Consider the following 57671-nt stretch of genomic DNA (forward strand, 5'->3'; position numbering starts at 1 on the left):
GCGACGGCGTAAAAACGTTTAATGTAAATCCCAAAATCCCTTAATCTGCTAAATCCCGGTTCAGACAAAATCTGAAACAAGAAAGGCGGAATTACGGCCTCTACAATCCAGTCAATCCTGTATAATCCTTAAATCGTGTTAATCTTCCAGCTGCTTTATAAAATCCAGGAACATGTACAGGGCTTTTTTCTTGTCCTCTGTCATTTCGTAATCTATTTTAACCATCAGGTAGTCTACAATGTCAAAATCTTCGCGCATGGGGAGTTCCTTAAATAGCTCCTGGCGATGATCCAGGCCGTATTTCAGTGAGGCGTTAAACTCGTCCATAAACTCCTGTGGGATGGGTTTGTTGGCTATCCAGGCGGCAAACATAAATGGCAGCCCGGTAAAGTTTTGCCACTCTTCGGCAAGGTCATAAGCGTATTTGTGGTTGCCTTTTTTTCCGAAAGTCCGATCGCCTATCTGCACAAAAGCGGTGTTGGCTTCTGTCGACTGGCTATAATCCGCAGCATCTTTAATAAGCTGTGGCTTAACTTTCCAGAAGTTTTTCAGCAATACCCGCGCAAGGTTGTTTGACGAGCGCGATTGCGGATCGAGCTGCAGGTATTTGATATCATGTACTTCGCAGTTGCTGAATACAAAAACCGAGTTTACAGCACCTATGGCACCAATACAATAGGAGGATACGATTTCCCATTGGGGCAGATTAAGTGTGGCGGCCACCGGGATGAGGCCGATATCAACCACATCGTCTATAAGTTTTTGGGCGCAGTCAGCCGGCATATCGAGGCTGAGGTCTATTTTGTCGAGTATTCCTGTATGTTGGATACCGTATATAAAGGGCTTGGTGTTAGTATAGCTTACAGCTGATATTCTGATCTTATTCACAAAAACGCTATTTCAGGATTGTTTTAAATGTTCGGCATTATTAAAATCGACGATCTCGAACTTATCGCCATCATATTCTACTTTATATAAAACCAGGTTTTGATGCGGAAAGTTATCCATTTCGCTCAATGGCCTGCCGGTTAAAATGCACAACAACAGACGCATAGCCCTGCCGTGCATACAAATTAAAACCGTTTTTTCTTCGGGATGGCTCATGATAACCCGCAAGGCCTCACGCTGGCGGATCTCTACCTCGTTGGGGCTTTCGCCGCCTTCAAACTTGCTGTCTAACCGGCCATCAAGCCAGTCGCGCATGATCTGTAAAAATACCGAACGGTTTTCGGTTGTGCTTGGCTGGCCTTCGTGGATACCCCAGGCCAGTTCATCAAGTCCGGATAGTTTTTCGTACGGAATACCAAGGTCAATAAATTGCTGAACGCTTTGCTGGGTGCGTTTTAAGGCAGATACATAGATCTTATCAAACGGTACTGTTTTATAAGCATCAAAAAACTGACCGGCCTGTTTACGCCCTTCATCATTTAAATCGGTATCCATTCCACGGCCTTGTACAATGCCAAGTCTGTTAAGCTCTGTTTGCCCGTGGCGTACTATATATAAAGTTTTTACCATGTTTTGAGCTTAAAGCGAAAAGCCAAAGGCTTAAAGCTTTTCTTATTTTTTAGCGCAAAGCAAAAAGCCTAAGGCCAAAAGCTTTAAAGCTTGATTGTTTATGTTTTGCTTTCAGCTTATTAATTTATTACCGGCAGTTTATAGTACTGCGGTTTTTTTTCTGTTTCTGGGAACTCAAAATCATTGTAATCGGTAACCACATTATAAAGCGTATCGCGCTCAATTGGGTAACGGCCTACATGTTTTATGAGCTCTACCAGTTGCTTGGTGCTCATACCCGGATGCTGCTCTTCGGCACCGGCCATTGAGTAGATCTTGGTGGTATCGTCAAGCGTACCATCAATATCATCTACCCCAAAGTTAAGGGACAATTGTGCAGTAGTACGGCTTATCATGGCCCAATATGCCTTTATATGATCAAAGTTATCCAGGTAAATACGTGCTATGGCATAGTTACGCAGATCCTCAACAACGGTTGATTCGGGCACATGCGACATCTGGTTATCCTGGTTACGAAATTTCAACGGAATAAACGTTTGGAAACCACCTGTTTTGTCCTGCAGCTGGCGTAGTTGCTCCATGTGGTCAACCCGGTGCCAGTATTTTTCAATATGGCCGTACAGCATGGTAGCGTTGGAGCGGCCACCCAGTTTGTGCCATTCTTCGTGGATAGCCAGCCACTGATCGCCGGTACATTTATCTTTTGAAATAAGCTCACGTACCTCAGGATGGAAAATCTCGGCACCACCACCCGGTATAGAGCCTAAACCGGCTTCCATCATCAGGCGCATGCCTGTGGCGTAGTCAATTTTGGCTTTTTTAAATATGTAATGATATTCAACCGGGGTTAATGCCTTTATGTGTAATTCAGGGCGATGTGTGCGGATGCGGCTAAAAAGCTCCTGGTAAAAAGGTACATCGTACTGCGGCAATACACCGCCAACTATGTGTACCTCGGTAACAGGTTCGCCATCGTACTTGGTAACCATGTTAAACATTTCGTCCATAGTGTACTCCCAGCCCTCTGATTTTTGTTTCAGCAGGCGCGAGTACGAACAAAATTTACAGTCATAAACGCAAAGATTGGTTGGTTCGATATGAAAATTACGGTTGAAATAGGTTTTGTCGCCATGCCGTTTTTCGCGGATGTAGTTGGCCAAAACCCCAAGATAACCCAGGTCGCCCTGCTCATATAGTGTAACACCTTCATCAAAGGTGATCCGTTCGCTGCGTAATACTTTTTCGGCAATGTGCTTTAAATCAGCAGGCAGATCCGGATTTTGTAACAATAACTGTAAATTACCTTCAGCTTCCATTAAAAAAACTTTGTACAAATGTACTAAAAAAGCATAATGGTATAACAGAAAGCTACTTTCTGACAATTAGATTATCGGGAGATGCGTAAAGGGACCTGCGTACGGTAGACGCAAAATATTGCGTCTCTACCGAAAAAGGTTTGCGTTTACATCATTTCATTTCCCCTGTAGAGACGCAATATTTTGCGTCTCCCGTGTGTAAATCGATCTGCAAAGTTCTCTACAGGGGAAATAGATCTGCAAAAGTCTCTGCATGGTTGGAGACGCAAAACATTGCGTCTCTACCGAAAAAGGTTTTTATTTTTACATCATTTCATTCCTCCGTAGAGACGCAATATTTTGCCTCTCCCGAATGCAAATCGTTCTGCAAAAGTCTCTTCTTGGTTGGAGACGCAAAATATTGCGTCTCTACCGAAAAGAGAATCCTCCAATTAAATCGTTTTTAATAAGTTTGTTGCATTAATATCTCATACCATGAAAACTGAAACCATTGCCATACACGCCGGAAATAAGAAAGACGAAGCATCAAGAGCGGTAATACAACCTATTATTATGTCGACCACGTTTGAGCGTGGCGAGGCTGGTGATTTCCCCGGCGGGCACATTTATAGCAGGTCGTCTAACCCTAACCGGGCATCGTTAGAGAATGTATTGGCTAAATTGGAGAATGGTGTTGACGCGGCTTCTTTTTCATCGGGCAATGCTGCCGGTATGGCTGTATTTCAGTCGCTGCCGCCGGGAACGCATATCATAGCGCCCGACGATATGTACCACGGTTTGCGCAATCAGCTCAAAAACCTTTTCGCGGGTATTTTAACATTCGATTTTATTGATGTTAATGATACGGAAGTTTTGCAGCAGCATATTAAACCAGAAACAGGCATTATCTGGATTGAGACCCCATCGAATCCATTATTGAAAATTACAGATATAAAAAAGATAGTTGCCATTGCCAAGGCAAAGGGTATTAAGGTAGCGGTGGATAATACATTTGCTACTCCTATTTGTCAGCAGCCTTTATCATTAGGTGCCGATATTGTGATGCACTCGGCAACAAAATACTTCGGCGGGCATAGCGATTTAATGGGCGGCGCACTGATAACTGCTGAAAAAAGTGACTGGTGGGCAAAAATACGCCAGGTGCAGGAAATGGGCGGCGCTATCCCCTCGCCTATGGATTGCTATATGCTGGTACGCAGTATTAAAACGCTGCCTTACCGTGTGCGCGGCCATGTGCAAAACGCGCAGTTACTGGCCGAATTTTTAGAGCAGCACCCCAAAGTTGAGAAAGTTATGTACCCGGGTCTACCGTCGCATCCGCAATATCATATTGCTAAAGATCAGATGCTGGCGTTTGGCGGAATGCTGTCATTCACCATTAAGGGCGACAGGGATGATACGCATAACATCATCAATAAACTGCAGCTATTTACCCGTGCCACCAGCCTTGGCGGCGTAGAAAGCCTCATAGAACACCGCGCCACCGTTGAAGGCCCCGATACCAAAACGCCGTTCAACCTGCTGCGAGTATCCGTTGGGCTGGAACATATTGATGATTTAATCGAGGATCTTTCCCTGGCCCTCGCGTAGGCCTTTTTTAGGTTAAAGGCAAAAGGTGTTTGGCAATTAGCTTTCGCCTTTTTTATTTTGCACCCTCCTTCTTCCACCTTTAACCTTTCGCCTTTTACCTTTAACCTCGCCTTTCGGCTCAAAGAAAAATTAAATTTGGTATTTCAATAAATATCCATCTATATTTGCAACATTATTTGGTAGCGATACCAACATCGATCAATTCTCCGCATAGTTCGGGTATTGATTTATAAAGAAGCGGCGAGAGATCAGGCTCAATGACCCGCTGGCAACCCTTCAATTTTGAAGAAGGTGCCAATTCCTGTCCCGGCAAATAACACCGGGGAATATAAATTTATAACCATGAAAAGTTTAATTGAATTTACTTCACGCAACATTTTTAACACCCAAAACGGTAATATACAACGTATTAGCTTAAATATTAGCTGTATTTGTATGTGTTGCTGCTGTTGATGCTTTAATACGTATTCTGTTCCCTAACCGAATAAACGTATTGCAAACACTGGTAAGGTTCCCTTTACCGGTTACTAAAAATCCATCAAATCAAAATCATTAATCTTAGTAAACAATTTAAATCTACAACTATGTCTACCTTAAAATTCGAAACATTACAATTACATGCCGGTCAGGAAGTTGACCCAACTACAGGTTCGCGCGCGGTGCCGCTTTACCAAACAACATCATACGTGTTTAAAAGTGCCGAGCATGGTGCAAACCTGTTTGCGCTAAGGGAGTTTGGTAATATTTACACCCGCCTAATGAACCCCACTACAGATGTTTTTGAAAAACGTTTGGCAGCTTTAGAGGGCGGCGTTGCAGCATTGGCTACAGCATCTGGCCAGGCGGCGCAGTTTATCGCCCTGAACAATATTTTGCAGGCCGGCGACAATTTTGTTACCTCGCCGTTTTTATATGGCGGTACCTACAACCAGTTTAAGGTGGCCTTTAAGCGTTTAGGTATCGATGTTCGTTTTGCCGATGATGATACCGCCGAAAACCTGGAACTTTTAATTGACGATAAAACAAAGGCCATCTATCTTGAAACCATTGGTAACCCCGGCTTTAACATTGCCGATTTTGACAAGGTAAGTGCGCTGGCAAAAAAATACGATCTGCCCTTAATTGTTGATAATACTTTTGGTGCAGGCGGCTACTTATTCCGTCCGTTGGAGCATGGCGCCAATGTGGTGGTTGAATCTACCACTAAATGGATAGGCGGACACGGCACCAGCATTGGCGGTGTTATTGTAGACGGTGGCAATTACAATTGGGCAAACGGTAAGTTTCCTCAATTTTCAGAGCCATCAGAAGGTTACCACGGTTTGGTTTTTGGCGATGTGTTTGGCATTAACGGGCCATTTGGCAACATTCAGTTTATTATTCGTGCCCGTGTTGAGGGTTTACGTGATTTTGGCCCGTCGCAATCACCATTTAATTCATGGTTGAACATACAGGGTTTGGAAACTTTATCCCTGCGCGTACAACGCCATGTAGATAATACTTTAGAACTGGCCAAATGGCTGGAGCAGCATCCCCAGGTTAGTAAGGTGAATTATCCGGGCCTGCCATCATCGCCGTACCATGAACTTGCAAAAAAATACCTTAAAAATGGTTTTGGCGCTGTATTATCATTTGAGTTAAATGGCGATAAGGAAGATGCCGGTAAACTGATAGACAGCCTTGAACTGGTAAGTCATTTAGCCAATTTGGGCGATGCTAAAACACTGATCATCCAGCCATCGGCCACTACGCATCAGCAACTTTCTGATGCCGAACAGTTATCGGCCGGTGTTACACCAACATCATTAAGGGTTGCAGTAGGTATTGAGCATATTGATGATATAAAGGCAGATTTTGAACAGGCGTTTGCCAAAGTAAAAGCGGCTTCGGCCCAATTAGTATAATAGCCCTACCCAAACCCTCCCCAAAAGGGAGGGCTTTAAAAATCTCCCTTACAGCGGGAGACTTAGCAGGGCTGAAAATTGTTTTAACATAGAATGGACAGAGAGATATTTAAGTACACACAACCTTTTGAGTTTGAAAGCGGCGAGCAATTGCAGGAGCTGGAAATTGGCTTTCATACTTACGGCAGGTTAAACAAACAAAAAGATAATGTGATTTGGGTATGCCACGCGCTTACCGCAAATTCAGATGTGCTGGATTGGTGGAAGGGTTTTGTAGGTACCGGCAGTATTTTTAACCCCGAAGAGCATTTTATTGTGTGTGCCAATATATTGGGCTCGGCTTATGGCACCAGCAGCCCATTAAGTGTAAACCCGGTTACAGGTCAGCCGTTTTTTCAGGCGTTCCCTAAATTTACCATCAGGGATGTTGTAAAGGCGCACCAGTTACTGGCCGATCATTTGGGTATCAGCCAGATTCATATCCTTATAGGAGGTTCGCTTGGCGGTCAGCAGGCTATGGAATGGGGAATTATGGAACCAGATAGGATTAAAAACCTTATCCTTATTGCAACAAACGCGCGCCACTCGCCATGGGGTATCGCGTTCAATGAGTCGCAGCGTTTAGCTATCAGTACTGATCGTACTTTTTATTCGAACTCCGTTGATGGTGGCCAAAAAGGATTAAAAGCCGCGCGTAGTATAGCCCTGCTCTCCTACCGTGGTTACAAAACCTACTCAGTTACCCAGCAGGAAGAAACAGACGGTAAAACAGATGATTTCCGCGCAGCAACCTATCAAAACTACCAGGGTCAAAAACTGGTGAACAGATTTAACGCACATAGCTACTGGTATTTAACCAAAGTTATGGATTCGCACAATGTAGGTCGCGGACGAAATGGTGTGGAGAAGGCTTTGAGCCTTATTAAAGCCCGCACACTGGTTATCGGCATAAAAACAGATGTATTGTTCCCTATTGAAGAACAGCAATACCTGTTTCAGCACATACCCAAATCGGCCCTTGCCGAACTGGATTCGTTTTATGGCCATGACGGTTTTCTAATTGAAACAGAAGCATTAACAAATATTATAACATCGTTTTTTAAAACCGATGTAAAAGGAAAAATTATAGAATTGCAACGTACAGCGTAATGAGTAAAAAATTAAGTATCGGATTATTTGGATTTGGAGTAGTTGGACAGGGATTATATGACATCATCAAAACAAAAAATTTAAACATCGAAATTGTGAAATTCGCCATAAAGGACCCTAATAAAAAGCGTTCTCTCCCGGCAGAATTATTTACTACAGATAAAGAAGAACTGCTTAACAACCCCGAAATTAATACCATTGTTGAGCTGATAAATGATACCGAAGCCGCATTTGAAATTGTATCAAGAGCATTAAGCAGCGGTAAAAATGTAGTATCGGCAAGTAAAAAAATGATTGCCCTGCATTTAGAGGAATTGATTGAACTGCAGCACAAACACGGTACTTCACTATTATATGAAGGCGCGGTTTGTGGCAGTATCCCTATTATCCGTAACCTGGAAGAATATTATGACAACGAACTGCTGCATTCTATAAGCGGCATTTTCAACGGTTCATCAAATTACATACTATCTAAAGGATTTATTGAAGGGTTGGATTATGATAGCGCCCTTAAACAAGCCCAGGATCTCGGCTTTGCCGAAACCGACCCTACCAGTGATGTTGGCGGTTACGATGCCAAATATAAGCTGGTAATTGCCGCGGCACATGCCTACGGCGTAATTGTACCGCCCGATGAGGTTTTTAATCTTGGTATCCAAAACCTTGCAGCGCAGGATTTGCAATATGCCCGCGAAAAAAACCTTAAAATTAAGCTGGTACCCGTAGCCAAAGAACTTGATGAGCGTAACGTGGCCTTGTTTGTATTACCAAAGTTTGTGAACGAAACCGAGTTTTTATACAACGTAGAGTACGAATACAACGGTGTAACCGTACAGGCTGCCTTTGCCGATCAGCAATTCTTTTTTGGTAAGGGCGCCGGTGGCCACCCCACAGGATCGGCAGTATTGTCTGATATTGCGGCGCTGCGTTATAACTATGGCTACGAGTACAAAAAGGCCAAAGAAAAAACTGATCTTAAATTTACCAATAACATTGAACTGAATATCTATTTACGTTATGACGACGAGGGTTTGGTAGATGCCTTGAAATTTATCGATATTAAGGAACGCTATTATTCAGGCAGTTATAAATTTATTATAGGAAAAGTGAATTTGCAAAATCTGATTGATAACCAACATCGTATATCTGAGGGTAAGGCATTCGTTGCCTTTGCCGATCAGTTAACGGGGGTCAACTTATCGGCATAACCAAACAACCTAAATTTATGTAGATTTCTTTTTGTTGTTTGCAACGAAAAAGGCTCCGTTAAGGAGCCTTTTTTAGTTGATATGGTTTTGCATTATTCGTTGAGCAGAAACACATTCCCGCCAGTACCCCTTCTCAATAAGGGAGTTTAAGCGGATGTTATTTGATGTCCTATAGATAAAGGGTAGCCTCTACGAGGCAAATAAATCCTTGCTTATTTCTACAAACAGGTATCCCCTACGGGGAATATAAGAAATAGGAGATTTGATAGATATAGGTTGTTATTAACCTGCTGCTAACTAAAATAAAAAACTTCGCTGCACCGTAGGTGCTACCTATTTGTAGCCTAATGTTAAAATAGTTCTTTGCGCAGTAGGCGCTACCCCTAAAAACAAACGGTGAATCAGCAACAAGCTAATCCAAATAATAATGCCTTATCTGGTTCAATCCGTGGTCAAGTTCGTATACCCAGGGGGTGGCTGTTGGTATCTCCAGTTGGGTTACCTGCTCGTCGGTAAGGCAATCAATATATTTTATAAGCGAGCGCAGGCTGTTGCCGTGGGCAACTACAATTACCTTTTGGTTACGGCGCATGGCGTTTACAATGGCCTCATTCCAGAAAGGCAATACCCTGTCCATGGTTTCGCTCAGATTTTCGGTTAGGGGGAGTTCGCGGTCGGTCAAATCCTGGTAGCGCAGGTCGTGCCCGGGGAAACGCGGATCGTCCCTGGTTATTGCGGGTGGGTATTCGTTAGGATCACGGCGCCATTTTTGTACCTGTTCGGCACCGTATTTAGCTATGGCATCATCCTTATTCATGCCCTGCAAATCGCCGTAAAAACGCTCATTTAACCGCCATGATTTTTCTACCGGGATCCATAAATGATCCAGCTCCTCCAACACAAAGTGCATAGTTTTTATTGACCGTTTCAGGTACGATGTAAAGCCTGCATCAAAATTATAACCATTTTTTTTGAGGATGGCCCCCGCCCGTTTGGCCTGCAGGTAACCATTTTCTGATAGGTCTGCATCTTCCCAGCCGGTAAAACGGTTTTCGAGATTAAAAATACTTTCGCCGTGGCGTATCAATACTATTTTTTGCATAGGTAATTTGTTAACACAAAACTAAGCGCAGAGTTATAAAAAAAATTGGTAAATATTTTAAAATGACATAGATTGCATAATAAACCAATTAAATTCCTAAACAAATTATGATCCCAACAACGCCTGTCGCGGTAAAGGATGGCATTGCCAACCCTGCCCCTCTCGGTCTTTGCGCCTTCGGTATGACAACCGTATTGTTAAACATTCACAACGCCGGTTTTTTTGAAATGAACTCCATGATACTGGCTATGGGGATATTTTACGGCGGCCTGGCCCAGGTTATAGCAGGCGTTATTGAAGCTAAAAAGAACAATACTTTCGGCTTAACGGCTTTTACATCGTATGGTTTTTTCTGGCTATCGTTAGTGGGCCTTATTGTTATGCCTAAGTTTGGCTGGGGTACCGCACCAACCGAGGGTGCTATGTGCGCCTACCTGGGTATCTGGGGCGTATTCACCCTGTTATTGTTTTTTGGTACGCTTAAATTGAACCGCGCGCTGCAATTTGTTTTTGGCTCATTAACCATCTTGTTCTTTTTGCTGGTTGCCGGTGATGCTACAGGTAACACCACAATTAAGCACCTTGCTGGTTATGAAGGTATTATCTGCGGTGCATCTGCCATTTATACCGGTATTGCTAATGTACTGAATGAGGTTTACGGCCGTGTGGTATTACCAATTGGCCCTGTTAAGGTTTAAAATAATCTTGCTAAATTGCGCAGGTGAAAGATTTTAAAAAATATTACAGCATACCGGCCACGCCCGATGAGATATACATGGCCCTAACCAACCCCATAACTATTGAACTATGGACTGGCGAAGTTGCAGAAATGAGCACCGAGCCAGGATCAGAATTTTCGATGTGGGATGGCAGCATCTCCGGCAAAAATATTGAATTTGAAGCAGGGAAAAAGATTGTACAGCAATGGTATTTTGATGGTCAGTCTGATAATTCTATTGTGACTATTAAGCTGCATGAGGATAAACAAGGCACATCGGCCGAGTTACGCCATACCAATATCCCCGATGCTGATTTTGACGATATTACCGATGGATGGACTAACGCCTACTTTGGCGGTTTGATAGACTTTTTTGAAGGAGAATAAATAATTTTTTGTCATCCTGCGGTACGAAGGATCTATTCGTAGACTTTGCAATAGTATAATAGATACTTCGCTGCGCTCAGGATGACAAATTGTTTAATGTCGGGACGCAATATTTATAAATAAGAAAAGCCGCTCAATTGAGCGGCTTTTCTTATTTATAGCTTTCCTTTAAAGGAAGGGGCTATTAATATAAAGTGAATTCAACCCTACGGTTTGCCTGACGGCCAGCAGCAGTTTTGTTTGTAGCAATTGGTTGGTTTTGACCATAACCTGTAGCTTCAATACGTGATGCGTTTGCACCTTTACTTACCAGGTAAGCTTTGATTGATTCTGCACGATCTTTTGATAACCTCATGTTCAAATCTTTTGAACCTGTATTATCGGTATGGCCTGCTAATTTTAAGCTGAAGTTTTTATCAACTAATAATTGAGCAACCCTGTCTAAGCTTGGTAAAGAGTGATCACGGATGGTTGATTTTCCTAAATCAAATTCAAGATTTTTAATCGCATCTTTAACTACTTTCTTGTCTTCTTCAGTTACATAAATAACCGGTTTAGCAAGTGGGCAACCAGAACCATCAACCTTTGTACCGGCTGGTGTGTTTGGACATTTGTCATTAACGTCAACAACGCCATCTCCGTCACTATCAGTTGTTAATTTGGCAAGGTTTGCGTTAGTAGTGTTCAAATCATTTCTAAGTTGGTCGTTTTTAGCTTTTTCAGCATCAATTTGCTGTTGTAATTGTGATTTTGTTTGAGCATTTTCCCATAAGTATTCTGTACGCATAGATGATACAGGGTTATGAGTTGCCATTTGTGGCTTTTTGCTGCTTCCAAGGGCAAATTCTAAACCGATGTGGGCATAAGAAAACCTGTCGTTTGTTGAACCGTGGTTGTAACCATCAAAGTTATCTGAGTTAACAAAGTTAACCTGGTAACCCATGTCTAAGTTTACACCTGGTGCAAGATCGAATTTTAAACCAAGACCTAAAGGAATATAAAGTTCATTTATTGATCCGTTCCCTGTTGTCTTGAATTTTGTTTCCTGGCCACCAACCGGGGTAACTTTAGGTGTGTAATTCATTCTACCAGCACCAAATGTTAAGTATGGTTGAATAAATGGTTTTTCATGACGCCAGTTAATATTGGCTAAAGTAATGTTTGCACTTAATGCTACCGAATAGTTTATATCAGTAACATATTGTGAATACGGTGAATTACCGCTGCCATCAGCCTGGCTGTCTGTCGATTTTACTTTACCACGCAGGAAATCTGCCTGTAAGCCAAATGAAGGTAAAATTTGTTTTTTGATGTAAGCACCGTAACCAACTTGTTCCATTGGGTTGGTGAAATCCTGGCGGCCATTGCTACCAAAGATGGTGAAAGGGGTTAACAATCCACCGTGTACACCTACTGACCATGTGCGTAATTGACCGCCACCGGAAAATGGTTTAACGTAATCGTTAGTTGCTGTAGTGTCTGGGGTTTGTGCAAATAATTTACCGCCTACCATAATTCCTGTAAGGAGCAGACCGGCTTTTTTTAAATTTGATTTCATAATCGTAATTTTAGTTATCGCATCAATTTTAAAGTGATGCTGACCCTCATATTCAACATTAATGCCACTGACAATTCTTTATACTCCCACAGGTTGTTTACATTAAGGTAACAATGTGATTCATAGCTATTAAATCCGCCACAGCAATGTGGCGTTTTGTTAATATTAACTTTTTGTACCGAAAGGTTAGTGGGTCAAAAAAAGGACAGTTTTGGGGTTTTAGTCTAAAAAAGATATCAAGTTTCGTTATAAGAAAGTGCTGTTTAACTAAAAGAGCCACTCAACTGAGCGGCTCTTTTTAGTAGTAATGATGGTTTAGTTTTAAAAATTTTAAAATAAGGTAAATTCAACCCTGCGGTTTATTTGACGCCCCTTCGCCGTTTTGTTTGTAGCAATTGGCTGACTTTCGCCATAGCCGGTAGCTTCAATACGTGATGGATTTGCACCTTTGCTCACTAGGTAAGCTTTAACAGATTCGGCGCGGGCCTTTGATAGTTTCATGTTCATGGCGTCTGATCCTACATTGTCTGTATGGCCGGCAAGTTTCAAACTAAAGTTTTTATCTACCAGTAACTGAGCAACTTTATCAAGGCTTGGCAATGATTCTTTGTGGATAGTAGCCTTGCTAAAATCAAACTCAAGGTTTCTGATAGCTTCTTTAATAACCTTTTTGTCTTCCTCGGTAACTACAGTGGGTAAAGGAAGCGGGCAGCCTGCACCATCAACCTTGGTATTAGGCGGTGTGTTGGGGCATTTGTCGTTGGCATCAACCACGCCATCGCCATCACTGTCTGTAGTTAATTTAGATAGCGTGGCATTGGTGGCGTCCAAATCGCTCCTGAGCTTATCGTTTTTAGCTTTTTCTGAATTTATCTCACCCTGCAGTTGTGTGTCTCCGGTTTTGTACTCGGTACGCATGGATGCTACCGGGTTATGTACTGCCATTTGTGGTTTTTTTGTACTGCCGAATGCAAACTCTAAACCACCGTGTATGTAAGAGAATTTATCGCTGCTTGTGCCGTAGTTGTAACCGTCGAGGTTATCGGTATTGGCAAAATTAGTAATCCAGCCCAAATCTAAATTAAGGTTACGGGCTACGGTAAATTTAAACCCGAAACCCAGCGGTATATAGGTTTCAAATATTTTATGGTTGCCTTCGGTTTTAAAAGGAAGTTCAACACCGCCTCCTGCGCCATCATTATGGAATATCCTGGGGGTGTAATTCATAATACCGCCGCCCAATGTTATATATGGCTGTATAAATGGCCTGTCGTGCTCCCAATTGATGTTGGCAAAGGTGAAATTTACGCTCAATGCCGCTGCCCAGTTTAAGCTGGTGTGGTAATAACCCAAACCATTGGGCTGTGTGCCTGTGGGGTCTACCTGGCTTTGAGTTGCATTTAGCTTACCCCTCATAGCATCTAACTGTATCCCTAATGATGGCAACACCTGCTTTTTTACATACAGTCCGTATCCTAAGCTTGATGACGGATGCGTAAAATCCTGTTGATCTTTAGTGGTAAAAAAATTAAACCCGGTCATTATTCCCGCGCCTACTCCTAACGACCATGTGTTTAACATTTTTGAGCCCGAAAACGGCTCTACATAATCCTTTGCCGTGGTGCTATCGGTTTGTGCAAATAATGTGCTGCCTACTATGAGCCCCACCAGCAGCAGCGTGATTTTTTTAAGATTTGGTTTCATATTGCGTATGTTAATTTTACTTGGTTATTGTTATAAACAATTATACCTGTAATAACATACAAATGATTGGGAGCTCTACCGTTAGTTGTGCCTTGTGAATATAATGAATAACGTATAAAAAATAAGGGGTTGTGAACAAACACAACCCCTTATAAAGCTTATTTATTATTTTATTAAATAGTAACTTCAGGATGTATAAATACCTTCGATTTAATATCTGCACCGGCTTTGCCCAAAGTGGCCGCTACCGAACAATATTTGTTTAATGATAATTCAACCGCGCGGGCGGCTTTATCTTCATCAATATCGCCATAAAGGTGAAATTCAATGTCAATATCTTCCCAAAGTGAAGGCTCCTTACCGGCTTCACGTTCGCCATTAACTATCATTTTATAGTCCTTTACTTCCTGGCGCTGCTTTTTTAGTATGCTTATCACATCAATTGCCGAGCAGCCAGCTAAACCCATTAACAATATTTGCATGGGGCGTATGCCAAAATCCTGGCCGCCGCTTTCGGGGCTGCTATCCATTTTTACAGTGTGGCCATTGGCATCAACTGCTTCAAAACCAAAATCACCGGATACTCTTTTTAATTCTATTGTAGCCATAATAAATGTATTGTACACTGCTAAGTTATGTATTTGTATGCGCTAAATAAAACAAGCGCAACGGTTTAAATTGTTTATAATAAAATATGATGCTAAACTGATGTTTTCCTGAGCTTTACAGGTATTACCAGTTTTAAACCCGACCATGTTTCATCTACAGCGCATACTTTAATATCAACCAGGCCAATTTCAAGCGAAAAATCCCTGATCACATCTTCGGTAATGTCGGTAACTACTTTTGATGCCTTTTTTGGCCACGAAACCCATATCATTCCGTCCTGCTTTATTTGCAGCATTAAACCGGGTAAAACGGTTAAAAACCCGGCCCTTTCTTTGGTAAAAAAATGGATCACATCTTTGAGGATGGCTGTATCGTTAACAAAATAAACATCGGCAGGCATATCTGTAAATAGTTGCAGGTAGTGTTGCGGCGCATTAATCAGCGTAACTTTTGTACCGCTTTTTATGCCAAGCTTTTTTGCCAGCGGCGTGCCCGAATAACCTGCCATATTATTAAATACTTTTAAGATGATGCATTAAGTGTTCTACATAGTCGTTCGCCAGCCATTCTACAGTTTGCAGGTTGGGCTCGCCTTTACTGTTGTCGCAGCGGGCGGTTAGTCTGTCGGGCGGATAATTTTCCCAAACCCTGATGATCTGCCTGTTCAGGAGGATCCACATATCCAGCAGTTCCTTAATATCCACCTGCTGGTAATGTTGAGCAGCAACATAGTCATCCTGCTCGTAAACCAGTTTAAAGTTTTCTTCATAAGTACAGCGTACAAAGCGCAGCAGGTTTATATGGCCGCTATCTATCAAATGCCCAATGATCTCCTTTCTTGACCATTTGTCCTCCGCGGGCTTGTAGTTCCAGTCAATATCTTGCGGCGTATTTTGCAAAAAGTCGGTAATTACTTTGTTTAAAAGCAGTGCGGGTACGGTCATGAGGGTATTTTTAAATAAGTATTTAAAGATTGTTATTTCGTATTAAATTACAAAACCATTAACTTCAAAGCCTTAAACACTAATATGGCCCTTAATTATATCTGGATAGCTTTTTTTGTAATTGCTTTTGTAGTAGCCCTCATAAAATTAGTTTTTTTTGGCGATGTGGAAGCGTTTAAGCTATTGGTTGAGGGTATTTTCAGTTCGTCGAAATCGTCGGTGATGGAAATCGCATTACCATTGGTAGGGTCAATGACTTTCTTTTTGGGAATACTAAATATTGGCGAAAAGGCAGGAGCAATTAATTTTTTATCGCGCATAGTTGGCCCGTTTTTTAGCCGCCTGTTTCCCGATGTGCCTAAGGATCATCCCGCTACAGGTCAGATGCTTATGAATTTTTCTGCAAACCTGCTGGGGCTTGATAATGCCGCCACCCCCCTTGGACTTAAAGCCATGGGCAGTTTGCAGGAACTTAACCCTGATAAGGATACCGCCTCCAACGCGCAGATCATGTTTTTGGTACTGCATACCTCTGGCTTGCAATTGTTGCCTGTAACCATAATTGCGCAAAGAGCAATATTAAATTCGGCCAACCCAACAGATATATTTATCCCTTGCATAATTGCAACCTACGTGGCTACCGTTGTAGGACTAATAGCGGTGGCTATCAAACAAAAAATAAACCTTTTTGATAAGGTTATCATTAGTTGGTTGGGTGGCTTAACTACATTTATAACTTTGGTTGTATGGTGCTTTACACATTATTTAAGTAAAGAGCAGATTAGCGTTGTATCCAGTGTATCAAGTAACCTAATAATTTTTGCTATATGTACCATTTTTATTTTAGGTGGATTGATAAAAAAGTTGAATGTGTTTGAAGTCTTTATTGAAGGAGCTAAAGGGGGCTTTGAAACTTCTGTTAAAATAATCCCCTATCTGGTGGCGATGCTTGTAGGTATCAGCGTTTTCAGAAGCTGCGGCGCTTTGGATTATATTAACGACGGATTGAGATGGGTTTGTGTTCAGTTTAACTTCGACACCCGATTTGTGGATGCGATGCCTGTAGCTTATATGAAACCGTTAAGTGGTTCGGGTTCAAAGGCTATGATGATTAATGTAATGACAACCTTTAAATCCGATAGCTTTGCCGGCCGCCTGGCCTGTATCTTCAACGGATCGGCCGATACTACATTTTATATAGTGGCGCTCTATTTTGGTTCGGTAGGCATTAAAAAATCCCGTTACGCCATTCCCGCCGGTTTAATAGCCGACCTTGCCGGGGTTGTAGCGGCTATTTTTGTCGCTTATTTATTCTTTGGATAAACCTTCCTGTTGTTTTGAAAACTAATTAAACTATTGATTAATGAGTTGATTTTTAGTGCGTTATTTTTTCAGCAATTGTAACCATTTCATTCAATCTTACGTCTAAAAGCCCAACCCGATAATTGATCAGTTAAATCGGTAGTTCGTTATTTTTCATACATCCCCAGCAACTTGTCACAAATTTCAGGTGCAAAAAGATGTTTGGATTTATATTGATCGTTTTTTTTATAAGTGTATTTGTATCAGTTATTTAATCTAAATCAATGGAGAAGGTAGTTCACAAAGAAAAGCCTCAGGAAAGTTATAATAAGGATAAGCGGTATCGCAGAAAAACAGCCTTAACCGGTATTGGGCTGCTGTTTGCCCTCGGATTGATATTTGTTATTGTAATTATAAAATTTGCAACTTCTGGCGGCACTTCAAATATGCTTTCTTTTACCATGTTCCCCAGCAGCGATGATGCTTATAAAATAGCCGAACAGTACATATCCCCCACTATTCACTCGGGCAACTTATCTTTCTCAGAAGATCGGTATCAATTCGCCAAAAAGTCCGACTCGGTTTTTGTTATTAAATCGGATGTTACCGGTATTGATGAAAAGGGCCAAAAGGTTAAAACCAACTTCTCCATCACCCTGAAATACGACGGTGGCTCAAAAACCAACATGGATAACTGGACTATGCTTGATATGAACGAAGTCGCAGAGTAAGCTTTCCTGTTAAACCCACCCCTTTTAATTCCCTCATTTGCTAATTAATTCGAAGTCGTTTTTTACCTCTTCGGAGTTGATAATTGTGTATTTTTAATAAATTATAAAAAAAAATAAATGCGGGGCAACCTTTGGCAACTGTGCTACGTGATAACTGAAAACAAAGGATAAATTAACACGGTAGATACCCGTTTATGGGAGAAGCAGAACTACAGAAAGTAATTGCAGGCTGTTTACAGCATAGCAGAACAGACCAAAAAATGCTGTATAAGGCATTCTATGGTTTTGCTATGAGCATATGCCTGCGTTACGCTGGAAATCGTTATGAAGCAGCCGAGATCATGAACCAGGGCTTTTTAAAGGTGTTCACCAATTTACATAAATACGATACCGGACGACCGTTTATTGCCTGGGTTGGGCGCATAATGATGAATACTTCTGTTGATTATTACAGGAGCAACCTCAAACTATCGCTTAACGACGATTTGGATGCTGCGGAAGATATTGGCCATAACGATTTGCCCGATCAAAAACTGAACTATGACGATTTGATTAGCATGGTGCAGCAACTGCCAAACGCCTACCGTACCGTATTTAACCTGTTTGCCATTGAAGGATTTACACATGAAGAAATAGCCGCAAAGCTGAATATCAGCACAGGTACATCAAAATCAAATTTGTTTAAAGCGAGGGAGAAACTAAAAACGATGGTACTTAATGCCGGCCGCTTGCCGGATGCCGACACAGAAAGCAGTCGCCAGAATATTGTAGCCATTGGTGCTATAAGCATTGGCATGTCTGTTTTGATAGAATTTATAATGAGATGAAAGAGAAAAAGGAAAATAAATTGGATCAGCTATTCAAAGACGGGATATCCGGCTCTGAAGATCGTATTGTTTTTCGTGAGGAGGATTGGGCTTCAATGGAACAGTTACTGGATGGCAAATCCAGCAAAAAAGCAGGCGTGTTACGTTTTATATATTATGCCTCGGCAATAGCGGCTTTACTGCTACTGGCAATAGGTTTATATTTTTTTAATAACAAAGATAAGGCAACATCAAACCAAACGAAATTATACGGTAATACAAAAAAACAACCTAAAACAAACAATAATCCGGTGCAGCCTGCTACACCACAGGATACAGGCATGATTGCGGTTAACAAAGGCTTAAATAACAATGTTACTCCGGGGCAAAATAATAACCCGGTGGCGCCCTTGGCCGGTAATCATACAGGGCATTATTCGCCGGTTAACAATAATGTTGTGGTAAAACCATCCGGGACAAACACAACAAAGGATAGTGTTGCCTTATATAACAACCTTGTTAATAATACCAATGTTACACCAAAAGATAAACGGGTAGTTAACAATACAAATGCAACCGCTACTAATCAAATAGCATCGGCAGGTAACCAGGTACAAAATGGCGTGGCGGCCAATACAACGCCGGATACTGTTACCGAAGTACAGCAGCCGGTACAGCAAAGTAATAAAGCGCTTATAGCGGCCAATCAAAAATTTAAAACCCGGCCGCAATTTTCGCTGAGCGTATTGGCAGCACCGGATGTTAACGCGGTTAATTCGTTTAACAGATCGCAGGTGGGCACAAACTTTGGGTTGCAACTTTCCGTACGTATATCTAAAAAATTCAGTATCAGTACAGGAGCGGCTTATGCTGTTAAACCTTACGAAGCTGGTTTTAGTAGTTATAAGGCTGCATATAACTCACCTATTGACCCTACAAATGTATATGCCAACTGTAAAGTATTAGATATTCCTTTAAACATGAGCTACCAGGTATATTCAAGAGGAAAAAATGCATTGGCTTTGGGTACCGGTTTATCATCATACTTTATGCTGAGGGAAAATTATCGTTTTGATTATTCGCCCGAAAGCGGATGGGCACCTCATAATCTTGAAATAAAAAATCAAAACCAGCACTTGTTTGGGGTGCTTAATGTTAATGCTACTTATCAACGTCAAATTAATTCAAAATTCAGCGCTGTGGTGCAGCCTTATATGAAACTTCCGCTTACCGGTATCGGCAACGGAAGGGTTGATCTTAAATCAACAGGGGTTGCATTAGGTGTTAGCTGGAATTTAAATTCAGTATTTAAACCAAAATAATTTTATGAAATATATTGTCATTATTTTACTTGTCTGGTTCAGCAACCAGGCGGGCCAGGATACCTATGTTTGTAAAAACGCCAAAATAAGCCTGTTTTCAAAGGCCCCGCTCGAGGATATTGATGCTACCTCAAACACCGGTACATCTGTTTTAAATGTTGCCACCGGCGATATGGCGTTCAGTGTACCTATCCGCAGCTTCACGTTCGAAAAATCATTAATGCAGGAGCATTTTAATGAAAACTATATGGAGAGCGACAAATATCCCAATGCCACCTTCAAAGGCAAGATCCAGGAAAAACTGGATGTTACCAAGGATGGCAGCTACCCGGTAAATGCCGCCGGTGTGTTTGAAGTGCATGGTGTTAAACAAACCCGCACCATTAAAGGAACCGTTACCGTTAGCAAAGGCGTAGTGAGCCTGGCATCAACATTTATAGTTGCATGTAAAGATCATAACATAGAGATACCCCAGCTGGTATTCCAAAAAATTGCCGAAACCATTCAAATTAAAGTGGCAGCCAGTTATACGCTTTATAAAAAATAACAAATACCCCATTCCCAAAACCAAATCAATCAACATGAAACACTATTTATTACTTGCAGCATTCACCCTGTTTACGGGAATGGCTTTCGCGCAGCAACCCCCTGCAAAAAAAGACACAATCTCGTCGGCAGATTCATTACTGAACAGCCTGAGCGGAGAAACAAAGGCCGAACCAGTGATGGCCACCTTTAAATCAACAAGGCTTATTTTATCTGAAACCAGCGAAACCATCAAAAAAAATAACCTCAACTTTGTTATTGTTCATCGTTTTGGCGATATAGGCGGTAATGATGGCGGCGGTAAAACGCTTTGGGGCTTTGATAACTCCTCAGATATTTACATAGGGTTTGAATACGGCTTAACCGATAACCTGGATATTGATTTTGGCAGAAGCAAGTATGAGCAGCTGTTGGAACTGGGTTTAAAGTATAATTTCCTGCACCAAACATCAGATAACAGCATACCTGTAGCTTTAACAGTGATAGGCAAAACTGGTTTAAAACCCTACAGTGTAACCACCAACGTATTTGACGATTATGGCAACAGGTTTAATTATTTTGCTCAACTGGTAATAGCCCGTAAATTTTCATCAAGGTTTTCTGCGCAGATCTCCCCTTCTTTTGTGCGCAATAACCTGCCCTTCCCTTTTGTTGAGGGTAACGAGAAAGATTTTTTCTCCTTATCGGCAGCCGGTCGTTTTAAGATCACCAAGCGTATGGGGATAGTGGTTGATTACGCGCATCCATTTTCCGATTTCAGGCGGAACAGCGATAGTCCTAAATTTTATGATCCATCGGGTGTAGGTATTGAAATTGAAACAGGCGGTCACGTATTCACCATGAATTTTACCAATGCCGAGGCTATATCACCTATGAATTACCTGAGCAATACACAATCAAAATGGGGCAAAGGACAGTATCGGTTTGGCTTTACCATAACGCGCGTATTTGATTTTAACCCTAAACATAAAGGCACTTACAAATAAATCCCCTTAAAATATTTCACTATGCAAAGACAAGAGTTTTTATCGAAATTAGGCATCAGCCTTGCAGCGGTTTGCGTTGGCTGTAACCTGGCATCATGCGGCAGTGATGTAAAAAACAGCGACCCAACCCCAGGAAATAATGCGCCCGATGGTAGCGGTCCACTCCTTACTGCCAATCTTAATTCAGAATTACAAGCTATTGGCGGTTTTAAGGTGGCAGCAGGTATTATCCTGGTACGCCTTGCAGCAGGAAGCGTTGCCGATTCATTTACCGCCGTACAGGTAGCCTGTACGCACCAGGGCACATCTATTAACTATAATAACGCCCAGGGTATATTTATATGCCCGAATCATGGCAGCGAATTTAGTACCACCGGAGTGGTATTACGCGGCCCGGCCGGGTTTGCACTCAAACAATACAAGGTTAACATTACCGGGACTGACCTCACGGTTACTACATAAATGCAGCAGCCCGGCTTAATAATACAAGCCGGGCTTTTATTTTCTTCGCTTTCTCCCGATAAATTGCCGGTTACAGGCAACCCTTTAGTAACAACCAACGATATATTAATACAGGTCGCTTTTGGGGTGGCTGCAAAAATCAACTGTTCATGGCTACTGTTTCTGTTGTTATCATCACAAAAAATGAGGCCGAAATGCTAAACCGCAGTCTTGCTATGCTGCGGCAGATCAGCGATGATATTATAGTAATAGATAACGACAGTACCGATGATACCCTGACTGTTGCCGCCAGCAATGGTTGCCGCATTTATCCAAAAAACTGGGATGGTTATGGCGCTAATAAAAATAAAGGCATCCAGTTAGCCAAACACGATTGGATACTGAGTATTGATGCCGATGAGATTCCCGATGCCGAGCTTCTGAACACAATAGCCTTGTTACAGCTTGACGATAATAAAACTGTTTACGATATTCCGTTCAGGTCATATTATGGCAGCAAACTCATCCGGTTTGGTACCTGGGGACGAGATCACCACATCAGGCTGTTTAACCGCATTCATGTAAAATGGACGGAACCACCAGTACATGAAACGCTGCTGCTGCCTAAAAAATCGACAGTAAAAAAACTAACCGGACATTTGCACCATTATTCGGTAAGCAATGCAAAAGAACATGAGGCTAAAACCCTGTTATATTCCCGCCTCAGCGCTATAAAATATTTGCAGAGCGGCAAAAAGGCAGGTGTTGTAAAATTATATATTGCCCCGCTGTTCCATTTTGTAAAGATCTACGTAATTTTATTGGGATTTTTAGATGGTAAAGAAGGCTGGAATATTGCAAAAATGGCTTTTAAAAACACCTGGTTAAAGTATCATTACCTAAATAAAGCACTGCATCAACATCATCCGCAAAGCACTTATCAGCATGAACTACCCGTTATGGCCTATAAATTTAATGCCGATGCGCGGGTTGAATAATCCGGGGCATTGTTCATGAAAAAAAAGCTGGTTCATAACCTATCGGCCAATGTGCTGCAGCTTGTGGTAAACCAGCTGTTTGGCGTACTAATATTTTACCTCTTATCTGTAAATCTCGATAAAAACAGTTTTGGACAAGTAAACCTGGCGCTGGCACTGCTGCTTGCGGTATTTAATATCCTCTCGTTCGGTATAGATCAGGTAGTGGTTAAGAAAGTGGCCCAGGGCGATGACGCACAATCTGTGCTATCTTTATATGCCTTTCACGTAATTGTTGCGGGCTTTTTGTTTTATGGGATCCTGTTAATTGGCAGCCTCTTTTTTACCCATGATAATGAGCTTTACCGCCTGATACTTTTAATAGGTGCCGGTAAACTGATGATCTTTTTCTCAACGCCACTAAAGCAAGTATCAAACGGAATGGAGCGGTTTAAACTGCTTTCCTACATGCTGGTAGTATCAAATACAGTCAGGGGGATTTGCCTTGTTGTTTTAGCCTTGCTGCATCACATAAACCTGCAAACCATTGTATGGGTATTTATTGCCGGTGATGCACTGGAACTAATTGTGTGTGCTTATCTTTTTACACGGTACATAAAAGTACCTGTAAAACCCCGCTGGGCAAAAATGGAATATCGTGAATTACTAAAGCAATCATTACCACAGGTTGGCGTGGTGCTTATTACATCGGCGCTTGCCCGGTTCGATTGGTTGTTCATCGGGTTCATTCTTTCGGCTGCAAAACTGGCAGAGTATAGTTTTGCTTACAAGATCTTCGAGATCTCTACCCTGCCCCTGCTGGCTATTGCACCGCTGCTTATCCCCCGGTTCACTAAATTATTTAAAACAGACGACCATCGTGAAGCCGACCTTAAACTGCTCGTCAGGATAGAACTTGTAATTGCCGCCCTTACCGCGTTGCTGATAAATATGGGCTGGAACCCACTAATTGACATGGTTACCGGCGGTAAATATGGCGCGGTAAACACCACCACAATTTTTATCTTATCGCTCTGCATACCTTTTATGTACCTGAGCAATTTTTTATGGACGATTTTTTTTGTGCAAAACCGGCTTAAAATGATCCTCCACTCCTTCCTCATAACCTTTGGCGTAAACGTAGCCGGCGATTTGTTGCTCATCCCCATTTATAAGAACGAGGGTGCCGCCGCCGCATTTTTACTGGCATGTTTGGCGCAGGTTATTTTTTACATGACTAAAAATACGCTCGCCGGGCTCAGGGGTGTTTTTTACTACTTAATACCGTCCCTTATTTGCGCTGCCGCAAGTGGCTTTTTAGCAAAAATGTTATTCCAAAACGTTTGGCTGGCCTTACTTTCATCTATACTATTTTTCGTTTTATCGCTGCTTGCTACCCAACAAATAAAACTGCGCGATGGTAAGCAGTTAATAAAGCTACTCAATTGGTAAAATAGTAAGGTTTCGCCGTTTAAGCAGGCAACCAATCCCGTTTTCAGGTCGTAATGATTTAAAGGAAACCGGAGAATGGTGCTTAACAGAATTGCTTTTTACATCAACAAAATAAAGTCGGCGGCAGACTGGCATCTCCTCGCCTTTTTGCTGTTGTTTTTGAATGTAAAGCTGGCGGTAAAAATTCCGGCCATTATTCTTATCTATATTTTCCGGTTCAATTTCAAGTTTGGGTTTAAGTTCAAAAACTCAAGGTTGCCCCTGTTTTACCTGCTGATAATGGTTATTCCGTTCATTAGTATTTTGTTCAACCGGCAGGCAGTCAACCTCAATTATATAGTTGTAATACTCATTGGTATGGCATTCTGGCTGCTTTGTATCCTGGCCATACACCAGGTAAAGTTTTCTGTAGAAAGAAATGATACCGCCATAATTCATCAAACGCTGCTTGTGTTTTTTGCAGTTAACGCCTTGGTATCATTTATCAATATCGCGCTTATTGTAAAAGCTACCGGTAACATCAACCCTTACACCTACCAGGGTGAATACCAGAAATACTTCATCAGCACCGGCGATTATATCCGCGGACTTACATTTGATACTTCTACCACAAACGCGGTACTCAGCGCTTTTGGTGTTGTTTATTTCCTCGGCCGCAAAAATGCCGTAATGCTTTTTGTTTGCATGGCTACGCTGCTTTTAACGGGTAGCAATTTTATAAACCTGGTTTTACTACTCATTTTCATCCTGCTATTCGCATTTAAAACAGATAAGCTTCAGAAAAGCTTTATAGTGATCTGCCTGGTATTTCTGGGGATTTTTATGGCGAAAGTATCTCCCCAAAACGATAAATACGCAAGTGAAACCGTAGCACGCCTTTTTCATAAGGAAGTGGTAACGCCATTGCCTGTTACCGGCATCAACATCGCGGCAGCTAATAACACCCCTTTAACTCTTGATGAACGCCGCAGAAAAATGGCACTGGCATATACTGATAGTGTATACGCAGTTTTGCATCCGCCTAAGTCTGTAATAGTAATGCCGGCTACTGAAATATATAAAGCCGAAGGCGGGCGAATTGCCATTAAGGGCCCTCCCATCCATACCGCCACCTACCAAAGCAGCACTCAAACCCCACCCGAGCAGCGGCAGCTTGTTGAATTTATAAGCACACATAAGCAGGCATTAGCCATCACGGGTAAGGAAGAAGCTCTTCCAACCTTACCTGGCAAGGCGGCTGGATTCCTGCAAACGATAAACTTTTTTCATGGAAATCCCGCACGGATACTTGCGGGCGCAGGTATGGGGAATTTTTCGTCAAAACTTGCCTTCAGGGCTACCGGATTGGGTTTTGCCGGGGGCTACCCGCATAAGTTTATTTATATCGATCATGATTTTATGGTTAACCATTTAAACCTTTACCTCAACTTTTTCAGCCGCAGGTCGGGTTTTCATTCTTTAACTAACAGCCCGTTCTCGGTTTATGACCAGTTATTGGGCGAGTATGGTTTAATAGGCTTGCTGGTATTTGCCATTTACTACCTGGGCTTTTTTGCCCGGCATTATAAAAAGCTCACTTACGGCTTGCCAGTTTTGCTGTTAATGCTGTCGGCTTTTTTTGTGGAATACTGGTTTGAGCAATTATCGGTATTGATACTTTTTGAATTGCTGCTATTGCTCAACATAAAAGAAAACTCAACCCCAAAACCGCTTACCAATGAACTTTGATATACCTAAAATAACGGTTTTGATGCCGGCGTATAACGCAGGCAAATACATAGGCGATGCCATAGCATCGGTGCTGAACCAAACTTTTATGGATTTTGAACTGCTCATCATAAACGATGGTTCAACCGATGATACAGTAGATGTGGTTAATTCATTTGAAGACCCACGTATAGTACTTATTTACCAGGATAATAAAGGTATTGCCCAGGCGCTCAACAATGGCTTAAAATATGCCCGCGCAGCGTTTATAGCCCGTTTTGATGCAGACGATATCTGTTACCCGCAAAGGCTGCAGCTACAGTACGATTTTATGATAGCCAACCCGGGGTATAGTGTAATTGGTTCGGCGGCAGATTATGTAGATATGGATGGCGTTCATCTGTTTACGCATAAGCCGCCTGCTTTTAGCAATGAGGAGATCCAGCAGCTTAAATATTCTGTTTGCCCGTTCATACATTCCTGCGTTTTTTACCGGAGGGATGTGATCATTAACAAAGGTGGTTACAACGAGCATGCCTACACTTTTGAAGATCATTTTTTATGGGTGAATATCCTGAAAGATCAAAAAGCCTGCAATTTGCCCCAGCCACTAATAAAAGTAAGGCTCAACCCCGAATCAATAACCATTGATGAAAAATGGCGGCCACGCAAATTCAGGGATATAAAATATACTACCCTTAAAAAACGCAGTATTACCGCAACCGAGGGTGTTTTACTGGCCGAGATTAGCGAAAAACAGGTATCCGCCAAAATTAAACATGGTTCATATTATGCTTTATGCGCCAAAAAGCTGTTGCTCAATAACTTTCAACCAGAACTGGCGCGCCTGCATGTGGCAAGGGCTATCAGCATATCACCGCTTCGGTTGGATAATTACCTGTTGTACACCGTTAGCTACCTGCCCGAGCGAATAATTAACTGGCTGCATGATCTGATGACATGGGGAGGGCGAAATGATTAAGGTGGCATTTATTACCCGGTCTACCCTGTACACCGTACCCGGCGGCGATACGGTGCAAGCTGTGCAAACCGCACGGCACCTCACCTTTATGGGTATTACTGCCGAAATAAAGCTTTCAAACGAAAACATTAATTATAATAGCTATGATCTGCTGCACTTTTTTAACTTGAGTCGCCCTGCCGATATTTTGTACCATAGCCATAGGGCGGGCAAGCCATACGTTATATCAACCATACTTTGTAATTACAGCGAGTACGACCAGCAACACCGTACCGGCGCAGGTCGTATTTTTAAATATTTCCCGGCCGATGGTGTGGAATACCTTAAAACCATAGCTCGCTACCTGTTGGGACGGGATAGTATGGCCAGCGCCTCTTATACCTGGAAAGGCCAGCGCAGAAGCATTATAGATATTTTAAGTCGCGCTGCCATGATATTGCCCAATTCACATTCCGAATACCGGCGGGTACTTAAAAACTATCCCGGCGAGGTTAAGCACATGGTGGTTCCTAACGGTACCGATCAAAATTTGTTCAGTTACGATCCCACTATCGTTAAGGACGATAAACTGGTAATCTGTGCGGCACGTATAGAGGGGATAAAAAATCAGCTTAATTTAATAAAAGCCTTAAATAATACGGGGTATCGCCTGTTACTCATTGGTGCTTATGCCCCCAACCAGGCTGCCTACTACCAGGAATGCAGGCGCATAGCTGCGGATAACATTGTTTTTGTTGACCAGATGCCGCAGCAGCAGCTGGCAAAATACTACCAGCGTGCCGGGGTGCATGTACTGCCCAGCTGGTTTGAAACCACCGGTTTAAGTTCAATAGAAGCGGCACTAATGGGCTGCAATATAGTAGTCAGTGATAAGGGCGACGTACGCGAATACTTTGCCAATGATGCTTTTTACTGCAACCCGGCATCGCCGCAAAGCATTTTTGAGGCCATTGAAAATGCCGCCGCCGCACCAATTAATGAGCACCTGCGCAGCCGGATACTACAGAAATACACCTGGAACCAGGCCGCATCACAAACTTTAAAAGCATATCAATCAGTATTATGACCATGAAACTACGTACAGCCATATTAGGAACAAGGGGTATCCCCAATTATTACGGAGGGTTTGAACATATCTCAGAATATGTATCGGCCGGGTTGGTAAAGCGCGGTCATTCGGTATCGGTTTATAACTCGCATAACCACCCGTATACCCAGGATAGCTGGAACGGCGTGGACATCATCCATTGCTATGATCCGGAATACCTGATCGGCACTGCCGGGCAGTTCATTTATGATATGAATTGCCTGCTTGATGCCCGCAAGCGCAAGTTTGATGTGGTGCTGATAATGGGTTATACCAGCAGCTCGGTATGGGGTAACATATATCCGCAGGGCAGTGCCATCATCACCAATATGGATGGCATGGAGTGGAAACGCTCCAAATATTCAAAACCGGTACAACGTTTTTTAAGGTATGCCGAAAAACTGGCTGTAAAGCATAGTCAGTACTATATTTCCGATTCGATGGTGATAAAATCATACCTGAAGGATAAATACGATGTTACCAGCCAGTATATTCCCTATGGTGCCGACGTTTTCAGCACCGAGGAAAGGGAACAGTATGATGCTAAAGAGGTACTTAAAGAAGACTATTTTTTACTGATGGCCCGCATGGAACCTGAGAATAACATAGATGCCATTTTAGCCGGTTTCAACAGCAGCAATTCGCAAAAGAAATTTAAGGTTTTGGGCGATACCGGTAACCGCTTCGGCAAGTTCATTGTTAATAAATTTGCCAATGACGAGCGGATAGAGTTTAAAGGGGCCATTTTCGATACCCCGAAGGTGCGGTCGTTACAAAACAACTCCTACCTGTATTTTCACGGCCATAGTGTTGGCGGTACCAATCCCTCGCTGCTGGAGGCTATGGGCAGCGAAGCGCTGATAGCCGCGCATAATAACCCTTTTAATAAATCGGTGCTGAATACCGATGCCTTTTATTTTTCCAATGCCGAAGAGGTAAAACACCTGGTTGAAAACGTGCAGCGCCATGATTTTGAGAAAAATATGGTGATGAATAACCTGCACAAGATCCAATCGCAATTTAACTGGGAAAGGGTGATTGACCAATACGAAACCTTTATTGTTGAGTGCTATAAAAATTCAAACTATGAAAGAATTATTGCTGATCAACGATAATACGGCTAATAAGATCAGCTATTATCATTTGCTATTCCTGCTGGCGAGTTTACCGTTCGATCGTTTTTACAGCCATATTATCCTCATCAGCTTTGCGGCGCACACACTTATCCACTTGAAAAAAGATAAGTTGGGGACCATATTCACCCTAAATAATCTGGTGCTGCAATCCGCATTTATTGTTACGCTTATTGCAGCACTTTATTCAAAATATCTCCCCCAGGCAATTACGGAGTTAACCTTACGGCTCCCTATTTTACTGCTCCCCATTTTGCTTTCACTTACCAACATCGATGTAAAAAAGTACATCCCTATATTGCTAAAGGGGTTTGCCCTGGTTTGTGTAGCAACCGTCGTTTACCTGTATTTTGATGCTTACCACACCATCAGATATTATCACCTGCCCCTGAAAACCATTTTTACGCCGGCTTTTACTAACCATAATTTTTCGGAGCCCCTTGATATTCACGCAACGTTTTTTTCGTTTCAGCTGGTTATCGGGTTGGTTTACTTTTTTACTATTTTGTTTAAACAAGCCCGGTTATCCTTAAAGCTTTTTTATGTGGCGTGCTGCCTTATCCTGCTTTGTGGATTGATTCAACTTAGCTCTAAATCTATTTTGATCATTCTCTTCGTAATCATCAATGCAGCTATTCCTTATTATTTATTGAAAGGCGAGAACAGGCTGATGTACGTGCTGGCTGCTTTAATGATCTCTGCAATCGGAATTACAGCGTTGTTGAACATTCCATCATTCAGGGAACGTTACATAACTACCCTAAAAACAGATCTATCGGTAGCCAAACCTACAGAGGGTGCCGATCCTCGTTTAGCACGCTGGGAGGTTGTTGCGAAAGTCATTAAACAGAAACCTGTATTGGGGCATGGCTCAGGCTCCGAAGTTTTGTTGTTGAAAGATGGCTTTTTTGATGCCAAATTGTATAATTCGTTCCTGGTAGGGTTGAATGCCCATAACGAGTATCTCAGCTTTTGGCTCAAATCCGGTATCTGGGGTTTATTGGTTTACCTTTTTACATTGGCCTATGGTTTTAGGGCCGCCTTTAAAAAAAGGAACCTGGTGTTCATCAGCTTTATGCTGGTGATCGCGGTTGTTTCCCTGTCAGAAGACGTACTTGATATGGATAAAGGCGTAATGTTTTACAGCCTTTTCTTCTCCCTTTTTATGCTGCCGGATGTGAAAAAACAGGAGCCGTTAATTGAAGATCCCAAATCCGATGAATATTTAACTTCATTGGCAACCAACAGAATAGCCGTTACGTCATACTAATACAATGCTTTACAAGTTCGTTTACAAACAACCGTTAACCATCAGCACATTGTCAGAGATCAAGAAAAATATTTTAGCTGCGCTGGCGTATTTTGATGCGTTTACCTACCCGCTTACCCGCGAAGAGGTTTGCCTGTTTCTGCCGGTAAAGTACGATCAGCATAATTTTGATGATGCCATAACCTGTTTAATAACCGACCGCCTCATCTACCGTTTCGACAGATTTTTTACCTTGCGGAATGACCCTTACCTGATAAGTCGCCGTAACAAAGGCAACCAGATGGCGCTTGAAATGATAAAAACAGCGCGTAAGGTTGGCAACATGCTTATCAAATTTCCCTACGTACGCGGGATAGCTATTTCGGGCTCGCTATCAAAGAATTATGCCGATGAGGCTTCAGATATCGACCTGTTTATTGTTACGGCAGCCAACCGCCTTTGGATAGCCCGTACGCTGATGCACTGCTTTAAGAAGCTTACTTTTTTGGTAAACAAACAGCACTGCTTTTGTATGAACTATTATATAGACGAGCAGCAACTGGAGATAGCCGAAAAAAACATTTATACCGCCACCGAAATTGTTACCCTGATACCCATCCAGGGTGATGTTACGTTTGCAAACTTTTTTGCTGAAAATGCGTGGACGCGTAATTTTTTACCTAACCACATTATGCGGGTATCTACAGCCAAAGCATTGGAAAAAAGCAGGTTAAAGCATCTGCTTGAATCGTTGTTCAACAATAATTTTGGCGATTGGCTGGATAACCGGTTAATGAAAATAACCGCCGGCAGATGGGGAACAAAAACACAGCAAAAGCGGATGAACAGTCGCGGTTTTGTATTGGCCATGGCCGTTGATAAACACTTCGCCAAACCCGATCCAAATAACTTTCAGTTTAAACTGGTGAGTCGCTATGAAAACAAGGTTGCCCAGTTACTGCAGGAAAATAAACACAGCGTAGCTAACTAAAACCCCCGGTTAGTTCCCCTTGCCCTTGTTCTTTAATCCTTCTATCCTTACTCCTAATGCTATTTTTTTTCCAGCGTGATGATAAAGTAATCGCCCATGTATTTCCAGGGCCAGGTAGCTTTGAGTTTGTTCTCTTTGTTTTTCAGAAAATTGTAAGCCTTAGGGTGCTTTTCTGCAAAACCTTCGATGTAGGATGGCGGTACAATGGTACATAGTCCCTCCATCCCCATTGCTTTAAATGATTTTTGTAACGTATTGATAATGAATGATGGTTTATAATAAAAGCATTTAAAGTAAGTCCCTTCAATATGTGCTGTGCGCCCCTTGCTGCTAAAGAAACGACGGAAAGCGGTTTTGAACTTCCCCCTGAAAACAAGTAGTGTTTCCCATAAGCAGAACGGCGGGATAATAACCATAGTTACCTTGCCGCCAGGTTTAAGCAGTGCATCGAATGATAGCAGGACCTTATCCAGTTCGCCGGTACAATTGAGGCCGCCGAAGTTAGAGAAGATATGGTCATATGAACCGTGGTACTGCAACTTGCCAAGCTGGGTATAAGAACAGATCTCCTGGCTTATCCTGTCGCGGTATGGAGCTGTTTTTTGCAGAAGTATTTCCTGCATACCGGTGGATATGTCGGTGGCGTGAACGTGGTGGCCTAAGCCTGCAAAATAGATCGCGTCTTCGCCGGTGCCGCTGTTCAGTTCCAGGATTTTGCTTTCCGGTTTCAGGTATTTCAGTACGTGTTGCCTTACCCTATCGCGTTTGTAATTGATGATGGTATCGTTTGAATAGATGGCATCAAACACCACCGATTGCTTTGTAAACGCTTCGGAGGCATCATTTTCATTCTTTTCAACACTGAGGTTTATCATAACGCCTTCTCCAATTGGTTTAACTTATACCGCTCAATAAGCGTTGCCGGGGCATGATACAAAACAGATACAGCCTTTCTTATCTTTTTTACATCCGGCTTAAAAGGATTCTTCAATAATTTCAATAGGTTGTAAGTGGCCAGATGCGCATGGTAATTCTGATGCACATATTTGTGCAACTGCTTGTAATAACCCGGACTAAATGTATTGCTGAACATGAGTGCCATCTCGTCGGAGTCTGTCCAGTTGGTTTTTTGCTGCAGGTCGGCCTTTACCCTGTCATAAAACAAAGTTCCCGGTAAGGGGTACGATACCGAAATACCAATTTCATGCGGTAAATGCTCATTTATCATTCGGATGGTGAGGGCAATATCCTCCTTGGTTTCGCCGGGATAACCAAATTGGATAAAGAATGATGGTTTTAGTCCTTGCTTTTTCATCAGTCGGGTTGCATCGCCTATCTGTTAAACGGTGGTCCCTTTATCCATCGCATCCAGGATTTTTTGCGATCCGCTTTCGGCACCTATCCAAACATTTTCACAACCGGATGCCGCTAACGCGCTTACCGTTTCTTCATCCAATAGCAAATCGGCCCGGGACTGGATCTTATACCGGAAACTCAGGTTTTCCTGTTTTACCAATTCGGCAAAATGGGTTACCCAGCCGGGTTTTAGGCCGAAAATATCGTCACAAAACCAAATATGATCCATATTAAACCGCTCTTTAAGCAATTTAAGCTCGCTGATCACATTTTCGGGAGTGCGGGAGTTATACCTGTTGCCGTAGATGGGTTTTGCGCACCAGTTGCACTTAAAGGGGCAACCACGGGTGGTACCAATATTCATAGAAAAATACCCCGTGTGCTTGATCCAGCATTGTCGGTACGGCTCCATATTCATCAGATCCCAGGCAGGCAAAGGCAATGTATCAAGCTCCTTCAATACATGCCGGGCAGGTGATTTGTATACCGAGTTTCGTTTAAAATAAGCCAACCCCGGAATAGTGGAAACATCTTCGGTATTATTTTTTAACGCATTCACCAGTTCAAGTAGGGTGTGTTCAGCTTCGCCTATGAGTACAAAATCGGCACCTTCGTTTAAGTATTCTTTAAAGCGGTCGGTTGAGTCGGAACTGGAAACTATAACGGTACAGCCCCGCTCCTTCGCCAGTTTGCACATTTTAAACGCGGCCTCGCGCATGTTGGTAAGGCACATTTTGGTGAGGTAATTAAAACCATCGTCATAAATCACAAAAAAACCGGGGTGTTCTTTATCTAAAGCATCTATTACCTGGTATGGCGTATGCGAAAACATATTGTCGAACAGTGAAACATGATAGCCATTTTGCCGCATTAAGGCCGCAGCATATAACGTGCCTAATGGCGCATAAGGCTGTCCCATAGCCCATTGCTTAGGGTCGAACCGTAAAAAATACGAATGGGTGAAAAGTATATTATTGCGCTGCTCCATAGGTTTATGACAAATGAGTTAATGGCGACAGGTTAAGTGAACAAACACATTTTACGCAGGTTGGATGGGTGGAGGTATTCAACGATTTGCGAAAGGCTACCGCTTCATTACTGTTTAAAATATTACCAAGCGATGTATCCCTGATATTTCCCATAGCCTCCATAAAAAAGCAGGGCTTTACAGCACCATCGGCCTCCACAACAACAGACACCCATGGCGCATTGCATTTTTTAAACGGGAACGGGTTTAATTCGTAAAACGCAGCATAATAATGGTAGATATCCTGTATCTTCTCCCTGCTTTCGGCAATAAAACCATTGCGAAATTCTTTATCAAATTGGGTAAACAAATCGCTAATTACTTCGCTCAGTTCGGGAAGTTCGCGTTCTGCAATTAGTATTTCGTGTTGTTTGGGTTCTGTCCATGCTTGCTGGCGGTTAAAGGCGTGGCTGCTTACATCGGCAGGTAAAAAACTCATTTGGTTTAGCCCCATATTTTTACCCGCTGTAATAATAGCCGGCCAGTTACGAAAGTTAAGCCGATGGATCACCGTACGCCCGGTGATGCGGTATGAGGGGGCAATGTTTTTAATATGCTCCACTCCTTCCTTTAACTTTTTAAAAGCATTGGGAATATTCCTGATGGCATCGTGCAATGGCTCGTCGCCATCTATAGAAACAATTACCTCGCTAACGTATTCGAGTATTTGATCGGCATTGGCTTTTATAGACAGGCCTGTCGTAAGTAGTACAACGCTGATCCCTGCATTTTTAAGGATGCGGCACAAGGCAAAGAAATTGGTATTCAGCAATGCTTCGCCGCCAGACATGAGCACTTGCTTTGTGCCTAATTGTTTTAGGGATGCCAGTAACCCGCTGATATCTGCTTCGGTAAGCTGCTTTAGGTTTTTATTGTCTTTCCATATATCGCACATCACACAACGACAGTTACAGGCGCTGTGCGGCATCAGTATCACAATGGGCAGCGCCGTGATCTGATGCGTTTTAAGGGTTTTATAACGCCTGTAAGTATGAATTATTGATTGCCCGGTCATACTTATGGTGTTAACGTTATCCAGTAAAAAACGCCCTGTTTGCGCAGGCGGTTCCAGATGGTTGCCGGGTTAAATAACACCCGGTGCTTAAATGGCAAGATCTCAGCTAACAGGTGATGGTAATAATTAGCAGCCATAGCCGGATAGCCCATATCGTTATAATACTCCCTGCACCTTGCTATAGCTACACTTGCAATTTGATTTTTATAAAACGGGGTATCAAGTACATGAATTTCTCCTCCTGGTTTTAACAGCGAAAACGCATCGTCAATTACTGCCTTTACAAATGGGAAATATGACAGCGACGCGGCAAAAACGATCACGTCAAATCGTTCGTTGTTGCCAACGGCTGCTTTGGTAAATTCGCTGTTTATAAATTTAAGGTTGACGTTTTTAAACACCCTGCGTGCCTGGTCAATTTCAAGTTGACTGGTATCCAAGCCGGTAACTTTTGCCTGGGGTATACCTGTAAGCTTGTTGGCCAGCCAGCCGTTACCACAGCCTATTTCAAGAATATGAAGCGGTTTTTCCTTTTTAGTTAGATAATTTATAAGTCGTGCGGAGGATATTTTTCGCGCGCGCCACTCCAGCGCATATTTGTGGGTGCCATCAATTTCGGGCAAGCGGACTACCTGCTTATCGGTGTATACCCTGCCCTCTTTTTCACGCACGGCAGCATACATCTCCTCAAATGCGTCATCGGCAATGGAGGCATAGGTTGTGTCGATATGTTTTTCCTTCAGTCCCAATTTTATAGCGGTTAAAATCCCTGAATCTCAGGCTGGCGGTACTTCCAATACCTTTGCAGCAGTTTTATTTCATAAGGATATTTGTACAGGTTGGCTTTGTACCTGAGCGTTGACAGCAGCTTGATCGATTTCCTTTTCAGGTCGTTAAGCCGGATATCGGTAACGGTTGGGTATACGCCGTTAAGCACCGTTTCAAAATTCCTGATCTTATCTATCATCTCTGGTTTTAACCAGGGTGTTAGCGGGTTCTTTCTCAGGTCGAAACTTTCCCAGGCGGGGCTCATCCAGTCCTCAAGGCTTTGGGGATATTCAAAACCCTGTTCCAGTACCTGCTTATACAGTTCGGACCCTTCCGTTGGTACGGGGGTATAAGTATAAAGTACTATTTCGGTACGCGGATTAACGGCCTTTATATTCTTGATGAAATTTATCTCAAAATCTATTTGCGCCTGCACCTTTTCGGGCGTGGCGGCCGGTGTACCCAGTACAAACGAATATTCGGGGATGATATCAAACTGTTTCAACCGTTCGGCAAAGCGAATGATCTGCTCGCCGGTTTGCGTGCCGCCCTTATCCAGTTGTTCCAGGATATCGTCGTTACCGCTTTCGGCACCAAAAAAGATGATCTTACAGCCGGCCTTACGGATCTGCGTCAGGGAGGCATCACTGAATTTATCCATGGTATCAATCCGCGCCATTCCCCACCACGACATATTTTCGGGTTCTATAAGTTTGGCAAACTCAACGGTGCGTTTTTCAGATACAAAGAAGTTATTATCATGAAACTCAATAGCATCTGCTCCCCACCTGTCTTTAATATATTTAACATCTTTATAAACCGTTTTGGCTGATTTTGCCTTCCATCTTGCCTCGTAAATAGGCACCACGGCGCAAAATGAACAGGTGAACGGGCAGCCGATACTGGAATGATAAGCCATGGTGCGTTTACCCAAATAAGTTTTACCCAGGTATTTATCAATCGGGTAAAATGTACCCAGCTTGTCATACGGTAATGGTGGTAATGAATCCTGGTCTAACAGGTCCTCCTTAATAGTTTTGGTTATTTTACGATCGGCCTTGTAAATGAGGTTTTTAATAAACTCGTACGGTTCGTGTTTTTCCAGGGCATCAATCAGCCTTGGAAATGCATTATCACCGGGGCCGTTAATTATAAAATCAACAAAACCCGAGTTAAGTACCGCCTTTGGTTGGCTCGACGGAAAGTACCCACCCCAGATCATGGTAGTATAGGGATATTTTTGTTTTATCGTTTTTGATAAAGGGATGGCCTCACGCAATTGCGGGCCAGGCATTACAGTAAAGCCTAAATAGCCAAACTCGCCGGTACGTAAATAACTTTCTATTTTTTCTAAGGGATTGGTTTCGCAATTACCATCAACAACTACCCAATCATACTTGCCTTCAACAGATGCGGCAATATTTAGTATAGAGTTAGGGATGCGGTGCTTTGCAACAGCACTTTTAGGATTATAAAGGAGTATCTTATTCATAAACACGTGGTGATAAATAATAGCGATGGGCTTTTACCTCCATCGCCACTAAACCCAAATCAACAATAAAACCATTCCTATACATTACGCTGTGCAGCAGGCCGGGGTTGCCTGCGCTAATAATAAAAAACACGGGCAACCATACACCGTTTTGCTCCGTTATTATTACAAAACCTGTACTATGCTGGCCACTATAAAAAACTACATAAAAAGCAAGGTAAGTCACCCTGCTGTAACCGAAAAAGGCGTTGTGGAGGCCTATGATATCTGGGCCGGTAATTACGATGCGCAACCCGGTAACCTGATGCTTCACCTTGACGAAAGGCTGTTTTCTATGCTGATAAACGGCGTAGACATACAGGGCAAGCAAATAGCCGATATTGGCTGTGGTACCGGCAGGCAATGGCCGCAGATATTTGCTAAGCAGCCGGCGGTGTTAACCGGCTTTGATGTATCGGGCGGTATGTTAAAAAAGTTGAATGAGAAGTACCCGGCCGCACACACAAAGCTCATTACCGACAACCTGTTTTCAGATATTCCGGATGCAGCATTTGATGTAATTGTATCTACCCTTACCGTGGCCCACATTGAGGATATTGACGAAGCTATGCAGGCCTGGTGTCGCTTGCTAAAACCGCAGGCTGAGATCATTATTACCGATTTTCACCCCCATACCCTGGCGTTTGGCGGTCAGCGTACTTTTAAACATAATAATTCGGTGATGGCTGTGCGCAATTATGTGCATCCTATTTACACCATTAAGGAAGTATTGATAAGGAACGGTTTCAGGCTGATAACCCAGGAAGAAATAAATATAGATGAAAGTATGCGGTCTTTTTATGCCGATGCCGGCGCACTGCATGTTTATGAAAAATACCTGGATTTTCCGGTTATATACGGCATTCATTTAAAACGGGGCTAAATGGTAATTAATAAGGTACGACTGGCCGATAGCGGACAAGTGATCAGCATAGTGATAAGTGATGGGGTGATTAAGCAGGTTGATCATGCCGCTATCGGCAGTTTTACCGGGGATTTACAGCTTTTTTTGGATGATGCCATTGTTTTTCCCGGCCTCATCAATTCGCACGATCATTTAGATTTTAACCTGTTCCCCCAGTTAGGGCACCGTATTTATAATAATTACACCGAATGGGGCGCTTACATCCACAAGGAATTTAAGGACGAAATTGCCGGTGTATTGAAAGTACCCAAACACCTGCGCATACTTTGGGGAGTATATAAAAACCTGCTTTGCGGAGTAACCACGGTAGTTAATCATGGCGAGCGGATAACTTTACCCAATCCGCTGATTGATGTGTTTGAGCAGACGCAGGACCTGCATTCCGTGGCGTTTGAAAAAGGCTGGAAATTTAAACTGAATAACCCCATCCGCAGAAAGCTCCCCGTGGTGGTACATACAGGCGAGGGAACCGACAAGCAGTCCAACAAAGAAATTGATGCGCTTATAAGCTGGAACAAGCTTGGTCGCGATTTGGTGGGTATACATGCGGTTGCTATAACCAAAGAGCAGGCCCCGTATTTTAAGGCGATTGTTTGGTGCCCCGAATCAAATTATTTTCTGTTGAATAAAACTGCACCGGTAAGGCAGATAAAGCCATTTACCGATATTATATTCGGCACCGATTCAACACTTACCAGCAACTGGAATATCTGGGATCATATAAGGCTGGCTCATAAAACAGGCTTGCTTGCCGATGAGAACCTGTACGAATCGCTAAATAAAACCCCATCCAAAATTTGGAAAATAAACACCGGCAAAATAGCAGCAGGTAAAAATGCCGATCTGGTTATCGCAAAAGGGCAATCCAGTGGTTTTGATACATTCTTTACCCTAAACCCCGCCGATCTGCTATTGGTTTTGCACCACGGACAGGTGCGTTTAATGGCGCAGGAGTTATTGCCGCAACTGGCGCATCAGCTTAAAGGCAAAGGGTTTAGCCTGATAAAAATTGACAACGCCTATAAATATGTGGAAGGAAATTTAATGGAGCTGACAGCCGATATTCATACTTATTTGCCCGGTTTTGTTTTTCCTTTCGAAGTTATTGACTATCAAATTCTATAAAAATTGATAAAGCTGGTTGATCTTACCTTTTACGCGCACCTCAATTATAACCACCCCGAAGATGTTTTGGAAAATCATTCGGCCGCCCTGGCTTTTGCATCTCATATTGATAATCGGCTCGATTTCTGTTTTGTTAAACATGCAGGCTTTGAACAGCGTGCTGTAATGGGCGGTGTGCCCTATCAGTTTTTTAGGGCCGGTAACAATTTCTGGTCGGTATCTTTTAAAACACTCCGTTTCGTTCGTAATTTAAAGCCGGATATTGTATTAGTGCAGGGATTTATATTTCCTCTGCAGGTAATGTTGCTGCGGTTATTTTGTGGCAGTAGCACCAAAATAATTGTTCAGCATCATGGCGACATAACTTACCAGGGAATAAAAGGCTGGCTGCAAAAAATAGCGTATCGCCATGCTGCTGCCTATATTTTTACCGCGAAAGAAAATGCGGCGATATGGCAGCAACGAGGCATTATAAAGGCCAATGCCCAAATCTTTGAGCTTTTGGAGGCCTCAACAGGCTTTGAGCGGCAGGATAAACAAATAAGCAAATCTCTAACCGGAATAAATGGCAAAACCAACTTTTTATGGGTGGGTAGATTGAACGCAAATAAAGACCCGCTTGCGGTATTGGATGGCTTTGAGCGTTACCTGAAAGTAAATCCATTGGCTAAGTTGTACATGATCTATCAAACCGAAGAGCTTTTAACCGAAGTTAACCACAAAATAAATAGCAGTATTGCCCTAAGCAACAATGTGGTTACGGTTGGAAAAGTTGCTCCCGCTGATTTGCCAAATTGGTACAGCGCGGCCGATTTTTATATCTCCGGCAGTCACCGTGAAGGGAGTAGTTATGCTTTACTGGAGGCTATGGCCTGCGGCTGTATCCCGGTAGTTACGGCTATCCCGTCTTTCGAAAAAATAACTCATCACGGCGAATATGGTTTTCTATATCCTCCAGGTGATCCCGAAGCGCTGGCGAATGTACTTAGCGCGCTTGATGGTATGAATATCTCAAAGCTTTCGGCAACAACCTTAACGTATTTTAAACAAAATCTAAGCTTTAAAGTAATTGCCGATGATTTAGTGGATATCTGCGAAACGCTCATGAACAAATAGATCAAGTACCCTTGCGGCAATACTTTCCATGGTATCAACTAACAGCGGATCATGGTTTAGCGTTCTATCATTCAGCAGGTTTAAAAGCAAATCGGGCAAATGCTCGGCGTTATCGGGAATGTGATGCTGTGCCAGTCTTGCTTCCATTGGTTTTACCAAACTTACTACATGGGCGCCCGCGTACAAGGCTTCGCTCAAAACGGCGGCATTGCCCTCATAAATGGAGGTATGCAGGAAAATCCTTGACCGTTGCATTAGGCGTAAAACTTCTTTGTGGGATAGTTCGCCTTTTAATTCGATATTTTTCTCCAGCCCGAGTTTTATTATCAGCTTTTTAAGCTTTTCCATTTCAGGGCCCTTGCCGCAAATGATGGTTTTTATATCAGGAAATTCGGTGGTAAGTGATTTTATTACTTTAATAAACACATCATATTGTTTAAGAGCTATAAGTGAGCCAGCACCCATGATGTCGATATCCCGTTCTACCCTGTTTGTATCAAAAAGATCAGTATCAATGCCAACAGGAATAATATGCTGTGGGTTGATGCGATAATTTAGCCGAAACTCCTTCGCCAGAAAATCTGAAAGTGCTATAACATTGCCGGGCTGGGGTTTAATGCTGTTAACGTAATGGTTTCCGGCCTTTGCATCCTGCCCAAGTAACCAGGTGTAGTGCTGCAAATTATTCTTTTTTGCAAACCGGCTGCCTACATAAGCACATTCGCCCATCCAAAAACTTAACAGGCCAGTAACTTCATACTTGTCATTTATTTTTTTCAACTCACTAAATGCCCGTTGCCAGGTAAAAAGTCGGAATAGCCTACCCCTGCCCTTGCCTGCCAATGCAATTACCTGTGCCCCGTACCAAATATAACGTGAAGCTTTAAACGGGTACTGAAAGCTGATGACGATGATATTTAGCTGCGGGTTACTTTGTTTTAATGTTTTAACAAAACTTTGTTGCAGCGGCAGGCAGTTGGTGTCATTAACATCAGCAGGAAAACCGGGACTAAGGATCACTAAAGCTTTTTGTTTGTTCATATTAGCTTTATCAGTTTATTGCAATGCTTTAAGCTTGCCAGGTTATGGGTTATAAAAAGGATGATTTTACCACTGATAGCCAGTTGTTTCAGTTGCATAAGGATAGCTTCTTCGGCTTCCTGGTCCATTTCGCCAAAAGGTTCGTCCATTATCAGCAGGTCAAAATTATGATAAAGCGCACGCGCCAGCATGATGCGCTGACGCTGGCCGCCGCTCAGGTTTTTGCCATTTTCGCGGATAACCTGGTGTGTACCATCTGAATAACCAGCCAGTAATGGTTCCAATCCGCAGAAAGCTATTATTTCGGTCAGTTTTTCGGAATCGTAATCGCCTTCGGTTAGCGTAATGTTTTTGAGGACGGTATCATGAATAAACCAGGGCTGTTGTTTTATATAGGCAATGTTTTTCCAGTATTTCTGCCTTGTCATTACATCGGCAACGTTGTCATTTATGTATATTTCACCGTTAGCAGGTGTTAAAAACCCGAGTAACAAATTAATAAGGGTGGTTTTCCCTTTGCCTGATGCAGCCGATAAACCAACCATATCGCCTTTATTTAACTGAAAACTTAAGTTGGTTAATATAGGCTGCTCTTTGTAACTGAAATTTATATTTATAAATGATATATTATTGATTAATAGGTTTTTATTTGTATTTATATAATGTGTTAATATAGGTGAATTATTTGCTGCCAATAAATCATTCAGCGTAAATTCGTAGGTTTTTATTTGCCCCGTACTGTTTAGTATTTTAATTATCCCTGGGATGATCTTATACGCCGCAGCCATAAATACGCCAATAGTTAGCAGATCTACAACCGGGCCATGTGCCGACCATTTATTGATCAGCACTAAAATGAAAAACCCCAATATGGCGAATACCTCTACCAAACGAGGCGGCAGGCCCTGGATGGTTTGCTGTTGGGCGAGGTTATCATTAAGCTGTTGCTGGTAGGTATAGTATCGGTTTACTAAAAAGTCGCCCTTGTCATAAATACTGCTTTCTACATAACCCATTAATGTTTCCTGCAAGTGCTGGATGGTTTTTTCGCTGGCGAGTTTGGTATGTATCCGTACCTGTTTTGATCGCCTCCTGATGAAGTATGCCAAACAGATCACAGGCGGAACCATTAGCACCAACAGCAATAGAAACAGAACCGGCTGGTAAACAAGTATAGCGCCGACGGTAAATACAATAAGTATGCCCTGAGAGATCACCTGCTGCGCGTTGGTTAATATGTAATGACTAAACTCTATAGGCTGCTGGCTTATCTGCCGGATGTGTACCGATGAATCGATATTTATAAACTTGGTGTAGTCGTTTTTAAGGTAATTGATAATGTTTTTTTTAGATAATCGCGACGCTACGCCATAAAAAAAATGGTGCTGAAAACGGATAAGCAGGTATCCCAACCAGTTCTTGAAACTAAATAGCAGCAAAAACAGCGCTATAAGTAAAATAGAGTTTTTGCTAAACCAACCATCGGGTAACAAAAAAAGGTGATGTTGAACGTGATCCCCGGAAGTATAAAAACCGATAATAAGTAACAACAGACCCAGGAAAACAATATCAAGCCCGCTGATCAGCAAGTCGAACAGGATGAGCCTGTACAGCTTGCTTTTTTCATGGGAAGTTAACAGGGTGAGTATGCCCTTTATAATTTGCTTCAAAATGCCGGTAAGTAATAATTATTGCAACTATTATCATTACGGGCCGTTGCTGCCAATGGTTGCCAGCCGGCTTTAAACAAAAACGCCCCGGTAAGTTGTTACCGGGGCGTTTTAAATATAAAAGAGATGCAGCTTATTGAGCTAATTTAATCTCAACCCTGCGATTTAATACTCTTCCTTCTTCGGTTTTGTTATCGGCAACAGGGTTGCTTTCGCCCAGGCCTTTAATATTAAGGTTATCGCCAGTTACACCGCTGTTAACAAGGTACAATTTTACCGAGTTGGCACGCTCAATAGATAGCTCCATGTTGCGTTGGTCTGTACCTTCGGCAGATGAGTTACCATTTAAAACGAATTTTACTGTTTTATCCTTTTTCATTTCGGCAGCAGCTTTGTCAAGCGCCTGGTATGAACCTGTTTTTAACACAGCCGAGTTAAATTCAAACTGAATATTGCTGAAATTATAGTCTGGTTTTGATGGTGCCGGGGCTGGAGCTGGTGTGGGTGCTGCGGCGGGTTTAGGAGCCGGTGTGGTTTTAGGGGCATACGTTGCCTCTGTTTCAACCGGGGCTGGTTTTTGTACCAGTTTCTTTGATTTACAAGATAGTACCGATATGGCTAATAACGCGATAATTAAGGGAACAAAAGGGGTTCTTAAAAATTTCATAACTGATTTTGTTTTTTTGGTAAACATAAAAAAATAATCGTCAATTCAACATTAGTTGAGCATGACGCATTCATAAATAAAGGTTTTTTTGACTGTTTTGTTTGAATGGACGGCCGCATCCCAATACTCGTTAACTAAAACGCAGGATTTCACTTTCTGATATCCCAGGCAATCACATTCCATAATTCTTTACCATCATGATAGGTACTTATCACCTCAAATCCCATCTTTTGATGTGCTTTTAATGAGTTTGTATTACGTACCGATACCTCGGTAACGCAAAGCTGATAACGAGGCGATACGGCTTCGGCAGTTGCGTGGTACAGTTTGCTCAGCAAACCCAGTCCCCTGAAATTCTTATCAACGCAAACCTGACCACCAACAAAAAAATTATAACTGCTTAATAATTTGCCTTGATACAGGCTCTTGCTGAACTCCTGAAACATGGGCTCCAGGCTATGCAGTTCCTTTTCCATTGAAACGGTCATGGCCAGGTTATAACCAATTACCTTATTGTTATGTAGGGCAATAACCTGCGGCACCTCGGCCGCCATAAATTGCAATAAGCTAACGGTATGCTCGGCAAATACAAAACCTTCCTGGGTTTGCTGCTCGGTACTTATTGCGCTGTATAGGTTTTGTTTTTGCAATGCTATGATCTGTTCAAAATGATCAATAGTAGTGGCCGGTATAAAAGTTATCTCCGGCGTAGTAGCTGGTTTCATGGTATACGTAAAATGTAAAGGCGCAAATTTCTTATTTTACCGCGATTATAAAATTGATAAATAAAAATTTAAGGCGTAATCAGCGAATATTCTTCCTGATTCGGCTTAATGATTGTGGCGTAATACCCAAATACGATGCAATATCATTCAGCGGAACCCGCAGCGCAATATCGGCCTGGCGCATCAAAAATAGCTTATACCGGGTGGTTGAATCCTGGCCCAAATAGGCATTTCTTATTTGAACTTTATCAATTAAGGCCTGCTGGGTAATTTCGTCAATAAGCTCTTTTAAGTATGGCAATTGCTCATAAAGGGCAAGCAATCTTGTTCTGTTAATTTCCAATATGGTTGTTTTGCACGCCGCCTGGATACTTTCATGCGCAGGCACCAGGTTATTGAAACTATTAAGAATGGTACAAAATTGGTTTTCCTTTAAAAAGTAATGGGTAACCTCGTTGCCCTTTTCGTTATGAACTACTATACGTAATACCCCATCGCAAATAAAAAAACGAGATTGGCAAACCTTGCCGCCTTTAAACAGGTAATCGCCCTCATTAAATTCCTTTGTTTCAAATGCGCGGGCTATTATGGCTTGGTCATCTGCCGGGATATGTTTAAATAATTGCAGGAATGACAGGAGCTTATCAATCATATCCAAAGCTAAAAAGAATTGAGATTTTAAAAGAAGGTGTTTATCGATCTCCTGCTTTATTATCTTCCAGTACCTCTAAACCGCCATTTTCATTAACGGCATACTTTGAATAAGTTTTTGATTGCCGGGCATGGCTCACATTATCTTCTTTCCTTCGGGATGGGCCGCGAAGCGGAATAATTATTACACATAAAAATATAAAGATCTTTAAGATAGCTACCAACATAGATGCGGTTTTTGGGCACAACGACAAAGCGCCGTTATCATAGATAACGAAATATGATTGGTAGGTGCCCCGGGGATGATTGTTGAGCCGTTGGTTGATTAGTCCGGGTGGCTGCGTGGGTTCCGTGCTATAAAATTAGGTTAAAAAGCTTGCTTTTCAAAATGCAAACAACATCTGCCTGCAATTATTGCTTTTGAGCCATTGCGGTAATGGCTTGTAAAAACCAGGCGGCATGGGGCAGCCATTGCTCTGTCCAGCGCCATTCGTTACCTTCGTCGGTAGTTTTAAAGTCGATACCACTGCCATCCGGGTTACCTTCTTTCCCGGTGATACCATTGGAAATACCGCCCTTACCCGAGCCATGCCCAAAGTTAGAGCTCATGTACGGCACATTGGTTTTTCCAAAACCATACATAAAGCAAACAGCATAAGGGTTACCACCCAGGATCCATGAAATTTGATGGGATGCAAAGGCCGAGAGGTCTTTTCTTATGCCCCATCCACCTTTGGCGGGATAAACTAACCGCCCTCCTATTATTGCCGCAGTGGCCAATGAACCTAAACGGGCGTTTTCGCCCTGCCACCACCAACCGGTTTCATTTTCATGCGGGATAAAAAATCCGTCTTTAATTTTGTTATTCAAACCAAATGTTTGCCTTGCGTAGCCGAAGGGGTTGCTTACCCCGGCGGTTACGCGCAGGTTGTAATCAAGCGCCTTTTTTATGGTGCTTAGGGCCTGGGTTCTGTCGGTTGTGTTTTGTTCTTTACTCAGGTACCTGCAAAGCGCTATAATTGGCAAGCCCGCATCTGAAGCATGCCAGAATGGTCGGCCGGCATCATTCGCATAAAAGTAACCTGCGGGGCTCATGCGGTGTTCAATGTTTTGGGCGCGTTTACGGGCTTCGTTATGGTAGTAGGAACTATCTGTAGCTATCCATAATTCCGTAGCGGCCATCAGTGCGCAGTAATCGTCAATGATGTTTTCTTTGCCGTCATCATCATATTTGGTGTTGTTGATCACCAGATGCGCATACGCACGTTTGGCAGCAGCAAGATATTGGGTGGATTTATAATCGCCGTCTTTTTTTAAACCCGAGATCCGCGCCAGCGCAGCTATAGCCATTCCGCCACCCTCACGAAAGGCACATTGGTATTCATCGGTGGTAACACTATTGGCCTTTAAGCCTACAACGCGGCGCGCCTTGGGATCTTTATTAAAATAGCTGAATACGATCATGTAGAAATAATCGTCCTTTGACAGCGCCCGCATGATATAGTCAGCGCCATATAGCGCTTCGTTAACCATGTTATCGTAAGCGCCAAGCTTATTAAGTACGCCCGGGATAGTTTGCGCCGCATTAACCATAGACCATGTAACCAATGGAATTTGCTGCGGCGACATGTAATTGGCATAAGCCAGGTGCGAAAAATATTTACTTACGTCGCCCGATGCATCGCACCAGCCGCCGTGCATATCAACCGTTTTATTGCTGCCGTAAAGTAAAAGCTGTTTATCGGCATTCAATTCGGTGGGTGTGTTGGCCCGTTGCCTGTTGTAATAACTAATAATAGATGGCAGCGTGTTTACCGCCAAAGCGTTTTCGCTCACCGCAAACTCATCCGACAGGTAATTTTTGCCACTTACCTTTACAGATACCCTGTACTTACCGGTTTGCACCAATGCCGAAAAATCTGCCTGATAAAAGAACTTGCCTTTAGCCCATTCATCAATCTGCATGGGGCCTTTTAATACGCCGCTATATATTACTTTTTTTTGCCCGTTTATAAGCGAGAAAGAGGTATTTGCCGGCAGTTTTACGTCATCGCCTATCACCGCCATTTTTGCGCCGCGTGTGTCAAAAGCAACCTGGTTTACATAAATTACCGGCGATGCATTGCAAATAAAGGTCAGTAAAACAAACAGACCGGTAATTAAGGTTTTTAACTGGGAGGTATGGTTCATAGCTGGCAGCGTTATAATTGCAAATTACCAAATTATCGGCTACTTTAATCAAGATGCGTACGTGTTTATACTACGTGCAGGTTAGCAAAGTATTAAGCCCTTAATATTATATTGATATAATTGGGGCATTCCCCTTTTATTTAGGTAGCTTTGACAAATCATGTGGTAATATTGTCCGGCACGTTTTTAAGCCAGTTACCCTACTGTTCGCATAACACAAATCATTAACAAAGTATAAGATCAGGAAATATTTGTCCCGGTTCTTAATTATTTTATAAAGCCCCTGTAAACGAATACCTACAGGGGTTTATTTTTTATATTGAATAAACAACATGGAAGAAAGAAAGTATTTAACTACCTGGAAAAGGTACATGCCCGTTATCCGTTTGCATTTAAAGAAAAGTTTAACAGAAGATCAGCAGTTTAAACTGAACATAACTGATTTTGAATCGGCTGGCGACAGGGGTAAATCAGGTTATACCTTCAATATCACTATGGAGAATGGCAAGGTTACCAATAACATCAGCGGATCTGCCGTAGCGCGTGACCTGTTTGAAGCCATAAAGGGCGACGAAGCTTTTAAAGCACTTTTGCAGGATAAAAGCGTTAAAATAAGCGTTGGTAAATCATTTATGCTGAGCATAAAAACCACCCACCTTTCAACATACCGGTAGTTTTAACTCCATCGTATTAAAAAGGAAATAACTTAACCGGTTATTTCCTTTTTTTATGCGCTTTACTTTTTTGCGCGGCAGACCGATGGCTTTTAGCTGATGCAGATTTCTTTTTACCTGACGCTTTTGAGTGCGATTTTTTGGATGTATGATGCCCGTGTTTCGTGGCCTTGTGTGTTCTTTTTATAATGATGCGCGGCGCAAAGTCTATCGCCTCGGGGTGTGCCGATGGATCGAACGGGTTGTAATAGTAAATACCTGCTTCGTCATAACTCTTTAAGCCTGCTTTTAATTTGTCCATAAAAGCCGCTTCGTTTTTGGCTTCGGGTGCCGTCCACGCTGCTTCGGCCAAGCCTGCAATACGTGGGAACAGCATAAAATCGAGGCGCTTTTCTGAGGCTATTTTTTCTGTCCATATATTAGCCTGTACACCAATTACATGGTCCGATCCGGTAATATCTGCAGGTAGTTGCCTGTCGGGAAAGTTGTAAACATCGGTTATCCGGTTAAATACGCCATTCCAGTTCCGGCCAGAAACCAGCGCGGTGTCCTGTAAAAAATCAAAATAAAGCGGCAGCCTTGGGCAAAGCACTACCTGGTAATTCTTTTGGATGGCCAACCTTAACTGACCCGGCAGGTTTTGCCGCCACCAAAAAATAATGGTTTTGCCAGCTGGCAGATCGGTTTGAGTAGCCTCGTCCCAGGCAAGTATTTTGCTGCCAAGGCTGGTCACCGTATCCGTCATCCGTTTAAAAAAGTAGCGTTCCAGCGCACCTACATCAACAAAGTTGTTCCGCTGCATCATTTTGGCAATGGCTGTATCTAACGACCACGCTTTAATACCCAATGCAACCTCATCCCCGCCTAAATGGATCATATGCGCCGGGAAAAGCGTGTTGGTTTCCTTTATAATATCGGCCAAAAACTGGTAGGTTTTCTCGTGTGCCGGGTTAAAAGTAAAATTGGGATAACCCGCAACGCTGCCGCCCGTATATTCGGGATAGGCTTTGTTGGCTGCTGTAGCATGGCCGGGCATATCAATTTCGGGTATTACGGTTATGAAACGCTGGGCGGCATAGGCAACCATCTCCTTTATCTCGTCCTGCGTGTAATAGTGCGCTGCCGTTGTATCGCTATAGTCGCCGATACCCCCAACAAGGGCCAGTTTAGGATATTTTTTTATTTCGATGCGCCAGCCCTGCACATCGCTCAGGTGCCAGTGAAATTTGTTGAGCTTGTAATAAGCCATCCAATCGAGGATCTGCCTAACCTTTGCCTTGCCAAAAAAATGCCTTGATTCATCGAGCATTAAACCGCGCCATTGGTAACGTGGTGCGTCGTTTATGTCTGCAATTGGAAGCGTTAACCCTCTCCCATCCCCTTTAGGCTGATCTTTTATGAGTTGAAGCAGGGATATCAGTCCATAAAAAATACCTTCTTTGTTTGACGAAGCTATGCTGATGTATTGCGGGGTGATCTTTAAATTGTATGCCCCGGTAACCTGCGGGGTATTAGCCAATATGAGTTTGAGGTTGATGGGGTTGCGCGCTGAATCTTTATTTACAGCCAGCGTTAAGCCAGTAGCCTTTAAAACTTCTTTTTGAAAAAAGGCCGCCAATGAAACCAGCGACGTATCATTTACGCCGACGGTAGAATGGTTATTGAAGCTAAACTGCCCCGCACCATTTACAACCGACCGGGGTTGTGGAATTATGTTTAAGTTTTGTGCCTGTAGGTATCCGGAAACTAATAGTAACGCTAATAGTATTTTAAATTTCATTCAATAAAAAGTTCAAATCATTCGGGATTGCTATGATAGGAATTTTTTATTGGGTGACCGTAATTTATTTGTAATAAGAGAAAATAGGAATACTACTACACCCCTTCAAAAGCATTCATAATAGCACCAACAATACTGCCGTAGGCAAATACCGGTAAAGCTGCGTACGATATTTTCTTCTTCCAGTTTATGTAGCGGTCATTTATGAATTTGTTCCAGTTATTGCCGTTTAACTGCGCCCTGCCGTAAGTGATACTTGGCTCGGTTATTTTGGTGGTATGCCACCAGCCCGATGGAAAAAACAAGGTTTCGCCTTCCAATAGATGAAGTACAATAGGTTCCACCTCTTTAAACAGCGGGAACTTTTCATGATCGGGATTGAGGAAATTTATTTGCGAAAATTTGGGGTTATCGGGATACGGATACATATTTTCCGTTTGCGACGGTGGATACAGGAAGAACACTTTTGAGCCATATACCTGCGTAATTTGGGTGTGCATAAATAACGCATCGTAATGCAGGTACGGAAAACTTGAACCATTGCCGCCTATAAAAAGCTCATGCACGGTGGTGCCAGCCAGTAATTGATTTGGCATCAGCGCACTATGAATCCTATCGCTTTTACCGTATACCAGTTGTGGCGAAAAATAGGGCATCAGTTCTGGAAAAACCTTTTTTATATCGAAATTGAAGGGGTATGGTGCGCGGTTTTCGGCGGTGGAAACCAACACTTTGTCGATAGCCTCGCTCATGGTATAAGTAACACCATCAATTGTTTTTTTAACATGACCGTAGTTTTGTTTGAAAAAATCGGGAGTTAGCTTGCCCATTGCCGGCCAGTTTTTGGCAGCATCGGTTACAACAACAGGGATTGATCGGTTAACGTATTGGCTTATAAATTCTTCCCTTGATAAGTTGCTGCGTTTATCAATGGTTATTGTTTGTGTGCCATCGGCTTTATCAAGTACCGCGCTATGTTCCATAAATTGTGAAGGTTAAAGTTAAAACAGGCAATGCGTTTATAAACCTAAGCAATTTTCACATAATGAATGCATTAGTGTGTTTTTATTCATGAAACGTTCATTTTGTACCTTATAACGGTATTATGAAACGCTATAAAACAAACAATCCGGTCTCTTTTTATAAAAGACCGGATTGTAATATATATTGAGTTGCGAATTTTAGTCGCTTGTTAATTGCTGCTGTTGATGGATCAAATATCGCCCATCAACATTCAACAATTATTTCCATCCACCACCCAATGAGCGGTAAAGATCGGCTGTTGCGCTTAGCTCGGCCCTTTTAATGGAGGCCAATTCAAGCTCGCCTTGTAAAACGTTACCTTGAGCTGTAATTACTTCCAGGTAATTGGCTAATCCGTTTTTGAATAATAAACCGGCATTGCTGGTTGCCAGCTGTAAGGTTTTTACACGTTGGGCAGCAATAACTTGTTCTTGTTTCAATTTTTCAATCCTAACCAATGCATCAGATACTTCGCCAACGGCGTTTAATACCGATTGTCTGAATTGCAGTACTGTTTTTTCACGTTCAACCTTGGCAACTTCATACTGTGTACGCAGTTCTTTGTGCTGAAATATTGGCTGGGCTATCCCTCCTGCTACTGTACCAAATAATGATGCAGGCAAGTTAAACCAGTTGCTGGCTTTAAAGGAGTTAACACCGCCGCTTGCGGTAATGCTTAAAGAAGGATACATCTGTGCTTTGCTGATACCAACCTTAGCGTTTGCAATGGTTAAAGCCAATTCAGAGCTTTTAACATCGGGCCTGCGGCTTACCATTGTTGAAGGTACACCGGCGCTTATGGTTTCAGGAAATGTAACTTCGTTAAGTGTGCTGTTACGCTCAATTTTATTTGGTAATGTTCCGGCTAATATGCTTAAAGCATTTTCCTGCACGGTGATGTCCCTTTCAAACTGTGGTACCAACTGGGTAGCAGCCTGGCGTTGTGCATCGGCTTGCTGAACGGCTAATGAAGTAACCTGCCCGGCATCATATTGTAATTTAATGATGCGTAAGGTGCTGTCATTCAGTTTTACGTTCTTTTGAGCTATCTCCAGTTGCGCATCCAGCATCAGCAGGTTATAGTAACCTTGTGATACGCTGGATACAATGTTGGTTTGGATTGCCTTTTTAGCTTCGGTTGTTTGCAGGTAAGTAGCTAAAGCTTCGCGGCTTTGGTTACGTATTTTACCCCAGATATCGGCTTCCCATGAAAGGGCAAGATTTGCAGAGTAATCCTCCACATGTTTTGTGCCGATGTTATACTGGGCGATGCTAAGGCCGGTTAAGCTGTTATCAGATGGTCTGTTTGTACTGGCCGTAACGTTAAGACCAACAGTTGGAACATAGTTCCATTTTACCTGCTTAAATAGCAACTGAGCAGCATCAATGTTCTTTACGGCAATCTGCATGTCGTAATTTTTAGCAATCGCACTGTCGATCAGTTTTTGCAGCGTGGCATCGGTAAAAAAGCTTTTCCACTGAATATCACCTATGCTTGTGCTATCTGCTGTGGTTGCTGTATTCCTGAAATTGGATGGCAGCTCGGGTTTGGGTGTGGCCACGTCTTTTGATACTTTACAGGCGCTTAAAAAGGCCACCAGCAGTACAAAAGCAAGTGGATTTATATATCGTTTCATTATCTTAATATTTTAGAGGAGTTAAGAAGTAAGCGTCAAGAATCAAGAGAGAAGTTTTCTTTTGTCTTAATTCTTGATTCTTATCTCTTGATTCTTTTCTTAATTAGTTTTTTTGCAGTTCGAGGTTTGCAGCTTCAATAGCATGACCATCTTTATGTTTTGATGAACCACCATTTAACACCGCTACCGGCACACCTGTTATTCTTTCCTGCAGGCTTTGGAATATCACAAACAATACCGGGATGATAAATAATCCTAATATTACTCCGGATACCATCCCACCGGCTGCACCAATACTTATAGAGTGGTTACCCTGTGCTGATGGACCTGTAGCGATACTCATCGGGAACAAACCGAACACGAATGCCAGTGAGGTCATGATGATAGGACGTATCCTGAGCCTTGCTGCTTCAATAGCCGATTCAACCAAGCCATGCCCTGCCTTGCGCCGCTGTACAGCAAACTCAATAATTAGGATGGCGTTTTTGGCTAATAAACCGATGAGCATGATAAGCGCTACCTGTACGTAAATGTTATTTTCGATACCGGTTAAGCCCAATACCACAAATACACCAAAGATACCTGTAGGGATAGAAAGTATAACTGCCAACGGTAATATATAGCTTTCATACTGGGCTGATAATAAGAAGTATACAAATATCAAACAAAGCATAAATATAACGGCCGACTGACCACCTGAAGAAATTTCTTCGCGGGTTTGACCAGAGAACTCATACGCAAAACCTGCTGGTAATTGCTCCTGGGCTGTTTCCTGGATAGCCTTAATCGCATCACCAGAGCTATAACCCGGTTTAGGGATAGCGTTGATCTCAATAGAGTTGAACAGGTTATAACGTGAGGCAGTTTCTGAACCATATACACGGGTTAATTTAACCAGGGTATTGATAGGCACGTTTTCGCCAGATTTGTTTTTAACAAACACACGGTCGATAGCCGAAGGATCAGTTCTGTCTGCAACATCAGCCTGAACTATTACACGGTAATATTTACCAAAGCGGTTAAAATCTGACGCCTGGGCTGTACCAAAGTAGGCTTGCATGGTTTGCAAAATGTCTTTAACATTTACACCCAACTGGTTAGCCTTTTCGTCATCAACCTCTAATTGTAACTGTGGATAATCTGCTTTATAAGAAGTAAAGGCGTAAGCGATAGCCGGTTTCGCCATCAGTTTACCAATAAAGTTATTGGCTACACCGCTAAACTTATCCAACTTACCGTTGGTTTTATCTTGTAGTACCACGTCAAGCGCTTCAACGTTACTAAATCCGGGAACAGTTGGGAAACTGAACACAAAGAATGTACCGCCGGGTATGCCGCCTAATTTACCTCTTACTATATTTTGTATATCATCGATATTTTTAACTGCACCCCTTTGCTCATTAGGTTTTAACAAAAGGAAAATTACACCCGCAGATGGACTGCTGGATTGTGTTAAAAAGTTAAAACCAGATAACGCAGTAACAAACCGTGCCGATGGCAGATCTTTCAATTGGTCTTCGGCCTGTTTAAACACCTTGTTGGTACCACTTAACGAAGTTCCGGATGGTGTACTAACAGCTATGGCCACAAAGCCCTGATCCTCTGTAGGGATAAAACCTGTTTTTGTTTTGGTTACCAGGAATACAGTAGCTGCCACTATTAATACAAGGCCGCCAATGCTAAACCATTTTTTACGGATAAGGAATTTTAAACCTCCAACATACCTGTTGGTCATGTAATTAAAACCACCATTAAAGCCTGCATAGAATTTTTCTACAAAACCTTTTTTAGGCGCTGCATGACCATCTGCGGTATGTTTGTTCTTCAAGAACAAAGCAGCCAGTGCAGGACTTAAAGTTAACGCATTAACAGCCGATATAATGATGGCTATAGACATGGTTAACGCAAATTGGCGGTAAAATATACCCGTTGAACCAACCATGAAACTCACCGGTAAAAATACCGCCGCCATAACCAGCGTAATAGATATGATAGCACCCGTAATTTCGTGCATCGCTTCGGTAGTTGCCGCTTTTGGGGTAAGACTTGGGTCATGCTCCATTTTAGCGTGCACCGCCTCTACGACTACAATGGCATCATCCACCACAATACCAATGGCCAGTACCAATGCAAACAGGGTTAAAAGGTTTACAGAGAAGCCAAACAGGTTCATAAAGAAAAACGTACCTATAATAGCAACCGGAACCGCAATGGCCGGGATCAGTGTAGACCTGAAATCCTGCAGGAATATAAATACTACGATAAATACCAATATAAAGGCCTCTACCAATGTATGTTCAACCTGGTTAATTGATTCATCCAAATCTGTTTTGGTACGGTAGAATTGATTGTATTTGATACCGGCAGGGAAATCCTTTGACAGTTTCAGCATCAGCTTATCAATACCAATTTGAATTTCGTTGGCATTTGAACCAGCCAGTTGTATAATACCAATGATGATACCATCGTGGCCGTTCAGGTTACTTACGCTGTTATAAGAGTAAGCACCAAGTTCAACACGGGCTACATCTTTTAAATGCAGTACAGAACCATCTGCATTTGCACGGATAGCGATATTCTGGTATTCTTCTGGTTTGGTAAGTTTACCTTTATATTTAATTACATATTCAAAAGCCTCGTTACTGCGCTCACCAAATTTACCGGGAGCTGCCTCAAGGTTCTTGTCCTGTATAGCGGCCATTACTTCGGCAGGGGTAACTTTGTAAGTTGCCATTTGCCCTGGATTCAACCAAACACGCATGGAGTAATCCTTAACACCACCAAATATACTGGCAGAACCTACACCCGGAATACGTTTAATTTCGGGCACAATGTTGATCTGCGCATAGTTGGCTACAAAGGTTTGATCGTATTTTTTAGGATCCTCTGAATAGATTGCCATAGCACCAATGAAGCTGTTCTGTTGCTTGGTAGTAGTTATACCATATTGAACAACCTCGGCTGGTAACTGGCTGGTAGCCTGTGAAACACGGTTTTGAACGTTTACAGCAGCCTGATCGGGATCGGTACCTTGTTTAAAGTAAACAGTGATCCCCAATGTACCGTCATTACTGGCAGTAGAGGTCATATAGGTCATATTTTCCACCCCGTTGATCGCTTCTTCTAACGAAGGCGTAACAGAACGCAAAATGGTTTCGGCATTAGCGCCCGGGTAAACCGCAGATACTAATACTGCCGGAGGGGCAATATTCGGAAACCGCTCTAAAGGCAGTTTCGTTAAACCAAGTACACCAACTATCACCAGTAATATGGAGATAACAGTTGAGAGTACCGGTCTTTCTATGAATTTCTGAAACATGGTTTTGTATTTTAATTTCGGATTTCGGAATTTCGATTTCAGATTTATTGGGCACTATTTGTCATTTCGTTGTTAAACGATACTAACGGCAACCTGATAAACCTTTTACCTTTGGCCTTTCGCCTTTTACCTAAATCTTCGGTTTTGATTATTATTTATTAACTACAGCAGCGGTTTTTTCAGGAGCTTTTTGAGGGGCTATTACTGCGCCTTCAACCAGGTGATCCATACCGCTTAACACAATCTGATCGCCAGCTTTAAGACCATCCTTAACCAGGTAGTTCTCGCCGCTTTTGCCTATAATGTTGATAGGTACTTTTTTCACTTTATTGCTATCGGCAAGGGCGAAAACGAATACTTTATCCTGCATTTCAACAGTGGCAGATTCAGGTACGATCAAGGCATCAGTATGTTGCAGGCTTAAACGGATCTTACCGGTGTTGCCAGAGCGTAACAAACCCTGCGGATTTGAGAAGCTTGCCCTTACAGTGATTGCGCCTGTGTTTTTATCAAACTGGCCGTCAATAACGTCTATTTTACCTTGTTTACCGTATTCGGTACCATCAGCTAATAATAATGATACTGAAGGCAGTTTCTGAAGTTTATCCTTCAAAGTTTCGCCCGGATATTGTTCTTTAAAGCTTACAAAATCCTTTTCGCCAAGCGAGAAGTAAACATGCACATCGTGCACATCTGATAATTGAGTTAATGCTTCAACATCCTGCGGTGTAACCAAGCTTCCCTGTTTTTTAATAAGGCGACCGATGTAACCACTTACAGGAGCTTTAATCAAGGTATACCCTAAGTTAATTTGCGCGGTAGATACGTTTGCTTTAGCCGATTCAATATTGGCTTTAGCAACCTGATAAGCAGCTTTAGCTGTTTTTAATTGATAATCTGATACTACTTTGTTTTCAACAAGCGGGGTAAGCTTGTCAACTTCCAGTTGTGCGTTGCCTGCTGCTGCTTCGGCCGCGTGTAAGCTGGCTAAGGCGTTGTTTAATGCAGCGCGGTAAGGTTGCTCGTTAATTTTAAATATCGGCTGGCCTGCGTTTACAAAAGCGCCTTCGTCAACAAATACTTTATCTAAAGCACCGCTTACCTGCGGGCGAACTTCTACGTTAACAGTACCTTCAATTGATGCAGGATATTCCTGGTAAGTAGTTTCGGTACCCGATACTATGGCGGCAACGGGTAATGCCGGTGGCGGAGGTGCCTGCTGCGTTTGCGGCTTTGGCGAACATCCGTATAATGTGAGTGCTAATAGCGCTAAGATGATACTTTTCATGATGATTTGATTTTTAAGAGTGACAGATAGAATTGTGATTGATAAAATGCCTTGCGGCGCATTGATATATGTTGAGTTGTTGTTTTTGTTGCTGTTAATAAGCCGGTACTAATTACTATGTCCGTTTATTAAAGTATTTATCACCGTAGCTAACGGAATTGTGTGAGAGCAGTAGTTTTCACGGTGGTAGCTTGTTTAATGCTTTTAATTAATATTAAGTAGAAGTTTAAATCCATGATGGTATGTTAATGTTGTTTTGATGTTAATTTAACACTGTTAGATTATTTAACGGTGTTAAAAAATAGTTAAAAAATTACTCCGGTTTAATGGAGCGGATAATGCCGATAATAGCGTCCATCAGTACCTGGCGATTAATATCGTCTGATGAACCGCGGCTTAACAGGTTGATAGATACCAACCCATGTACTACCGACCAAAAAGTATAATACTTCGTGCATATAATATCCGAAGCCGGATTATCTATATGCATTACCTTGCCAATTACATCGGTAAATAAGTCCCACGGCATTACCGATTCTTCAAGTTTGTTAATCTCTTCGCAGCAGCAGTTGGTTGTTACCCCAAACATGATCTGATAAAGTTCCTTATTGGCAAAAGCGAAGTTCCAGTAGGCTACCCACATAGCCTCCAGTTGTTTTTCTGGCAGGCGATGTTCTTCGTGGGCGGCGCGCAGGTCCTTTGCCAGTATAAGGTATCCCTTGCG

The 57671-nt window shown here is 42.5% G+C and carries 53 protein-coding genes and 1 riboswitch (1 of these 54 cut by a window edge); of the genes, 25 read left to right on the forward strand and 28 right to left on the reverse strand.

The window, feature by feature from the left end:
- Nucleotides 1-138 precede the first annotated feature (138 nt).
- The 3 genes from BLS59_RS00865 to mqnE all read right to left on the reverse strand — a co-directional run bounded on the left by BLS59_RS00865 (nucleotide 139) and on the right by mqnE (nucleotide 2834).
- On the reverse strand, nucleotides 139-888 hold the full coding sequence (locus BLS59_RS00865) for a menaquinone biosynthetic enzyme MqnA/MqnD family protein (protein WP_091142676.1): 750 nt from the start codon (nucleotides 886-888) through the stop codon (nucleotides 139-141).
- 12 nt (nucleotides 889-900) lie between these two features.
- Nucleotides 901-1518 (reverse strand): histidine phosphatase family protein, encoded by a 618-nt coding sequence (locus BLS59_RS00870; protein ID WP_091142680.1) that lies wholly within the window; start codon nucleotides 1516-1518, stop codon nucleotides 901-903.
- A gap of 119 nt (nucleotides 1519-1637) precedes the next feature.
- A complete protein-coding gene (gene mqnE / locus BLS59_RS00875) occupies nucleotides 1638-2834 on the reverse strand; it encodes an aminofutalosine synthase MqnE (RefSeq protein WP_091142683.1) in 1197 nt (398 codons plus the stop codon).
- 474 nt (nucleotides 2835-3308) lie between these two features.
- On the opposite strand from mqnE, the gene BLS59_RS00880 reads away from it, so the two are divergent.
- The 4 genes from BLS59_RS00880 to BLS59_RS00895 all read left to right on the forward strand — a co-directional run bounded on the left by BLS59_RS00880 (nucleotide 3309) and on the right by BLS59_RS00895 (nucleotide 8685).
- A complete protein-coding gene (locus BLS59_RS00880) occupies nucleotides 3309-4424 on the forward strand; it encodes a trans-sulfuration enzyme family protein (RefSeq protein ID WP_091142687.1) in 1116 nt (371 codons plus the stop codon).
- A 224-nt stretch (nucleotides 4425-4648) separates the two neighbouring features.
- A riboswitch (SAM riboswitch) is annotated at nucleotides 4649-4759 on the forward strand.
- A 249-nt stretch (nucleotides 4760-5008) separates the two neighbouring features.
- Nucleotides 5009-6328 carry an O-acetylhomoserine aminocarboxypropyltransferase/cysteine synthase family protein gene (locus BLS59_RS00885; RefSeq protein ID WP_091142691.1) on the forward strand — a complete coding sequence of 440 codons (1320 nt, stop codon included), beginning with the start codon at nucleotides 5009-5011 and terminating at the stop codon, nucleotides 6326-6328.
- A gap of 93 nt (nucleotides 6329-6421) precedes the next feature.
- Nucleotides 6422-7477, forward strand: coding sequence for a homoserine O-acetyltransferase family protein (locus BLS59_RS00890; RefSeq protein ID WP_091142695.1), 1056 nt, complete (start codon nucleotides 6422-6424; stop codon nucleotides 7475-7477).
- Complete coding sequence (locus BLS59_RS00895) at nucleotides 7477-8685, forward strand: homoserine dehydrogenase (protein ID WP_091142698.1); 1209 nt, start codon at nucleotides 7477-7479, stop codon at nucleotides 8683-8685. The genes BLS59_RS00890 and BLS59_RS00895 overlap by 1 nt, the downstream gene beginning before the upstream one ends.
- 412 nt (nucleotides 8686-9097) lie before the next feature.
- Here the strand turns inward: BLS59_RS00895 and gpmA are convergent, their stop codons facing one another.
- Complete coding sequence (gene gpmA / locus BLS59_RS00900) at nucleotides 9098-9787, reverse strand: 2,3-diphosphoglycerate-dependent phosphoglycerate mutase (protein ID WP_091142702.1); 690 nt, start codon at nucleotides 9785-9787, stop codon at nucleotides 9098-9100.
- 107 nt (nucleotides 9788-9894) lie between these two features.
- On the opposite strand from gpmA, the gene BLS59_RS00905 reads away from it, so the two are divergent.
- Both BLS59_RS00905 and BLS59_RS00910 read left to right on the forward strand, forming a co-directional pair.
- Nucleotides 9895-10485: an acetate uptake transporter gene (locus BLS59_RS00905; protein ID WP_091142703.1), complete on the forward strand. Its 591-nt coding sequence runs from the start codon at nucleotides 9895-9897 to the stop codon at nucleotides 10483-10485.
- 23 nt (nucleotides 10486-10508) lie between these two features.
- Nucleotides 10509-10892, forward strand: coding sequence for an SRPBCC domain-containing protein (locus BLS59_RS00910; RefSeq protein ID WP_091142706.1), 384 nt, complete (start codon nucleotides 10509-10511; stop codon nucleotides 10890-10892).
- 184 nt (nucleotides 10893-11076) lie between these two features.
- Here the strand turns inward: BLS59_RS00910 and BLS59_RS00915 are convergent, their stop codons facing one another.
- The 5 genes from BLS59_RS00915 to BLS59_RS00935 form a co-directional block, all read right to left on the reverse strand.
- Nucleotides 11077-12450: an OmpA family protein gene (locus BLS59_RS00915; RefSeq protein ID WP_091142710.1), complete on the reverse strand. Its 1374-nt coding sequence runs from the start codon at nucleotides 12448-12450 to the stop codon at nucleotides 11077-11079.
- Between the two features lie 330 nt (nucleotides 12451-12780).
- Nucleotides 12781-14154: an OmpA family protein gene (locus BLS59_RS00920; RefSeq protein ID WP_091142714.1), complete on the reverse strand. Its 1374-nt coding sequence runs from the start codon at nucleotides 14152-14154 to the stop codon at nucleotides 12781-12783.
- Between the two features lie 173 nt (nucleotides 14155-14327).
- Complete coding sequence (locus BLS59_RS00925) at nucleotides 14328-14762, reverse strand: OsmC family protein (protein WP_091142718.1); 435 nt, start codon at nucleotides 14760-14762, stop codon at nucleotides 14328-14330.
- 92 nt (nucleotides 14763-14854) lie between these two features.
- Entirely contained in the window at nucleotides 14855-15271 is a 417-nt protein-coding gene (locus BLS59_RS00930; RefSeq protein WP_091142722.1) for a DUF3052 family protein, read from the reverse strand.
- Nucleotides 15272-15275: 4 nt separating this feature from the next.
- Nucleotides 15276-15707: a DinB family protein gene (locus BLS59_RS00935; RefSeq protein ID WP_091142726.1), complete on the reverse strand. Its 432-nt coding sequence runs from the start codon at nucleotides 15705-15707 to the stop codon at nucleotides 15276-15278.
- A gap of 84 nt (nucleotides 15708-15791) precedes the next feature.
- On the opposite strand from BLS59_RS00935, the gene BLS59_RS00940 reads away from it, so the two are divergent.
- The 15 genes from BLS59_RS00940 to BLS59_RS01010 all read left to right on the forward strand — a co-directional run bounded on the left by BLS59_RS00940 (nucleotide 15792) and on the right by BLS59_RS01010 (nucleotide 31419).
- The gene (locus BLS59_RS00940) at nucleotides 15792-17030 is read left to right on the forward strand and encodes a nucleoside recognition domain-containing protein (protein ID WP_091142728.1); all 1239 of its coding nucleotides are present in this window, start codon (nucleotides 15792-15794) and stop codon (nucleotides 17028-17030) included.
- 263 nt (nucleotides 17031-17293) lie between these two features.
- Nucleotides 17294-17740, forward strand: a complete 447-nt coding sequence (locus BLS59_RS00945; RefSeq protein ID WP_091142733.1) for a hypothetical protein — start codon at nucleotides 17294-17296, stop codon at nucleotides 17738-17740.
- 194 nt (nucleotides 17741-17934) lie between these two features.
- Nucleotides 17935-18567, forward strand: coding sequence for an RNA polymerase sigma factor (locus BLS59_RS00950; RefSeq protein ID WP_091142737.1), 633 nt, complete (start codon nucleotides 17935-17937; stop codon nucleotides 18565-18567).
- A complete protein-coding gene (locus BLS59_RS00955) occupies nucleotides 18564-19868 on the forward strand; it encodes a hypothetical protein (RefSeq protein ID WP_091142739.1) in 1305 nt (434 codons plus the stop codon). Before BLS59_RS00950 ends, BLS59_RS00955 begins: the two co-directional genes overlap by 4 nt.
- A 4-nt stretch (nucleotides 19869-19872) precedes the next feature.
- Nucleotides 19873-20415, forward strand: coding sequence for a YceI family protein (locus tag BLS59_RS00960; RefSeq protein ID WP_091142742.1), 543 nt, complete (start codon nucleotides 19873-19875; stop codon nucleotides 20413-20415).
- Between the two features lie 34 nt (nucleotides 20416-20449).
- Nucleotides 20450-21400 (forward strand): DUF5777 family beta-barrel protein, encoded by a 951-nt coding sequence (locus tag BLS59_RS00965; protein ID WP_143014028.1) that lies wholly within the window; start codon nucleotides 20450-20452, stop codon nucleotides 21398-21400.
- Between the two features lie 21 nt (nucleotides 21401-21421).
- On the forward strand, nucleotides 21422-21862 hold the full coding sequence (locus BLS59_RS00970; protein ID WP_091142750.1) for a QcrA and Rieske domain-containing protein: 441 nt from the start codon (nucleotides 21422-21424) through the stop codon (nucleotides 21860-21862).
- A 149-nt stretch (nucleotides 21863-22011) separates the two neighbouring features.
- Entirely contained in the window at nucleotides 22012-22839 is an 828-nt protein-coding gene (locus BLS59_RS00975) for a glycosyltransferase family 2 protein (RefSeq protein ID WP_091142753.1), read from the forward strand.
- A gap of 15 nt (nucleotides 22840-22854) precedes the next feature.
- Nucleotides 22855-24270, forward strand: coding sequence for an oligosaccharide flippase family protein (locus BLS59_RS00980; protein ID WP_091142758.1), 1416 nt, complete (start codon nucleotides 22855-22857; stop codon nucleotides 24268-24270).
- Nucleotides 24271-24345: 75 nt separating this feature from the next.
- On the forward strand, nucleotides 24346-25998 hold the full coding sequence (locus BLS59_RS00985) for a hypothetical protein (RefSeq protein ID WP_091142761.1): 1653 nt from the start codon (nucleotides 24346-24348) through the stop codon (nucleotides 25996-25998).
- A complete protein-coding gene (locus BLS59_RS00990; protein ID WP_091142763.1) occupies nucleotides 25988-26959 on the forward strand; it encodes a glycosyltransferase in 972 nt (323 codons plus the stop codon). The genes BLS59_RS00985 and BLS59_RS00990 overlap by 11 nt, the downstream gene beginning before the upstream one ends.
- On the forward strand, nucleotides 26952-28025 hold the full coding sequence (locus tag BLS59_RS00995) for a glycosyltransferase family 4 protein (protein WP_091142767.1): 1074 nt from the start codon (nucleotides 26952-26954) through the stop codon (nucleotides 28023-28025). Before BLS59_RS00990 ends, BLS59_RS00995 begins: the two co-directional genes overlap by 8 nt.
- Nucleotides 28026-28027: 2 nt before the next feature.
- Nucleotides 28028-29161, forward strand: coding sequence for a DUF1972 domain-containing protein (locus BLS59_RS01000; RefSeq protein ID WP_091144954.1), 1134 nt, complete (start codon nucleotides 28028-28030; stop codon nucleotides 29159-29161).
- Entirely contained in the window at nucleotides 29133-30449 is a 1317-nt protein-coding gene (locus tag BLS59_RS01005; protein ID WP_091142770.1) for an O-antigen ligase family protein, read from the forward strand. The genes BLS59_RS01000 and BLS59_RS01005 overlap by 29 nt, the downstream gene beginning before the upstream one ends.
- A gap of 4 nt (nucleotides 30450-30453) precedes the next feature.
- Entirely contained in the window at nucleotides 30454-31419 is a 966-nt protein-coding gene (locus tag BLS59_RS01010) for a hypothetical protein (protein ID WP_091142773.1), read from the forward strand.
- Nucleotides 31420-31478: 59 nt separating this feature from the next.
- On the opposite strand, the gene BLS59_RS01015 is transcribed toward BLS59_RS01010, so the two are convergent.
- From BLS59_RS01015 to BLS59_RS01035, 6 genes are read right to left on the reverse strand one after another with little or no spacing between them, the layout of a single operon-like run.
- Complete coding sequence (locus BLS59_RS01015) at nucleotides 31479-32294, reverse strand: class I SAM-dependent methyltransferase (protein WP_091142777.1); 816 nt, start codon at nucleotides 32292-32294, stop codon at nucleotides 31479-31481.
- A complete protein-coding gene (locus BLS59_RS31955) occupies nucleotides 32291-32734 on the reverse strand; it encodes a hypothetical protein (protein WP_205411157.1) in 444 nt (147 codons plus the stop codon). The genes BLS59_RS01015 and BLS59_RS31955 overlap by 4 nt, the downstream gene beginning before the upstream one ends.
- A gap of 24 nt (nucleotides 32735-32758) precedes the next feature.
- Nucleotides 32759-33763 carry a B12-binding domain-containing radical SAM protein gene (locus BLS59_RS01020; RefSeq protein ID WP_205411158.1) on the reverse strand — a complete coding sequence of 335 codons (1005 nt, stop codon included), beginning with the start codon at nucleotides 33761-33763 and terminating at the stop codon, nucleotides 32759-32761.
- 4 nt (nucleotides 33764-33767) lie between these two features.
- Nucleotides 33768-34817 (reverse strand): radical SAM protein, encoded by a 1050-nt coding sequence (locus BLS59_RS01025; protein ID WP_091142781.1) that lies wholly within the window; start codon nucleotides 34815-34817, stop codon nucleotides 33768-33770.
- Between the two features lie 2 nt (nucleotides 34818-34819).
- Nucleotides 34820-35566, reverse strand: a complete 747-nt coding sequence (locus BLS59_RS01030; RefSeq protein ID WP_091142785.1) for a class I SAM-dependent methyltransferase — start codon at nucleotides 35564-35566, stop codon at nucleotides 34820-34822.
- A gap of 11 nt (nucleotides 35567-35577) precedes the next feature.
- Nucleotides 35578-37077 carry a B12-binding domain-containing radical SAM protein gene (locus BLS59_RS01035; RefSeq protein WP_091142787.1) on the reverse strand — a complete coding sequence of 500 codons (1500 nt, stop codon included), beginning with the start codon at nucleotides 37075-37077 and terminating at the stop codon, nucleotides 35578-35580.
- Nucleotides 37078-37168: 91 nt separating this feature from the next.
- Between BLS59_RS01035 and BLS59_RS01040 the strand changes: the two genes are divergently transcribed.
- From BLS59_RS01040 to BLS59_RS01050, 3 genes are read left to right on the forward strand one after another with little or no spacing between them, the layout of a single operon-like run.
- Entirely contained in the window at nucleotides 37169-37999 is an 831-nt protein-coding gene (locus BLS59_RS01040) for a class I SAM-dependent methyltransferase (RefSeq protein ID WP_143014029.1), read from the forward strand.
- Nucleotides 38000-39166, forward strand: coding sequence for an amidohydrolase family protein (locus tag BLS59_RS01045; RefSeq protein ID WP_091142793.1), 1167 nt, complete (start codon nucleotides 38000-38002; stop codon nucleotides 39164-39166).
- Nucleotides 39167-39169: 3 nt separating this feature from the next.
- Nucleotides 39170-40282 (forward strand): glycosyltransferase family 4 protein, encoded by a 1113-nt coding sequence (locus BLS59_RS01050; RefSeq protein WP_091142797.1) that lies wholly within the window; start codon nucleotides 39170-39172, stop codon nucleotides 40280-40282.
- Here the strand turns inward: BLS59_RS01050 and BLS59_RS01055 are convergent.
- The 7 genes from BLS59_RS01055 to BLS59_RS01085 all read right to left on the reverse strand — a co-directional run bounded on the left by BLS59_RS01055 (nucleotide 40247) and on the right by BLS59_RS01085 (nucleotide 47226).
- On the reverse strand, nucleotides 40247-41323 hold the full coding sequence (locus BLS59_RS01055; RefSeq protein ID WP_091142800.1) for a glycosyltransferase: 1077 nt from the start codon (nucleotides 41321-41323) through the stop codon (nucleotides 40247-40249). The genes BLS59_RS01050 and BLS59_RS01055 overlap by 36 nt on opposite strands.
- On the reverse strand, nucleotides 41320-42993 hold the full coding sequence (locus BLS59_RS01060; protein ID WP_091142804.1) for an ABC transporter ATP-binding protein: 1674 nt from the start codon (nucleotides 42991-42993) through the stop codon (nucleotides 41320-41322). Before BLS59_RS01060 ends, BLS59_RS01055 begins: the two co-directional genes overlap by 4 nt.
- Before the next feature lie 133 nt (nucleotides 42994-43126).
- Nucleotides 43127-43660 carry an OmpA family protein gene (locus tag BLS59_RS01065; RefSeq protein ID WP_091144958.1) on the reverse strand — a complete coding sequence of 178 codons (534 nt, stop codon included), beginning with the start codon at nucleotides 43658-43660 and terminating at the stop codon, nucleotides 43127-43129.
- A gap of 149 nt (nucleotides 43661-43809) precedes the next feature.
- The gene (locus tag BLS59_RS01070) at nucleotides 43810-44385 is read right to left on the reverse strand and encodes a GNAT family N-acetyltransferase (protein ID WP_091142807.1); all 576 of its coding nucleotides are present in this window, start codon (nucleotides 44383-44385) and stop codon (nucleotides 43810-43812) included.
- A gap of 79 nt (nucleotides 44386-44464) precedes the next feature.
- Nucleotides 44465-45037 (reverse strand): Crp/Fnr family transcriptional regulator, encoded by a 573-nt coding sequence (locus tag BLS59_RS01075; RefSeq protein WP_091142812.1) that lies wholly within the window; start codon nucleotides 45035-45037, stop codon nucleotides 44465-44467.
- 40 nt (nucleotides 45038-45077) lie between these two features.
- The gene (locus BLS59_RS01080; RefSeq protein WP_091142816.1) at nucleotides 45078-45263 is read right to left on the reverse strand and encodes a hypothetical protein; all 186 of its coding nucleotides are present in this window, start codon (nucleotides 45261-45263) and stop codon (nucleotides 45078-45080) included.
- Nucleotides 45264-45447: 184 nt separating this feature from the next.
- A complete protein-coding gene (locus BLS59_RS01085) occupies nucleotides 45448-47226 on the reverse strand; it encodes a glycoside hydrolase family 9 protein (protein WP_091142819.1) in 1779 nt (592 codons plus the stop codon).
- Between the two features lie 332 nt (nucleotides 47227-47558).
- On the opposite strand from BLS59_RS01085, the gene BLS59_RS01090 reads away from it, so the two are divergent.
- The gene (locus tag BLS59_RS01090; protein WP_091142822.1) at nucleotides 47559-47900 is read left to right on the forward strand and encodes a hypothetical protein; all 342 of its coding nucleotides are present in this window, start codon (nucleotides 47559-47561) and stop codon (nucleotides 47898-47900) included.
- A gap of 40 nt (nucleotides 47901-47940) precedes the next feature.
- Here the strand turns inward: BLS59_RS01090 and BLS59_RS01095 are convergent, their stop codons facing one another.
- The 6 genes from BLS59_RS01095 to BLS59_RS01120 form a co-directional block, all read right to left on the reverse strand.
- The gene (locus BLS59_RS01095; protein WP_091142825.1) at nucleotides 47941-49680 is read right to left on the reverse strand and encodes a beta-N-acetylhexosaminidase; all 1740 of its coding nucleotides are present in this window, start codon (nucleotides 49678-49680) and stop codon (nucleotides 47941-47943) included.
- A 95-nt stretch (nucleotides 49681-49775) separates the two neighbouring features.
- Nucleotides 49776-50663 (reverse strand): cupin-like domain-containing protein, encoded by an 888-nt coding sequence (locus tag BLS59_RS01100; RefSeq protein ID WP_091142829.1) that lies wholly within the window; start codon nucleotides 50661-50663, stop codon nucleotides 49776-49778.
- A 258-nt stretch (nucleotides 50664-50921) separates the two neighbouring features.
- Nucleotides 50922-52340 (reverse strand): efflux transporter outer membrane subunit, encoded by a 1419-nt coding sequence (locus tag BLS59_RS01105; protein ID WP_091142833.1) that lies wholly within the window; start codon nucleotides 52338-52340, stop codon nucleotides 50922-50924.
- A gap of 103 nt (nucleotides 52341-52443) precedes the next feature.
- Nucleotides 52444-55659, reverse strand: coding sequence for an efflux RND transporter permease subunit (locus BLS59_RS01110; RefSeq protein ID WP_091142837.1), 3216 nt, complete (start codon nucleotides 55657-55659; stop codon nucleotides 52444-52446).
- Between the two features lie 151 nt (nucleotides 55660-55810).
- Nucleotides 55811-56947 carry an efflux RND transporter periplasmic adaptor subunit gene (locus BLS59_RS01115; RefSeq protein WP_091142840.1) on the reverse strand — a complete coding sequence of 379 codons (1137 nt, stop codon included), beginning with the start codon at nucleotides 56945-56947 and terminating at the stop codon, nucleotides 55811-55813.
- A gap of 313 nt (nucleotides 56948-57260) precedes the next feature.
- A protein-coding gene (locus BLS59_RS01120; protein WP_091142843.1) for a TetR/AcrR family transcriptional regulator crosses the window boundary here: on the reverse strand, nucleotides 57261-57671 show its 3' portion. Its footprint extends 195 nt past the window's final position; 411 of the gene's 606 nt are visible here — the last part of the coding sequence; its start codon lies off the right edge, out of view; it ends in the stop codon at nucleotides 57261-57263.

Source organism: Mucilaginibacter pineti, assembly GCF_900101875.1.
GTDB lineage: Bacteria > Bacteroidota > Bacteroidia > Sphingobacteriales > Sphingobacteriaceae > Mucilaginibacter > Mucilaginibacter pineti.

What these genes read in the sequence shown, in the direction of transcription:
- BLS59_RS01090 (WP_091142822.1), top strand. Translation starts at nt 47,559, where the DNA reads ATGGAAGAAAGAAAGTATTTAACTACCTGGAAAAGGTACATGCCCGTT.
- BLS59_RS01110 (WP_091142837.1), bottom strand. Translation starts at nt 55,659, where the DNA reads ATGTTTCAGAAATTCATAGAAAGACCGGTACTCTCAACTGTTATCTCC.
- BLS59_RS00970 (WP_091142750.1), top strand. Translation starts at nt 21,422, where the DNA reads ATGCAAAGACAAGAGTTTTTATCGAAATTAGGCATCAGCCTTGCAGCG.
- BLS59_RS00960 (WP_091142742.1), top strand. Translation starts at nt 19,873, where the DNA reads ATGAAATATATTGTCATTATTTTACTTGTCTGGTTCAGCAACCAGGCG.
- BLS59_RS01085 (WP_091142819.1), bottom strand. Translation starts at nt 47,226, where the DNA reads ATGAACCATACCTCCCAGTTAAAAACCTTAATTACCGGTCTGTTTGTT.
- BLS59_RS01015 (WP_091142777.1), bottom strand. Translation starts at nt 32,294, where the DNA reads ATGATAAACCTCAGTGTTGAAAAGAATGAAAATGATGCCTCCGAAGCG.
- mqnE (WP_091142683.1), bottom strand. Translation starts at nt 2,834, where the DNA reads ATGGAAGCTGAAGGTAATTTACAGTTATTGTTACAAAATCCGGATCTG.
- BLS59_RS00980 (WP_091142758.1), top strand. Translation starts at nt 22,855, where the DNA reads ATGAAAAAAAAGCTGGTTCATAACCTATCGGCCAATGTGCTGCAGCTT.
- BLS59_RS00880 (WP_091142687.1), top strand. Translation starts at nt 3,309, where the DNA reads ATGAAAACTGAAACCATTGCCATACACGCCGGAAATAAGAAAGACGAA.
- BLS59_RS00905 (WP_091142703.1), top strand. Translation starts at nt 9,895, where the DNA reads ATGATCCCAACAACGCCTGTCGCGGTAAAGGATGGCATTGCCAACCCT.
- BLS59_RS00965 (WP_143014028.1), top strand. Translation starts at nt 20,450, where the DNA reads ATGAAACACTATTTATTACTTGCAGCATTCACCCTGTTTACGGGAATG.
- BLS59_RS01055 (WP_091142800.1), bottom strand. Translation starts at nt 41,323, where the DNA reads ATGAACAAACAAAAAGCTTTAGTGATCCTTAGTCCCGGTTTTCCTGCT.
- BLS59_RS00945 (WP_091142733.1), top strand. Translation starts at nt 17,294, where the DNA reads ATGGAGAAGGTAGTTCACAAAGAAAAGCCTCAGGAAAGTTATAATAAG.
- BLS59_RS00890 (WP_091142695.1), top strand. Translation starts at nt 6,422, where the DNA reads ATGGACAGAGAGATATTTAAGTACACACAACCTTTTGAGTTTGAAAGC.
- BLS59_RS01115 (WP_091142840.1), bottom strand. Translation starts at nt 56,947, where the DNA reads ATGAAAAGTATCATCTTAGCGCTATTAGCACTCACATTATACGGATGT.
- BLS59_RS01070 (WP_091142807.1), bottom strand. Translation starts at nt 44,385, where the DNA reads ATGAAACCAGCTACTACGCCGGAGATAACTTTTATACCGGCCACTACT.
- BLS59_RS00930 (WP_091142722.1), bottom strand. Translation starts at nt 15,271, where the DNA reads ATGGCAGGTTATTCGGGCACGCCGCTGGCAAAAAAGCTTGGCATAAAA.
- BLS59_RS31955 (WP_205411157.1), bottom strand. Translation starts at nt 32,734, where the DNA reads ATGAAAAAGCAAGGACTAAAACCATCATTCTTTATCCAATTTGGTTAT.
- BLS59_RS00995 (WP_091142767.1), top strand. Translation starts at nt 26,952, where the DNA reads ATGATTAAGGTGGCATTTATTACCCGGTCTACCCTGTACACCGTACCC.
- BLS59_RS01005 (WP_091142770.1), top strand. Translation starts at nt 29,133, where the DNA reads ATGAAAGAATTATTGCTGATCAACGATAATACGGCTAATAAGATCAGC.
- BLS59_RS01080 (WP_091142816.1), bottom strand. Translation starts at nt 45,263, where the DNA reads ATGTTGGTAGCTATCTTAAAGATCTTTATATTTTTATGTGTAATAATT.
- BLS59_RS00975 (WP_091142753.1), top strand. Translation starts at nt 22,012, where the DNA reads ATGGCTACTGTTTCTGTTGTTATCATCACAAAAAATGAGGCCGAAATG.
- BLS59_RS01045 (WP_091142793.1), top strand. Translation starts at nt 38,000, where the DNA reads ATGGTAATTAATAAGGTACGACTGGCCGATAGCGGACAAGTGATCAGC.
- BLS59_RS00925 (WP_091142718.1), bottom strand. Translation starts at nt 14,762, where the DNA reads ATGGCTACAATAGAATTAAAAAGAGTATCCGGTGATTTTGGTTTTGAA.
- BLS59_RS00950 (WP_091142737.1), top strand. Translation starts at nt 17,935, where the DNA reads ATGGGAGAAGCAGAACTACAGAAAGTAATTGCAGGCTGTTTACAGCAT.
- BLS59_RS01000 (WP_091144954.1), top strand. Translation starts at nt 28,028, where the DNA reads ATGAAACTACGTACAGCCATATTAGGAACAAGGGGTATCCCCAATTAT.
- BLS59_RS01065 (WP_091144958.1), bottom strand. Translation starts at nt 43,660, where the DNA reads ATGAAATTTTTAAGAACCCCTTTTGTTCCCTTAATTATCGCGTTATTA.
- BLS59_RS01095 (WP_091142825.1), bottom strand. Translation starts at nt 49,680, where the DNA reads ATGAAATTTAAAATACTATTAGCGTTACTATTAGTTTCCGGATACCTA.
- BLS59_RS01105 (WP_091142833.1), bottom strand. Translation starts at nt 52,340, where the DNA reads ATGAAACGATATATAAATCCACTTGCTTTTGTACTGCTGGTGGCCTTT.
- BLS59_RS01020 (WP_205411158.1), bottom strand. Translation starts at nt 33,763, where the DNA reads ATGGAGCAGCGCAATAATATACTTTTCACCCATTCGTATTTTTTACGG.
- BLS59_RS01035 (WP_091142787.1), bottom strand. Translation starts at nt 37,077, where the DNA reads ATGAATAAGATACTCCTTTATAATCCTAAAAGTGCTGTTGCAAAGCAC.
- BLS59_RS01075 (WP_091142812.1), bottom strand. Translation starts at nt 45,037, where the DNA reads ATGATTGATAAGCTCCTGTCATTCCTGCAATTATTTAAACATATCCCG.
- BLS59_RS00915 (WP_091142710.1), bottom strand. Translation starts at nt 12,450, where the DNA reads ATGAAATCAAATTTAAAAAAAGCCGGTCTGCTCCTTACAGGAATTATG.
- BLS59_RS00985 (WP_091142761.1), top strand. Translation starts at nt 24,346, where the DNA reads ATGGTGCTTAACAGAATTGCTTTTTACATCAACAAAATAAAGTCGGCG.
- BLS59_RS00920 (WP_091142714.1), bottom strand. Translation starts at nt 14,154, where the DNA reads ATGAAACCAAATCTTAAAAAAATCACGCTGCTGCTGGTGGGGCTCATA.
- BLS59_RS00870 (WP_091142680.1), bottom strand. Translation starts at nt 1,518, where the DNA reads ATGGTAAAAACTTTATATATAGTACGCCACGGGCAAACAGAGCTTAAC.
- BLS59_RS01100 (WP_091142829.1), bottom strand. Translation starts at nt 50,663, where the DNA reads ATGGAACATAGCGCGGTACTTGATAAAGCCGATGGCACACAAACAATA.
- BLS59_RS00895 (WP_091142698.1), top strand. Translation starts at nt 7,477, where the DNA reads ATGAGTAAAAAATTAAGTATCGGATTATTTGGATTTGGAGTAGTTGGA.
- BLS59_RS00955 (WP_091142739.1), top strand. Translation starts at nt 18,564, where the DNA reads ATGAAAGAGAAAAAGGAAAATAAATTGGATCAGCTATTCAAAGACGGG.
- BLS59_RS00885 (WP_091142691.1), top strand. Translation starts at nt 5,009, where the DNA reads ATGTCTACCTTAAAATTCGAAACATTACAATTACATGCCGGTCAGGAA.
- gpmA (WP_091142702.1), bottom strand. Translation starts at nt 9,787, where the DNA reads ATGCAAAAAATAGTATTGATACGCCACGGCGAAAGTATTTTTAATCTC.
- BLS59_RS01010 (WP_091142773.1), top strand. Translation starts at nt 30,454, where the DNA reads ATGCTTTACAAGTTCGTTTACAAACAACCGTTAACCATCAGCACATTG.
- BLS59_RS01025 (WP_091142781.1), bottom strand. Translation starts at nt 34,817, where the DNA reads ATGACCGGGCAATCAATAATTCATACTTACAGGCGTTATAAAACCCTT.
- BLS59_RS00990 (WP_091142763.1), top strand. Translation starts at nt 25,988, where the DNA reads ATGAACTTTGATATACCTAAAATAACGGTTTTGATGCCGGCGTATAAC.
- BLS59_RS00940 (WP_091142728.1), top strand. Translation starts at nt 15,792, where the DNA reads ATGGCCCTTAATTATATCTGGATAGCTTTTTTTGTAATTGCTTTTGTA.
- BLS59_RS00935 (WP_091142726.1), bottom strand. Translation starts at nt 15,707, where the DNA reads ATGACCGTACCCGCACTGCTTTTAAACAAAGTAATTACCGACTTTTTG.